Consider the following 56,872-nt stretch of genomic DNA (forward strand, 5'->3'; position numbering starts at 1 on the left):
CTGCCACATCTACCGGGAAATGCCGCAGGTGGGGACGGTGGGCGGTCAGGGGGGGTCACCGCACCGACGGGCAGGTGCGCAACGCCTCGGGGATGAGGTCGCCGTGCGCCTTCACCATCGCGTCGCACACGTCCCAGATGTCGTCGACCCGCAGGCTCGCCGAGGCGTTGGGGTCCATCATCACCGCCTGGCGGACCATCCTCGCGTCGCCCTCGAGAGCCGCGCGGACGGTCAGCTCGGCCACCGCGAGGAACGACGTGTTGAGGGCCGCGCACTGTGGCGGCAGGGCGCCGACGTGGTGCGGGTGCAGCCCCAGACCGTCCACGGTGGCGGGAACCTCCACGCCGGCACCCCGCGGCAGGTTCGTGATGAGATCCCGGTTGGCCACGTTCGCGTGGATGACGCGGGTCGTCCCGGTCACCATCGAGTGGATGACCTGCGGCGCGTATTCCGTCGCGCTGTGCTCCAACGGCACGACCTGCCCCGCCGCGAGGAGAGCGCGGGTGCGCTCGTAGTCCGCGACGTTCTCCTCGCTGATGCCGATGTAGGCGTCGACGGGGATGCGCAGCCGCTCGATCTCCCGCTCGTCGTGCAGGTACCACGGGACGTACTCGGAGGAGTGCTCGCTGGTCTCCGTCGGGTAGTGACCCAGCCGGCGGTACATGTCCACGCGCACCCGCCGGCGCAGCTCCGGGTCGGCGGCGATCCGCTCGTCTAGTCGCGGGTACAGGCTCTGGCCGTCGCGTTCCCAACGCAACAGCCACGCCTGATGGTTGACGCCGGCCGCCTGGTAGGTCGTTCCCTCAAGGGGGACGCCGACGAGGTCGCACAGCCCGGCGACGGTCCAGTAGACGCTGTGGCACAGACCGACCGCCTTGAGCCGAGGCGCCACCTCCGCGAGCCACCACACGTTCATGGCCATCGGGTTGGTGTAGTTGAGCAGCCACGCGTCCGGGCAGACCGCGGCCATGTCCTCGGCGATGCCCCGCAGCACCGGAAAGGTGCGCAGGGCCCGGAAGACGCCGCCGACCCCGAGCGTGTCCGCGATGGTCTGCCGGATCCCAAAGGACTTGGGCACCTCGAAGTCGACCCGGGTGGCATCGATCCCGCCGACCTGGACCATGTTGATGACGAAGTCGGCGCCTTCCAGGGCCGTCCGCCGGTCCAGCGATGCGCTGATCGCCGGGTGGACACCCAACTGCTCGGCGGCCTGCCGGGCGATGCCCTCGGCCGTCTCCAGGCGGTCCGCGTCGATGTCGTGCAGCGCGATCCGTACGTCCGCCAGCTCGGGGTAGCCGAAGATGTCCGCGAGCAGTTGCCGGGTGAACACCACGCTGCCGGCACCGACAAAAGCAATTGTCGTCATATGTCCCATCCCATTCGGATCGTCGTGTGATTCACAGGCGGCCGTTCGCCGAGTCGGGGCCGGGGCCGAGGGCCGTGGACGCCCGGGCCGACCTCAGCCCTTGATCGCGCTGGACGTCAGCGACTGGATGAACGTCCGCTGCGCCGCGAGGAAGGCGATCAATACGGGCAGCACCGCGATGAGGTTCCCCGCCATGACCGCCGACCACTGGGTACGGTGCTGCCCCTGGAACGTGGCGAGCCCGAGCTGAAGGGTGTAGTTGTGGTCGTCGTTGATGGCGATCAGTGGCCACGCGAGGTCGTTCCAGGTGGTGAGGAAGGTCAGGACGGCCACCGTGCTCAGCGCCGGGCGCGCCATCGGCACGACCACGTGCCAGATCGTGCGTAGCCGCGAGCAGCCGTCGATCCACGCCGCCTCCTCGATCTCCCGAGGCAGCGACAGGAAGAACTGCCGGAACAGGAAGACGGCGAACGGCGTGACCAGCGACGGGACGATGAGCGCGCCCAGGGTGTCGACGAGTCCGAGTTTCTTCATGATGAGGAACGTCGGAATCATCGTGATCTGGAACGGGATCACAAGTGTGCCGAGCATGAGGGTCAGCAGCAGCTTCGACCCGCCGAAGCGCAGCCGCGCGAAGGCGTAACCGCCGAGGATCCCGAAGAGCAGGTTCCCGATCACGACCACCAGGGCGACGATCGTGGAGTTGAGGAACCACCGCGGAAAGAGGGCGTTCTGCAGCACGTACCGGTAGCCGTCGAGGTGCAGCGAGTCCGGGATGATGGTCGGCGGGAACTTGTTGATCTGCGCGTTGGTCATGAACGAGCTGAGCACCAGCCACAGCAACGGCAACCCGAAGACCAGCGCGACCGGAGCCAGCACGAAATGCCACGGACTGAACGGCAGCCAACCCCGACGCTTACGGCCGGATACCGGAGTCACGACCGGCTCACCTCCTTGTCGTCACGGCGTTGGGCGAACCGGATACCGATGCTGAGCACCAGGAGGCCGAAGGCCAGCACGTAGGCGGCGGCTGCGGCGTAACCGGCGTTGAACACCTCGAACGCCTGTTGCCAGACGAAGAACACGACCACCGTAGTGGACTCCAGGGGGCCGCCCCGGGTGGTGACGAAGACCATGTCGAAGACCTGGAGCGCCTGCAACGTCTCCCACACGACGAGGAACACGGTGACGGGCCGCAGCGCCGGCCAGATGATGTGCCGGAACGTCGCCACCCGTCCGGCGCCGTCGATCGCCGCCGCCTCGATCAGATCCTTCGAGATGTCCTGCAGGCCCGCCAGGTAGACAACCACGCAGAAGCCGACGCCGCTCCACAGGGCGATGAGGACCAGCAGGTACAGGGCCTGATGCTCATCGGCGAAGAATCCCTGCGTCGGGATGTGCAACCGGTGCAGGATGGCGTTGGCGAGCCCGAAGTGCGAGTCGAAGATGAACGAGAACAGGACGCCCTGTGCCGTGGCGGAAACGACGAACGGCACGAACACCAGCGTCCGGTAGAAGCCGATGAAACGGATTTCGCGGTTGAGCAGCAGCGCCAGGCCGAGCCCGGCCGCGATGGCCAACGGCACGAACAGCGCGGTGTACACCAGGGTGTGCACCACTGCGGCCCGGAAGCTCGGGTCCTGGCTGATCACCTCGTAGTTCTTCAGCCCGATCCACTGCGGGGGAGTGATCAGGTCGGAGCTCTGCATGGAGAGGACCAGCGACCACGCCATCGGCAGGATGCCGAGCCCCAGGATGATCAGCGCCGCCGGGGAGACGTACGCCCAGGCGGCGCCCGCCTCCCCGTGACCGCGCCTCCGCTTGATCCGCGGCTGCGGGCTGGCGACTGTGGGAGGCGGGACGACCGCCACTCTCATTCGGGTGCTCACGCGCGCCCTACCCGGTGACCAGCGCGGCGTTGGCGGCCCGGGCAACCTCCTGCAGCGCGGTCTCCGGGGTGTCCTTGTTCAGGAGCATCTTGACGATCGCCTGGCCCAGCGGCTGCGAGATGCGCGGGTAGGCGCGGACCGTGGGGCGGGTCTTGGCGTACTGCAGCGCGTCGGAGAAGACGTCCAGCCCGACCGTGGAGCTCACGTGCTGCTTCCACTCGGCGGATTCAGCTGTGCTCTTGCGCAGCGGCAGGCTGCCCGCCTGGGTGGCCCACTGCACGTCCTGCTCAGCGTCGGTGAGGAACTGCAGGAACTGCACGGCCGCCTTGATCTTGGCCGACCCGTTGTCGAAGACGGTCCAGGTGTCCGGCCCGGCGATCGTCATCCGCTTGCCGGAGAAGCTGGGCAGCGGCACCACGCCGTACTCGGTCTTGGCGTCGACGAAGGCCGGCAGCTCCCACGGACCCGTGGCCACCATCGCCATCTTGCCGCTGTTGAAGATCTGGTACATGGTCTCGCTGCCGGGCTTGGTGTCGGCGTACACCGACTTGTCCGCACCGAGCTGGTGGATGATCTGCAGGGCCTTCAGGCCCGAGTCGTTGTCGAAGCCGATCTTCTTGCCCGAGTCGTCCACGATCGAGCCGCCCAGGTCCCAGATCATGGGGTAGATGCGCCAGACGCAGTCCTCGTCGCCGACCGCCGGCCAGCCGGTGCCGAACCGTCCCTTCGCCGGGTCGGTCAGCCGCTTCGCCAGGGCGACGAAGTCGTCCCAGGTCCAGTCGCCCGTCGGCTCGGGCACCCCGGCCTCCCGGAAGACCTTCTTGTTGTAGGCGACGCAGAGGTTGTCGACCAGAGCGGGGAAGCCGCGCACCTTCCCGTCGACCGTCACCGCCTCGCGGGCGGCCGGGTAGAAGTCGTCCCACTTCACCTCGGGCTTGGTCACGTACGGCTGCAGGTTGGCGACCTTCGGGCTGCGGGCGACGTTGGCGATGTCCGGGCCGAAGATGTAGGCGATGTCCGGGTAGTGACCGGAGGACAGTGCGGTGGTGATCTTCTGGAGCATGCTGTCGGCCAGCACGCCGCCGCTGCTCGCGTCTACCTTGATCTTCGGGTACTTGGCCTGGAACGCCGTGACGATCTTGTCGATCGTCGCCTTGGCCTCGTCGGCCTGGCCGTGCCACATGGTGATGGTGACAGTGCCGTCCGCGCTCTCGCCGGTGTCACTGTCCGAACCGCAGGCGCTCAGCAGCGGCCCCATGCCCGCCAGTGTGGCCAGGCCCAGACCAGTGCGGAGGAAATCGCGCCGGGTCGGCGTACGTCCAGACGGCTCTTGTGCGGTCAATGGAGTCTCCCCTTCTGATGCTGCAGCGTGACGGCTGGTCGCGGAGACAGGGACCTTCGCCCGCCTGCCACGGCTGCAAAGCGGTTCGGGTATGAGAAGTCGGTGATCGGGTGGCGGCCGAGAGGCCGCGGCCCGCTGCGGCATCTTGTTCCGTATTTCGAACGACGTCCGGTATAGCGTGCTCGGAATCTAACGGCCGCTTTCGGCGGGTGTCAATGACCTCTGCTCAAAACGTGACCGCCGCTGTCCGACGTGCACGAACGAGCGCGTTTAAACCGCGTCGCGGCCGTTATGGCGAGCACCATTGCGCGATTCGCCCCCTGAGACGAGCCCGAGTGGGCAAATCCGCGCAGTACTTGAGCACCCGCGCGCGCACTGACATGCTAGGCCCGTGCACGACATTCCGGTACCCCTCCCGCCCCCGGCGCCGGCCCCGCGCCGCCCGCTCGACCTGCTCGTCGTCGGCGATGCCAACCCCGACCTGATCCTGCACGGGGGTGACGTGGAACCGGCGTTCGGCCAGCACGAGCGGATCGTCGAGCACGGCACCCTGGTGCTCGGCGGTTCCGGGGCGATCACCGCGGTCGGCGCCGCCCGGCTCGGCCTGCGTACGGCGATGGCCGGTGCCGTCGGCGACGACCTTCTCGGCCGGTTCGTGCTCGGCGAGTTGGCCGACGCGGGTGTGGAAACCGCGCCGGTGCGCGTGCTCGGCGACGTCCCCACCGGGATCAGCGTGGCCCTGGCCCGCCCCGACGACCGTGCGATCCTCACCGCCCGCGGTGCGCTCGCGGCCTTCGATCCGGCCGACGTCCCCGACGACCTGCTGCGCCGGACCCGCCACGTGCACATCGCCTCGCCGTTCCTCCAGCCCCGGCTGCGCGCGGGGCTGACCGACCTGATCGCCCGCGTCCATGCCGCCGGCGCGACCGTGTCGCTGGACACCGGGTGGGACCCGGAGCAACGGTGGTCGACGGTGGCTACCGCCGTGCCCATGGTGGATGTGCTGCTGCCCAACCGTCAGGAGGCGGCCCGGCTGGCGACCGCGCTGCCGGCGGTCAACCCTCGCCCCGGCACACCGGTACCGGACGCTCCGCCGGCCGACGACCAGCTGGCCGCGGCGCTGCTGATCGCCGGCCACGGGCCGCTGGTGGTCGTCAAGAGCGGCGCGGAGGGTGCGGCTGCGGTCCACGGCGGGACGGTGGTCCAGGGCGCGGCCCGTCGCGTCGATGCGGTGGATGCGACCGGCGCCGGTGACTCCTTCGATGCCGGTTTCCTCGCCGGCTGGCTCGACGGTGCGGATCTCTCCGCTGCGGTCGCCCTCGGCTGCGCCTGCGGGGCCCTGTCGACCCGGTACGCCGGAGGCACCGGCGGGCAGCCGAACCGCACGGAGGCCGAGGCCTTTCTGGCGGTGGGCGCATGAGATTTCCTTCGACCGTCCGGGAGGCCCGATGAACGACCAGGCGCTGCGGCGACTGGGCGACACGCGGATCGGGCCGGACACCAAGGGGATGCCGGTCGACGCGATCGGCGGCACGGTCGCCGAGCTGGTGGCGGCGCGCCGGCCGCTGTTCGGCGGTGGCTTCACCGCGCCGGTCATGGTGCTGCACGCCGAGGCGCTGGAGCACAACCTGGCCCTGATGGCCCGTTACTGCCGCGACAGCGGCGTCGAGTTGGCGCCGCATGGCAAGACCACCCTGGCGCCGCAGCTGTTCGCCCGCCAACTGTCCCAGGGCGCGCACGGGATCACCGCCGCGACCGGCTCGCAGCTGCGCCTGTACCGGGCGTTCGGGGTGCCCCGGGTGCTGCTGGCCAACCAGCTGGTGGACCGGGCGACCCTTGCCTGGCTGCGCACCGAGCTGGAAACCACGTCCGACTTCGAAGTCATCTGCTACGTCGACTCGCCGGCCACGGTCGCCCTGCTCGCCGACGAGTTCGCCGGGGCGCCCCCCGGTGGCCGGCTGCCGGTGCTCATCGAGGTCGGCCACCCCGGCGGGCGGACCGGGTGCCGCACCCTCGCCCAGGTGGAGCAGGTGGCGACCGCCGTGGCGGCGGCGCCCGGACTCCGGCTGGCCGGCGTGGCGGCGTTCGAGGGCACCATCGGACCGCCGGGCCAGCCGGGCGTGCGCGAGCGGGTGCGGGACTTCCTCACCGACGTCAGGCACGCGGGAGAGTGGCTGGTCAGGCGGGGCCTGGTGCCGGACGGGCTGATGCTGTCGGCCGGCGGGAGCGCCTACTTCGACCTGGTGGTGGCGGCGTTCCGCGACGGCTGGCCGAGCGAGCAGCCGGTGCAGGTCGTCCTGCGCAGCGGCTGCTACGCGGTACACGAGACGGGTCCGCCCGCGGACGGCACACCCTTCGTGCTCTCGCCGTACCGGGGCGAATCGCTACGCCCGGCGCTCGAACTGTGGGGGCAGGTGCTGTCCCGGCCCGGGCCGGAGCTGGCGGTGCTCGGCTTCGGTAAGCGCGACGCGTCGTTCGACACGGCGATGCCCACACCCGTACGCCTGCGCCGCGCGGACGCCACGACGGCGCAGCCCTTCACCGGCGCCCGGATCGAGGGGCTGAACGACCAGCACGCCTACCTGCGGCTGCCGGCCGGCCACCGGCTTGAGGTGGGGGACTGGGTCGGCTGCGGCCTCGCGCACCCGTGCACCGCGTTCGACAAGTGGCGCCTGATCCCGGTGGTCGTCGACGACGTGGTGGTCGACTGCGTTCACACCTTCTTCTGACGCGCGGGCACGAGCGGCGGCCGGCTCCGTTCCAGCGGATGCCGGCCGCGTCCGCTCGTGCCCGAACGTCCTACCGGGCGGGCACGCGGCCGCCCTAGGCGGGGAGGGCGGCGTCGTCCAGGATCACCGCGCGGGTCAGGTTGTGCGGGGTGTCCGGGTCGAGCCCACGGGACTTCGCCAGCGCGACCGCCACCCGCTGCGCCACCACGAGCGACGCCAGCGGGTCCAGCGGCAGATCCACCACGGTGGCGCCGACCGAGCGGACCTGGTCGGCCAGCGCGGGATCCAACGGACCGAAGGACCACACCACGGTGCCCGGGCCGGACACGCTGATCGGCCCGTGCCGGTACTCCAGCGCCGGGTACGCCTCCGTCCACGCCTGAGCCGCCTCACGGAGCTTCAGCGCCGCCTCGTGGGCGAGCCCCACGGTCCAGCCACGGCCCACGAAGGTCCACTGCGAGATCGCTGTCGGGTCGACGGGGAGGTCGACCGCCAGGGCCCGCTCCGCGTCCGCCGCCGATTCGGCCGTGTCCTCACCCGCGGCGGCACGGAGCAGGGTGAGCGCGGTCGTGGCGAAGCGGGTCTGCACCACCGAGCGCTCGTCGGCGAAGACCAGCGGCACCACCCCGTCCGCCGCAGCCGCGACCGGCCCGTCCGGTAGGGCGGTCAGCACCACCGAGCGAGCGGCCGGCGCGCGGCGCAGCACGTGGGCGATCTCCGACGTGGTACCGGAGCGGGAGATGGCCACCAGCACGTCGTAGCGCCGCCCGCTGGGCAGTTCGGAGGCCGGGAACGCGTCGGTGCGTCCGTGTCCGGCCCCCTCGCGCAGCGCCGCGGCGGCCTGCGCCATGTACAGGGAGGTGCCGCAACCGACGATGCACACCTCCTCGCCTCGGCCGGGCAGGAGGCCGGCGACGCTGGCTGCGAGGGCGGTCGCCCGCCGCCACATGTCGGGTTGGGTAGCGATCTCATCCGCGGTCATGCTCATCGCTGGATGCTCGCGCGCGGGTTTTCCCTCTGTCAAGCAGGGCCGGTCATCGCCGATCACGAGATGGGCAACAGTGTGCACGCGCTTGCGCACGATTGTGCAAGCTGAGATGCTGCCACTGTGCATTCCTCCGCCCGCAACCGATCCGGTGAGGCGACCGCCCCAATGACGACGGCAGGCCAAGAAACTCCACCGAACGGGGACGCCGCCGCACGCCGCCGGCACCGAGCCGATCGCTTCGGCCGGATCCTGCAACTGCTCGGCGAGAAGGGCAGCGTCGACGTCGCCGACCTCGCCCTCGACCTCGGCGTCAGCGAGGCCACGGTGCGGCGGGACCTGCGCGCGCTGGCCAACCAGCGGCTGCTCGAACGCGCGCACGGGGGCGCGGTCTCCGGCGCGACGGAGTTGCCGGTGCGGTACCGGAGCGGCCACGCTCACGCGGAGAAGCTGCGCATCGCGCGCGCAGCGGCCGAACGCGTGGCGGAGGGCGACGTCGTGGCGCTCACCGGCGGCACCACGACCCTGGAGGTCGCCCGCTGCCTGGCGTACCGCGGTGAGGTGTCGGTGGTGACGAACGCGCTGAACATCGGGGCGGAACTCGCGGTCCGGCCGAACGTGAAGCTCATCATGACCGGCGGCGTCGCCCGTGGCGTCTCCTACGAACTCGTCGGACCCCTGGCCGACGCGACGCTGGACAAGATAAACATCGACATCGCCTTCGTCGGCGTTGACGGGATCGAGCGCAACGCCGGCCTGACCACACAGAACGAGACTGAGGCAGCCACCAACCGGGTCCTGATCGAACGCAGCCGCAAGGCGATCGTGGTGGCCGACTCCAGCAAGCTCGGCCGGGTCGTGTTCGCCGGCATCGCCCCGGTGTCCGCGATCAGCGAACTCATCACCGATGCCGGGGCGGACCCCGCGGAAGTGGACCGGTTGCGGACGGCCGGCCTCACCGTCACGGTCGTCTGACAGATGATCCGACACCCGTCCCGCCGCACCGTCATTGCGCCCCATTGGGTGCCGTCACCGGGAGTCGGCCGGTGATTCTCTGTGTCACGTTGAACGCCGCCCTCGACGTCACCTACGTGGTCGACCAGGTCCGCTGGCATTCCGGCAACCGGGTCGTCTCCACCGCCGAGCACGCCGGCGGCAAGGGCACCAACGTGGCCCGGGTGCTGCACACCCTCGGTGAGTACGTGGTACTGACCGGCCTCGCCGGTGGCGGCACCGGCGACCGGATCCGGCGCCACCTCGCCGCGGCCGGGATCACCGAGGAGCTCGTGCCCATCGTCGGCGAGTCCCGGCGCACACTGGCCGTGGTGGACGAGGCCGCGGGCGACGCGACCGGCTTCTGGGAGCCGGGGCCAGCTGTGCGCGCCGACGAATGGGCCGCGTTCGTCCGGCGCTTCCACCGCCTGCTCGCCGACGCGACCGTCGTGGTGCTCTCCGGCAGCGCGCCACCGGGAGTACCGGACGACGGCTACGCATCGCTGATCTCCCTCGCCGGCGACGCCGGTGTGCCAGCCGTCCTCGACGTCTCCGGCGCGGCGCTGCGGATCGGCGTCACTGCCGGACCGGCAGTGGTCAAGCCCAACCGGGAGGAACTCGCGGCGGCCACGGGTCACGGCGACCCGTGGATCGCCGCAGACTCTCTGGTGTCGGCCGGGGCGGCCGCCGTCGTCGTCTCCGCCGGCGCGGAGGGCCTGCTGGCATCGACCCCGCAGCGCCGATGGGTGGCCCGGCCGCCCGAACCGCTGTCCGGCAACCCAACCGGTGCCGGCGACGCGTGTGTCGCCGCGCTCGCCCGCGGGCTGCTCGCCGGGAACGGCTGGCCGGAGCGGCTGGCGGACGCGGTGGCGTTGTCGGCCGCCGCGGTGCTGCGCCCCGTGGCCGGTGAGGTCGACCGGGACGCCTACCGGCGGTTTCGCGACTTGGTCCACGTCGAGGAGGTCTAGGGGGATGCGCGTCAGTACCGGCGAGATCGTCGCGGCGGCCGCCGCCGCAGGTAGGGGAGCGGGGGCGTTCAACGTCATCACGCTCGAACACGCGGAGGCGATCGTCGCCGGCGCCGAGCGCGTGGACCGGCCGGTAATCCTTCAGCTGAGCGAGAACGCCGTCGGTTTCCACCTCGGCCGCGTACGCCCCATCGCCGCCGCCCTCAGCGAGATCGCCACCGCCGCGCGGGTGCCCGTATCGCTGCACCTGGACCACGTCGCGGACGAGTCGCTCCTGCACCAGACAGCCGACGCCGGCTTCAGCTCCGTCATGTTCGACGCCTCGACCCGGCCGTACCAGGAGAACGTGGCCGCCACCCGCGCGGCGGCCGGCTGGGCGCACGAGCGAGGGCTGTGGCTGGAGGCCGAACTCGGTGAGGTGGGCGGCAAGGACGGAGCGCACGCGCCCGGTGTCCGGACCGATCCACGCCAGGCGGAGTCCTACGTCGCGGCGACCGGGGTCGACGCGCTCGCGGTGGCGGTGGGCAGTTCACATGCGATGACGACCAGGGAGGCGGCTCTCGATCTCGACCTGATCGCGCAGCTGCGCAAGACCGTCCCGGTGCCGCTGGTCCTGCACGGGTCCTCAGGAGTGCCGGACGAGCGCCTGCGCGGCGCCATCGCGCACGGCATGGTCAAGGTCAACTTCGGTACGGCGTTGAACCTTGCGTACACCGGTGCCGTCCGAGACGTCCTGGCCGGCCCGACCCCCCCGGTGGACCCCCGCAAATACCTGCGGGCCGCCCGCGACGCCGTCGCCGACGTCGTGGCGCACTTGCTCACCGTGCTGGACAAGGCGGCCGGCTAGCGCCGCGCCAGCGGATGAGGACGGTGCCTGCCGGGCCCGCTGCCAATCGGCCTCCGGGCCGAGATCGTGGCGCGACGGCGCCCGGCACGTAGTCGGGTAGCGGCCTCGTCGGGGCCGGGGATCGGGGCGGCCTGGGCGTACCGCTTCGCGGGGCGCCGCCGATTGCGGACCGACTAAACACCGTCCGCCAGAAGGACCGCCACGATTAGCTACCACTGTGGAGAACGGGCCTACTGCGGGATTTCGGCAAACAGCCTCGTTCGGCGTGGTGCCCGCGCTGCAGCCGCGCCACCGCACCGACACGGTCCACGTGAGCTTCGACGACTTCCCGGTCGCCGAGTCCCGCAATCCGCCCGTCATCGCCGCGTCCCAGCATCCGCAGCGGCTCGGCCGGCAGGGCGGCGAGCCTGCTCCTCGACGGGATCAACGGGAGACCGATCCGCTCCGCCGGGTGGTGCTACCGGTGCGGCTGGTCGTCCGCAGATCCAGCAAGCTGCCGCCGCCGGTATGAACGGCCACGGGAGGGGGCGGGCGGGGCAACCGATCGGTCAGGGGCTCCGCTGACTGGCGGCTGGTGAAGGCGCAGCCAGTGCTCCGTCTGAGCTACGTGCTGAGCAGCGGCGCTGTAGGCGGCCGCCGGGTCCCGCGCGATGAGCGCGTTGGTGATCGAGCGATGGCCCGCGTCGCTTGTCGCCTTGATCAGCTTCCCGTCCGGGGTATCGAAGATCTGGTACGAGCGTGACCGCGATCGGAAGACATCCAGGAGAGTCGCGAGCGTGGGGCTGCCCGCAATGGCGGCGATGCTCGAGTGGAAGAGGGCATCGAGCTCCGAGGCCTGATGCCCGTCGGACGTCGCCTCCATCCGGTCGAGCAGTTGCAGCAGCTCCCGCCCCTGCTCTTCGGTGATTTTCGCTGCTGCCTGCGAGGTCGCATGGGCCTCGAGCACGCGCCGCAACTCGTAGATCTCAAGCAACCCGGCCAGCGGCAGCAGGTCGACCGTGAGGGCGAGGGTCCCGACGATCTCCTCCGGCACAAGCCTCGCGACATAGGTGCCCGAGCCATGACGGGAGTCAATCACCCGGAGTGCCGACAGCATCCGGACCGCCTCGCGCAGCGATCCGCGTGACACCCCGAGTTCCTCGCAGAGGTCCGCCTCCGGCGGGAACTTCTGGCCGGCGGCGAGCCGACCGGAGGAGATCATCTGCCGGAGGCCGTGGAAGGCGACGTCGACTGCGGACACGGAGCTCCCTCGAACGATGGTCAACGATAAGGCTAGCGCGCGGGATCATGAAGTCATATGATGTCTCCGCTGCAAAGCCCCCCACCGCAGCCTCGTACCCGCACTATAACCGCAAGTTATCTGATGTCTTTCGAAGGCTCGCCCTTCTTCGAGAGCGGGAATCCATGACCGCGACGTCCATGACCGCGTGCCTGACCCTGCCCGACGGCTCGCCGGCGGCAGCCGCCTGGACACTCCAGTCCGAGCTACGCCACCTCAACCACGGCTCCTTCGGCGCGGTCCCCGCAGAGGTGCAGGCCCATCAGAACGCCCTACGCGCGCAGATGGACGCCGCCCCGGTCCTGTGGTTCTCGGAGCTGTCTTCCAAGATCGGCGCCGCCCGGGCCAAGATCGCCGGTTTCCTGGGCGTCGCCGCCGACGACACGGCGTTCGTTCCCAATGCCAGCGGCGGTGCCAGCGTGGTCTACGCGAACCTCCCCGCACGCCCCGGAATGGAGATCGTGGTCACCGACCACGGCTACGGAGCGGTCACGATGGGCGCGGAACGCCTCGCCCGCCGCTCGGGCGGCAGGGTGCGCGTCGCCCGGATACCGCTCGACGCGACGCTGCAGCAGGCCCACGACGCTGTCGTAGCGCAGTTCACGGACGACACCGGCCTTGTCGTCATCGATCACGTCACCTCGCCGACCGCACGGCTGCTACCGGTCGACACGGTGTCCGCCGAGGCGCGACGCCGCGGCATCCCCGTGCTTGTCGACGGGGCGCACGTTCCCGGACTCTACGACCGACCGCTCGACCGACTGGATTGCGACTTCTGGGTCGGCAACCTGCACAAATTCGCCTGCGCACCGCGCGGTGCCGCGGTTCTGATCGCGCGGACCGCTCAGCGTGACCAGCTGTACCCGCTGATTGACTCGTGGGGCGCGCCGCTCAACTTTCCGCAGCGCTTCGATAGCCAGGGAACTATCGACGCGACCAGCTACCTCGCGGCGCCGCGGTCGATCGCGTTCATCGAACACACCTGGGGCTGGGAGGCCGCCCGGCGCTACATGAGTGGCCTGGCTGATTACGCCGAGGAGGTCATCGCGTCGGTCTTCTCCGCCATCACGGGCGAAGACCACCGGGTGGACGTCGGAAGTCCGGTGAACGCGATGCGCCTGGTGCGCCTGCCGGCGGGACTTGCCACTGCCCACCAGGACGCCGACAGCCTGCGGGACAGGGTGGTGCGCGAACTCGGGGTCGAAACCGCCTTCACCAGCTTCGGCGGCACCGGCTACTACCGCCTGTCCACCCATGTCTACAACACCGCCGAGGATTTCGAGCACTTCGCCGAACATTGCGTCCCCGTGCTCTGCGAATGGGCACGCGAGGCCACGCGTCCGCACTGAACGCTCCACCCCCGACACGACCTGCGACTTTCCCCCATCGAAATGAGGAACCGTGAAACTGAGAAAGGCGCTCACCGGAATCACCCTCTCCCTGGCCACCGCCATCGCGATGACCGGCTGCACCAGTCCCGCCGCTGACGGCACCGTCACGCTGCAGATGGTCGAGAGCCTCACCAACCCCGCCCGCACCCAGGTGCTCAAGAGCCTTATCGCCGACTTCGAGGCGAAGAACAAGGGCGTCAAGGTGCAGCTCGTGTCGCCCCCGACCGACCAGGCCGATCAGAAGCTCCAGCAGATGCTGCAGGCCGGTAGTGGGATCGACGTACTCGAGGTCCGGGACCTCACCGTCGGTCCGTTCTCCAAGAACGGCTGGCTGTACGACATGTCGCACGACCTGGACGGCTGGACCGGCTGGGGCGCGCTGACGGAGAACGCGGCGAAGTTCTCAAAGAACGCCGAGGGCAAGTCCTACTTCGTGCCCTATGGCTTCTACGGGCTCAGCCTCTTCTACCGCAGCGACCTGGTGAAGGAGGCCGGCTTCAACGCTCCCCCCAACAGCTGGCAGGAGTTGCTCCAGCAGGCCACCGCCATCCAGGATCCGTCGAAGAAGCGATACGGTTACGCGTTCCGCGGCGGAAAGAACGGCTACACCAACGTCACCGTCGCCATCGAGGCCTACGTCGCCGACCAGATCGACGTCAACAACGCGTACAAGCTCTCCAGCGGAAAGAGCATCTTCTCCGCGCCGGAGGCCCGTGAGGCACTGAAGACGTACTTCGCGCTCTTCAAGCAGGCCTCTCCGCCGTCATCGGTGGCTTGGGGCTACCCGGAGATGGTCGAGGGCTTCTCGAACGGCTCGACTGCATTCCTCCTGCAGGACCCGGAAGTCATCGCCACCGTGGGGCAGTCCAAGGCGATCGGCAAGGATCAGTGGACGACCGCTCCGATGCTGGTGGGTCCGACCGGAAAGGCCATCCAGCCCATGGCGACGGCCGGCTGGGGGGTCGCGTCGTCGAGCAAGCACAAGCAGGAGGCCGTCAAGCTGATCAAGTTCCTCTCCGAAGGGGAAGCGTCGATTCGCTTCACGAAGGAAAACAGTCTCGTCCCCATCCTGAAGGAGGCGGTCGACGACGAGTTCTACAAGGTGGGCGCCTGGAAGAGCTACGTCACGATGAACCAGAAGCCCGACGTGTACATCACGGCTGTTCAGCCGCGCGACGCCAGCTGGTGGACGGAGTGGGCCCAGAAGGCCGACACCGAGGTGCAGCAGGTCCTGGCCGGCAAGATGTCGCAGGAGGAGCTCCTCGCCAGCTGGGACAAGTACTGGACCGAGAAGTGGGCGAAGTAGTTAAGAGCATGACTCAGACAGCACTACCGACGAAGGGGCGCCCGACTTCCGGGCTGGGCGCCCCTTCGGGCCCGCGAAAGCGGACCTTCACCGTCACGCGCGGCCTCATCGTCCTGGCGTTCATGGCGCCGGCTGTCATCTTCGTCGCGATCTTCACGTACTACCCGATGATCTCCGGCAGCCAGATGGCGTTTCGCAAGTGGAACCTCGCCGACCTCACCGACACCTCCTGGGTCGGCTTCGACAACTTCACGGCGATCTTCACGGACCCGACGTTCTTCACGGTGCTCGGCAACACCGCGATCTGGGTCTTCGCCTCGATCATTCCGCAGCTCCTGATCGGCTTCGCTCTCGCGCTGTGGCTACGTCGCAGGTTCCGCTTCCGCGGCGTCTACCAGGCCCTGATCTTCTTTCCCTGGGCCATATCCGGATTCCTCATCGGCATCGTGTTCCGCTGGATGTTCAACGGCGAGTTCGGCGTGATCAACGACCTGCTGGTGAAAATCGGAATCGTCGACACCCCGGTGCCATGGCTCGCCAAGCCCGGTACCGCGATGTTCGCGTTGGTCGTCGCGAACGTCTGGTACGGAGTGACCTTCTTCGCGATCATGATCCTTGCCGCACTCCAGTCGGTGCCGGATGAGCTGTACGAGGCGGCCGCGCTGGACGGCGCCAGCAAGCCCCGCGTGCTGTTCCAGATCACCATCCCGCAGATCGCCACGACCCTCGCGCTGACCGTGCTGCTGCGAGTTATCTGGATCTTCAACTTCCCCGACATCATCTACGCGATGACCGGCGGAGGCCCCGCCAACCAGACGCACATCGTCACCACCTGGATGATCGAGACCACTCAGCGCGGTGACTACGGGCATGCCTCGGCGACCGGGCTGATCGTCGTCGCCGTGCTGCTCGTGTTCAGCGCCTTCTACCTGTTGGCCCTGCGCGAGCGGAAGGAGGTTCGATCGTGACGTCACACCAATCCGTCGTCGGTCGTGTCATCCGCGTCCTTTTCCTGACGTTGTGGGCCGTGATCACCCTGTTCCCGCTGTACTGGATCACGATCACCTCGTTCAAGACGCCGGGCGCGATCTTCAGCTACCCGCTGGCGTACTGGCCGGAGGAGTTCTCCCTCGAGAACTACATAGGACTGTTCCAGAAGGCGCAGTTCGGCACGTACATCCTGAACAGCCTGACGGTGTCGACCGCTGCCGCGGCCGTGGCCACGCTGATCGCGATGCTCTCCGGTTACGTGCTCGCCCGGTTCGAGTTCCGTAGCAAGTCGGCGGTGCTGTTGGCCTTCCTGGTTACGCAGATGATCCCGTCGTTCATCGCGCTCGGGCCGCTGTACCTGCTGATGGTCCAGCTGGGACTCGTCGACCAGAAGTTGGGTCTGGTGCTGATCTATATCGCCGTCTGCATCCCGGTGAGCACCGTCATGCTGCGCGGTTTCTTCGCCAATGTGCCCGATGCGTTGGAGGAAGCGGCCCTGATCGACGGCTGCTCCCGCCTCACGGCGCTCTTCCGGGTGATCGCGCCGGTCATGAAGCCGGGGATCATCGCGGCGTTCATCTTCAACTTCGTGAACTGCTGGAACGAGTTGTTCCTGTCGGTCACGCTGATGAACAGCGACGAGAACCGCACCATCCCGACGGCACTGAACGCCTTCATCACCAGCTTCAACATCGAGTGGGCATCGATGGCGGCGGCGGCGGTACTGACCATCCTCCCCACCATGGTCCTCTTCGCCTTCGCCAGCCGGTACATCGTCCAAGGGCTCACCGCCGGCGCGGTCAAGGGCTGAGAGCGCCGGCCCGGTTCGGGCTCCACCAACCGATCGGAGACACTGATGCCCCGTGTCTGCTTCACCCTGCAGGTCGACCCGTCACGGCTCGAGGAGTACCGCGCCCGGCACGCGGCGGTGTGGCCCGAGATGCTCGCCGCACTACGCGACGCCGGCTGGCGTGACTACACGCTTCATCTCCGAGAGGACGGACTGCTCGTCGGTGTTCTGGCGACGGACGACTTCGCGGCCGCGCAGGCGGCGATGGAGCGCACCGACATCAACCGGCGCTGGCAGGCCGAGATGGCGCAGTTCTTCCCCCAGCTCGCCGACGGGCGCGCCGATCGGGGGATGCATGTTCTCGATGAGGCGTTCAACCTCGAAGCCCAGCTGGCCCGCACCACCTCGGCAGAGTAAGGGCGGTTTGAGCCGCTGGTTCGTGCTCTCGGCGGCGGCCGGAGGACGGCCATCCGAAAGAACTGAAAGTAACCAGCTACGAAACGAAACCGTTACGACGGCGACTTCCCTTTCGTTTATTGACCCTTCGTCTGCGGTGTGTCTAGCGTCACCTCACACCACCGTAGGCGGAGGGGCCAGAGACCCATGTCGGGGATTGCCGAGCACGAACGCCAGGAACACGTGCTGCGGATGCTCGACGGGCAGGGGCGGGTCAGCGTCAACGATCTGATGGACCGGTTCGGCGTATCCGCCGTCACCGTCCGCAAGGACCTCGAGTCCCTCGAGCGGCGTCGGCTGCTGCGACGCGTTCGCGGGGGCGCCGTTCCGCACGAAGGCGCCGACGAAGGCGCGTTCGAAATGCGGCTGCGGCACAGCGTGGCAGCGAAGCAGTCCATCGCCCGAGCCGCCGCGGCGCACGTCAGGGATGGCGACGCCATCTCCTTGGACTGCAGCACCACGTGCTACTACCTGGCTCTCGAGCTGAGGGGACGGCGCGGGCTGGTCGTCGTGACCAACGGCCTTCGCGCCGCCGACGTGCTCAGCGAATCCGACTCGATCACCGTCGTGGTGCTCGGCGGGACCGTTCGCCGGTCGTCCCAGTCCCTCGTCGGCGACTTCGGTGACGTCTTCTCGTCGCGGGGCCGACTCAACGTCGGCTTCTTCGGCCTGCGCTCACTCACCCCTGAGCACGGACTGATGGAGTTGAGCATCGAGGAGACCGCGGTCAAGCGGCGTCTCGCCGCCGCCTCCGATCACGTGTACGGGCTCTTCGACTCCTCGAAGCTCGGGCGCTTCGCGCTGCACTCCTTCGTCGCGACCGACCATCTGACCGGACTCATTACGGACGAGGGCATGCCCGACGACGTCGCGGAGCAGTGGGCGTCGCGGGGCGTCAAGGTCGAGCGGGTGACCGCCTCCGGGGGAGGCGTGGCATGAGCGAACGCCGGTGCGTCGCCGTCGACCTCGGCGCCGAGAGTGGCCGGATCGTCGTGGGAACGTTCGACGGACACCGCCTGGGCACTGAGATCGTGCACCGCTTTCCGAACCGGCCGCGAATGGTCGATGGGCACCTCCGGTGGGACGTGGCGGCCCTGTGGAGCGAGATCGTCGAGGGCCTGAGTCGCGCCGGCGCCGCCGAACCGGTCGACTCGGTCGGCGTGGACAGCTGGGGGATCGACTTCGGTTACCTGGACGAGCGAGGCGACCTCGTCGCGGACCCGGTGTCGCACCGCGACGCCCGTACGGACGGGACGCTGAACGCGGCGGCGCAGATGGTCGGCCGCGAGCGGCTCTACCGCGACACGGGCATCCAGCTGATGCAGATCAATGCCGTCTTCCAGCTCCTCGCCGAATCCCGCGCCGGCGGTCCACCGCCGGCTGCCCGCCGGCTGCTCATGATTCCCGACCTGTTCCACCACCTGCTGTCGGGCTCCTCGGTTGCGGAGTTCACCGCAGTCAGCACCACGGGCGCGTACGACGTCGCCGGCCGGGCGTGGGCGACCAAGCTCCTCGACGACCTCGGAATCCGAACGGACCTGCTACCCGAGGTGGTGGATGCCGGCACCGACCTCGGGGCGGTCGTTCCCGCGCTCGCCACCCTGCCGGGTCTCGCCTCGACCCGGGTCATCACCCCCGGAAGTCACGACACGGCGAGCGCGGTGGCAGCCGTGCCCTTCGCGGACCCGTACGCCGGGTACATCTCCTCGGGAACCTGGTCGCTGGTCGGCGTCGAGCTGGTACATCCGGTCGTCAACGAGTCGTCCCGCAAAGCGAACCTCACCAACGAGGGCGGCGTCGCCGGGACGGTGCGACTGCTGCGCAACGTGATGGGGCTCTGGGTCCTGCAGGAGTGCCGGCGCCAGTGGGCGCGCGAGGGCCGTGACATCGAGTATCCCGCGTTGGTCGCCCTCGCGGCTGAGGCCTCGGCGATGGGCAGCATTGTCGACGTCGATCATCCGTCGTTCGTACACCCCGGGGACATGCCGGCGCGGGTACGCGACTACTGCCGTTCCACCGGTCAACCGGTGCCGTCCACGGTCGGCGAGGTGGCACGTTCCGTCCTGGAGGGCCTGGCGTTGCGATACCGCGCGGCCTTCGACTCGATCGCGGAGGTCACCGGGCGGCCGACGACCCTCGTCCACATCGTCGGCGGCGGCTCCCGCAACGACCTGCTCAACCAGCTGACGGCGGACGTGACCGGGCTGGCCGTTCACGCGGGGCCCGTCGAGGCGACCGCGATGGGCAATCTACTCGTCCAACTCGTCGCACTCGGCGAGCTCGGGGGACTGGACGACGTACGCGAGGTGGTGCGGCGCAGCGACTGCGGTCGCCTCGTCGAACCACGTGACCCCTCCGTCTGGGGGGAGCACTACACCCGATTCCGTGACCTTGTCGCGTCGGCTACGCCCGTGCAGGACCTGGTCAACTAATCCCATAGGACCCGCCGCGCAGCGGCGGCTCCTGCGCCCGGAGCACGGTCGCAGGCTCGAGAGGAGTTCAGATGCGGATGTCGAAGAGGGCGATGGCACTGGTGGCCGTCGGGCTCGTCGGCGCTCTTGCGATGAGCGGCTGCAGCAAGAAGTCTGGCGGCAGCAGCGGGGCGTCCGCCGGATCCGGCAAGGACGGTAAGCAGATCGCCGTTGCCTTCGTCCCGAAGCTGCAGGGCATCCCGTACTTCGAGGCCATGAACACCGGCGGACAGAAGGCCGCCAAGGATCTCGGTATCAACTGGATCTACAAGGGCTCGACCACGGCGGACCCCGGGGCGCAGACCGACATCGTGAAGTCGCTGATTCAGCAGAAGGTAGACGTTCTCGTGGTCGCACCCAACGATCCCGACTCGATGGCGCCGGTGCTCGCGGACGCCAAGGCCAAGGGCATCCACGTGATGACCTCGGACACGGACGCACCGAACTCGGTGCGTGAGGTGTTCGTCAACCAGGCCACCGCGGAGGGTATCGGAAGGGGCCTCACGGACGCCCTGCTCGAGAAGATGGGCAGCCAGGGCAAGTACGCCATCGTGTCGTGCGGCCAGACCGCCGCGAACCTCAACTCGTGGATCGCGGTGCAGAAGCAGTACACCGCGGAGAAGTACCCCAAGGCGCAGATCGTCGACACCGTCTACGCCGGCGAGGACGAGGCCAAGGCCGTCTCGATGGCGAAGGACCTGATGAACGCTCACGCGGACCTGACCGGACTCGTCGGTGAGTGCACCTCCTCGGCGCCCGGCGTGGCGAAGGCCGTCCGCGAGGCCGGCAAGATCGGCAAGGTCTTCACCGTCGGTCTCGGCACACCGCAGGCGATGAAGCCGTACCTCGCCGACGGATCATCCACCGCGGCGATCCTGTGGGACGTCGAGAGCCTGGGTTACCTGACCGCATGGGCGGGCCAGCAGATCGCCCAGGGCAAGTCGTTCGAGACCAGCAACAAGGTCGGCAGCGACCTGGCCGACGTCAAGTACTTCAGCGACCAGAAGATGCTGCTCCTCGGTGACCCGCTGCGGATCACCAAGGAGAACGTCGACCAGTTCAACTACTGAGGCGCCGACGGGTCGGGCCGGCAACGGCTCGACCCGTCGAACCGGAGGCATCATGACCACGGCCGACACCCGATCCGACCCGAGCACCCCGGCAACCCTGCCCTCGGTTCTTCGGCTCACCGGCATCGACAAGCGGTACGGCGGCGTCCATGCGCTGCGCGGGGTCGACTTCGAACTGGCCCGCGGAGAGGTGCACGCCCTGGTCGGGGAGAACGGAGCCGGCAAGTCGACCCTTATCAAGATTGTCTCCGGCGCGGAGAGCCCGGATGCGGGAGAGATCGAGATCGACGGGCAGGCCCTGCCGACGGGAAGCACCACCTCGGCGCTGAGCGCCGGCATCGCGACCGTCTACCAGGAGTCCCAGCTCTTCGGCGAACTCACCGTGGCGGAAAACGTCTTCATCGGCCGCGAACTGCGGCGGGCCGGCATCGTCGAGCGGGGTCGCCAGCACGAGGCGGTCGTGAAGCTGCTCGAGCGGGTCGGCCTGGACGCTGCCGTCGCGGACGTCCGGGTGGCCGACCTGTCGGTCGCCGAGCAGCAACTGGTCAGCATCGCCAAGGCCTTCGCGAGCGAGCCGCGCATCCTCATCCTGGACGAGCCATCGGCCATCCTCACCGACCGAGAAATCGACACCCTGTTCGAGGCCGTCCGCCGGATGCGCGACAGCGGCGTGGCGGTCATCTACATCAGCCATCGCCTCGACGAGCTCGCCCAGATCACCGACCGTGTCACGGTCCTGCGGGACGGTCGGGTGGTGGCGAGCCGGCCGACCAGGGAGCTCACCGTACGGGCCGTGGCCGAACTGATGGTCGGCCACACGCTCGAAACGGACCAGGTGCGGCGAACGGTGCCGGACGTCGAGCCCGCGCTGGCAGTGACCAGCCTCGGTCGACGGGGTGTCTTCGCCGACGTCGAGCTGGCCCTTCGGCCCGGCGAGGTGGTCGCCCTCTACGGTCTCATCGGTTCGGGCGCTGCCAGCATCGCCCGCGCCCTGTACGGCATTGACCCGGCCGATTCGGGCATCATCCGGATCAACGGCCAGGAGGTGAACCTCAGATCACCTGCCGATGCGGTGCGGCACGGGATGACGATGCTTCCGGCCAACCGCAAGGTGCAGGGCGTCTTCAGCTCCAAGAGCATCGCCTTCAACATCTCCAGCGCACACCTGCGGCTCCTCAGCCGCGGCGGGCTGTGGGTGGACCGCGGCCGGGAACGGTCCGTAGCGCGCGACTTCATCAAGCGCATCGCCATCAAGGCGCCGGGACCCGCCACCCTCGTCGGCAACCTGTCCGGCGGTAACCAGCAGAAGGTGGTGCTTGCCCGCCAGCTCGTCGAGCGGCCGCACATTCTGCTGCTCGAGGAACCGACGCAGGGGGTGGATGTCGGGGCCAAGGACGAGATCCACCGGATCATCGTCGAGCTCGCCGACGCGGGCAGCGCCGTCCTCGTCGTTTCCTCCGACCTGCCAGAGGTGCTGCAGGTCGCCGATCGGGTTCTCGTGGTGCGGGCGGGGCGGATCGTGGCCGCGTTCGACCGCGGCGCCCGGCAGGCGGATGTGCTGGCGGCTGCCGCCGGCGATGGCGGGCCCGGCACCGTGGACGACTCCTCCACCGCCAACACCGCCTCGACGACGGAGGTGACTGCTCCATGACCGGGCTCGTCCAAGCCGTACCACTGCGCCGCAGGCGTCCCGTCGCCCGGGCGGTGGAGGGTCAGGAACTCGCGCTCGTCGTCGTCATCGCGCTCCTGTGGCTCGCCCTGTCCCTCGGGACCGACACGTTCCTCACCGGTTCGAACCTGCGCAACATCGTCTTCGGCGTGGCGGCGATCGCGATCATCGGAATCGGCATGACGCCCGTCATCGTCACCGCCGGCATCGACGTCTCCGTAGGGAGCATGGCTGCGGTGGTCATGGTGGTCGTCGCCAAACTCATCCGCGACGTCGGGGCGCCGGCGCCACTCGCCGTCCTCGTAGCGGTCGCGCTCGGGCTGGCGCTCGGGTGCCTCAACGGGCTGCTCGTCAGCCTCGGCGGCATCCACCCGATCATCGTCACGTTCGGCACCCTGAACGTGTTCCGCTTCGTGGCCCTGCGCATCTTCGACTCCAAGCAGGTGACCGGCGTACCGGACACGTTGGCCTGGTTCGGCGGCGGCGAGGCCGGGCGGGGCCTGCTCGGCGTGCCCCACGCCTGGTGGCTCGCCATGGTGCTCGCCGCGCTCATGTGGTGCTACATGCGTTACTGGGCGACCGGGCGCCACTGGTACGCCATCGGGAACGACCCGAACGCCGCTCGACTCGCCGGCATCAAGGTGCGCCGGCGCACCATCACCGCGTACGCCCTCACCGGGTTCTTCGTCGGCCTGGCGGCCTGCGTGCTCATCGGCAGCGGCGGCCTGGTGCAGCAGAATGCGGGCACCGGGCTCGAGTTGCAGGTCATCGCGGCTGTCGTGATCGGCGGAACGAGCATCCTCGGCGGTCGCGGCACGGTTCTCGGAACGCTGCTGGGAGCGCTGCTGGTCGGCACGCTGACGAGCGCCATCACGCTGCTCGGCTGGCGCAGCGAGCTGACCGAACTGTTCATCGGTGTGTTCATCCTGGTCGCGGTTGGCGTCGACCTGGTCCGTGAACGTCGCAGGAGGACACGGTGACCACCAAGACCGCAGAACTCGACCAGGCTCGCGACCAGAAGCCGGCCGAGGACCCGGGGACGCCGGGCTGGGCTCGTGCCCTCCGGTTCGTGCTTTCTGAGCGGGTCGCGCTGCTGAGTGTGCTGCTCGTGGTCGTGCTGGCGTGGTTCTGGTACCTGGGCCAGAACGACTACCTCGTCGCGCCGTACGACGTCGACTACCTGGCCTCCGCCCTCGAGACGATGGTTCCGCTCTGCCTCCTCGGCCTCGCGGAGTTCATCGTCATCGTCTCCGGTCGCGGCGGCATCGACCTGTCCGTCGGGTCGATCGTCAGCCTTGCCGGCATGGCCTTCGGATTCATGGTGGGCCAGTGGGGATGGCCGGTCGGTCCCGCACTGGTCCTGAGCGTGCTCGTCGGTGGGATCCTCGGCGCGGTCAACGGTGTACTGGTGGCGTACCTCGGCTTCCCGGCGTTGATCGCGACCCTGGCCACCTACTACGCGTACGGGTCGCTGGCGCTGCTGAGCAACGACAACGCCCCCATCTCGACGAAACCCATCCAGGACCTGCACTCGCTGACCCGACCACTCGACCTACCCGTGATGCCGGATCTGCCGGCGCAGGTGCTGACCTTCCTTCTGCCCTGCGTCGTCGTGGTGTGGCTCGTGGTCAACCGGACGACCTACGGCCGCAAGCTGTACGCGATCGGCACGAATGACATCGCCGCCCGCTTCGCGAACATCGACGTGCGGCAGACCCGGTTCCGCGCCTACGTCACCTCCGGACTGCTCTCCGGCGTCGTCGCCGTGGTCACCGTCGCGCAGTTCGCCTCGGCCCGCCCGGACGCGGGCAGTGTGGGCAACGGGATGGCGCTCCCGGCGATCACCATCGCCGTGCTCGGCGGGGTGGCGATCTCCGGTGGTCTGGGGCGGGTGGCCGGCGTGGTGATCGCAGCCCTGCTCATCGTCTGGCTGAACGCGGGCATCCTCCTCGCGTTCGAGGGCTCGGACGGCAGTCAGTTCCAGCTCTTCGCGCTCGGCGCGGTCCTGGTCCTCTCCGCGCTGCTCAACGCGATCACCCTGCGTCGCCGCGGAGGGGTCCGATGAGCGTGCGTGTCGACCCCGCGATGGTGCCGGCCGCACTCGTCGACCTGACGTTGCGCGTCGGTGATCCGGCTCGCGATCTGGTGAGCCTCGCGGAGGGCAACACGTCGACCGTGCAGGACGGCGAGCTGGTCGTGAAGGCGAGCGGTGCGCGGATGGACCGCGCGAGCGCGGGCGACTTCGTGGTGGTCGACGTGGACACGGCCGCCCGCGTCCTCGCCGATCCGCGCACCACTCAGGACGAGCTCTCTGCGCTGCTGTCCGTGGCGGACGATCCGCGAGGGCGCCGCGCCTCGATCGAGACGCTCGTCCACGTCGCCGCGGTGCACGCCGGCGGCGCGACCTGGGTCGCGCACACCCATCCGACCGCGCTCGTCGGGCTCCTCTCCGTCGAGGAGGGGGAGCGGTTGTGGCAGGCGCCGCTGTTTCCGGACGAGGCAGTGGTCGTCGGTCGTCCCGCATGGGTCGGGTATGAGGAACCCGGTCTCGCGCTCGGCCGCGCCGTCGCAGCCGCCATCACCGACCACGCCGACCGCTACGGCACTCCGCCGCGGCTCGTGCTCCTCGGCAACCATGGAATCGTCGCGCTCGGCCGGTCGCCCGAGGAGGTCGAGGCCGTGACGACGATGGCGGTGAAGGCCGCCCGTACCCGCCTGATCGCGCACGCGGTCGGGAGACCGCGGTATCTCGACGCGGCCGGCGGAGATGCCCTCGCCTCCCGCGCCGACGAGGTCGCCCGCCGCGCGTTGCTGGCGGGAGAGACGGTATGACCCGTCCGCCCTTTGCCGATCGCATCGTCGAGGCGGTGTTCTTCGACGTCGGTGGCCCGATCTACGACGACGAGAACTTCGTGTCCGCGGTGCTCGCCGCGCTCGACGACCTTCGGGCCGAGCAGGGACGAGAGCCCGTCGATTGGGCGAGCTTCCGAGCGGTGTACGACGCCGTCCGGATCGCGCAGTCCGGGTCGCTGCGGCGCGCGCTCGCCGCCGAGTTCCTCGGTGACGAGCGGCGGCGCGACGAGCTGCACGAGCGCACCCGGCACCACTGGCAGCACCCGGCGGGTTCGCTCTACGCCGACGTGCTGCCGTGCCTGCGGGAGCTGCATGGGCAGGTGCGCGTCGGGGTGCTGGCCAACCAGGAGGCCACCGTGGTCGACGCGCTGCGTCGTGACGGCCTGGCACCCTTCATCGACGTCTGGGGCGTCTCCGCGCTGGTCGGGTTCGAGAAGCCGGAGCCCGCCCTCTTCGAGTGGGCGCTGAAGCAGGCGGGAACGACCCCGGCGACAACCGTGCATGTCGGCAACCGCCTCGACACCGACGTCCGCCCGGCCCGCCGCCTCGGCCTCGGCACCGTCTGGGTGCTGCGCGGCGAGGCAGCTCCCGAGCCGACGACCGAGCAGCTCGCGGAGCCCGACGTCGCCGTACCCGACCTCCGTGGCCTTCCCCGGCTGCTGCTCGGCGATGGTCGGCGGCAGCGCGCCGAGGCCGAGCGGCCATGACCGATCTCGTCATCGGTCTGGACGTCGCCACCGCAGACGTCCGGGCCGTCGCGGTCACCCCCGACGGGACCGTTGTGGCGCGGGCAGCGGCACCACTTCCGCCCCCCGACCGTGGCATAGCGGGACGCACAGAGCAGAAACCGGTCCATCCCGACGTCGCGGAGACCGTTCTCGCGCAGCTCACCGCGGAGGTGGGCGGGTCGGCGAAGGCTGTCGCCGTGACCGCCACCTCGGGAAGCGTCGTCCCATGCTCCGCTGACCTGGTGCCCGTTGGGCCCGCTCTCCTGTACGACGATCGCAGGGCCGGCGAGCACGGCTCCGGGGTCGATCCGGCGCTGGTGCGGACCGCACCGGCGCTCGCCCGCATCGGCTGGCTCGAACGCCACCTTCCGGCGGACCGGTACCGGCACGTCAGTGACCTCGTCGTCGCCCGGCTCACCGGGGAGGACACCCCGAGCGACACGAGCCATGCCCTCAAGACCGGTGCTGATCCCGAAACCGGGCGTTGGGCCGCCCAGCTGCTCGACATGGCGGGTGTCGCGGAGTCCCAGTTGCCGCGGCTGTGCCGGCCGGGAGCCGTCGTCGGTGGCCTTTCCGCCCGCAGTGCGTCGCTGACAGGTCTGCCCGTCGGGACGCTGGTGGTCCTCGGCATGACCGACGGCTGCGCGGGCCAGGTGGCGGCGGGCGCGGTGCGACCGGGAGACGCGGTCGGCGTGCTCGGGACCACCCTCGTGGTCAAGGTCGTGGCATCGCGTCGGGTGGCCGACCAGGCGCTCGGTGTCTACAGCCACCTCGCGCCCGACGGCTGCTGGTGGCCGGGAGGAGCGAGCAACGCCGGCGCCGGGGTACTACGCAGTGCCTTCCCCGACGCCGATTTACAGGCTCTCGACCTCGCGGCCGCGCAACGCGGGCCGGTACGCGCGCTGGTCTATCCCGTGGCTCGTCCCGGCGAGCGGTTCCCCTTCGTGACCCCGGACGCGGGCGGGTGGCTGCGGGGCGAGCCGGCGGACCGCGACGAGTACTACCGCGCCCTTCTCGACGGCGTGGCCTACGTCGAGCGGCTGGCCCTCGACGTCCTCGCGGCAGCGGGCGCTCCGAGCCGTGGTGCCCTCCGGGCCGTGGGGGGCGGTAGCCGCAGCCGGCCGTGGGCCCGGATCCGCGCCACAGTCCTGGGCCGTCCGCTCCTGGTCCCCGCCGAGGTGTCCAGTGCCTTCGGAGCCGCCGTGCTGGCCGCGTCATCCACCGTGCACCACGACCTGGCGACGGCCGTCGACTCGATGGTGAGGCTCGCGGCCACGGTGGACCCCGACCCCGCCGAGCAACCGAGGCTCGACGACGGATACGCCCGGTTCGTCGCCGCGCTCGTCGAGCGTGGCTGGCTCCCCCCGGCTCCGACGAAGAACCCAGACCGGTCCATCAACTCCGATCCGATCGAGGGGTGACCATGAACCGAGACGAGGTCAAGCGCCTCCTGCGAACCCAGCACATCGAGACGCCCTCCTGGGCGTACGGCAACTCCGGAACCCGATTCAAGGTGTTCGCCGAGCCCGGCGTACCGCGGACGCCGTACGAGAAGATCGACGACGCGGCGATGGTGCACCGGCTCACCGGCGTCGCCCCGACCGTGGCGCTGCACATCCCGTGGGACCGCGTGGACGACTACGCGGACCTCGCCTCGTACGCCAAGGACCAGGGGGTGGCGATCGGGGCGATCAACCCGAACGTGTTCCAGGACGACGACTACAAGTTGGGCAGCGTCTGCAGCCCCGATCCGAAGGTGCGCCGTAAGGCGGTCGAGCACCTGCTGGAGTGCGTCGGCATCGCCCGCGAGACGGGGTCGAAGCAGCTGTCGTTCTGGTTTGCCGACGGCACCAACTACGCTGGCCAGGACTCGATCCGCGCGCGGCAGGACCGCCTCGCCGAGGCCCTGAGCGAGACGTACGCCGCGATGCCGGCGAACATGACGATGCTGCTGGAGTACAAGCTCTTCGAACCGGCCTTCTACCAGATGGACCTGCCGGACTGGGGCACCTCGTACATGCACTGCCTGCAACTGGGCCCGCAGGCGAAGGTGCTGGTCGACACCGGCCACCACGCACCAGGGACCAACATCGAGATGATCGTCGCGGTGCTGCTGCGGGCTGGCCGCCTCGGCGGCTTCCACTTCAACAGTCGCTACTACGCCGACGACGACCTCATGGTGGGGGCGGCCGACCCCTTCGGACTGTTCCGGATCATGCACGAGATCGTCTCGGCGTCCGCGATGGACGGCGTCGCTTTCATGCTCGACCAGTGCCACAACATCGAGGGCAAGGTGCCGGCGCTGATCCGCTCGGTGATGAACGTCCAGGAAGCTACCGCTAAGGCCCTGCTGGTGGACGCTGACGCGCTGACGCGGGCCCAGGCTGAGGGGGACGTGCTGTCCGCCCACGGCGCGCTGATGGACGCGTTCGCCACCGATGTGCGGCCCCTGCTCGCCGAGCTTCGCGACGAGATGGGCCTGCACCTGGACCCCATGCAGGCCTACCGGGAATCGGGCTATCAGCAACGGATCGTCGCCGAGCGTGTCGGCGGGACCGCGATGGGATGGGGAGCGTGATGCAGCGAACGACCCGAGACGACGTTCCCGAGGGCGTCTCCGGGGAGGTGACCGCCATGCTCGACCGAGCGAACCACCTGGGCAGCGATCCCACGGTGACGAACTATGGCGGCGGCAACTCCTCGTGCAAGGCGGCGGTGACGCATCCCGCGACCGGAGAGCCCGTCACATTGCTCTACGTCAAGGGATCCGGGGGTGACCTCGGCACGCTGCGCTATCCCGGCCTCGCGGTCCTCGAACTGGATCGACTGCACCGCCTCGACGACCGGTACCGCGGAGTCGAGCACGAGGACGAGATGGTCGGCCTCTTCTCCTTCTGCGCCTTCGGGCCGGGCGGTGCGGCCCCCTCGATCGACACTCCGATGCACGGCCTCGTCGACGCGGTGCACGTGGACCACCTGCACCCCGACAGCGTCATCGCGCTCGCTGCGGCTGCCGACGGCGAGCGGCTGGTGCGGGACTGTTACGGGGAGCGCGTCCGGTGGGTGCCGTGGATCCGCCCTGGGTGGGAGCTCGGTCGGATGATCGCCGAGATTGTGCGGAACCATCCCGAGGCGGAGGGCGTCGTCCTCGGCGGCCACGGCCTCACCACGTGGGGAGCGACCAGCGAGGAGTGTGAGGAGCGAGGGCTGCGGCTCATTCGTGAGGCGGCCGAGTTCATCCGACGTGCGGGCCGGCCGGAGCCGTTGGGTCCGGTACGGGACGACCGCCGCCCGCTCCCCGAGGAGGCGCGGCGGCAACGGGCCGCCGAACTCGCGCCGATTCTGCGCGGGATCGCGGGCACCGACAGCCGCCTGGTCGGGCACTTCCGTGACGACGAGGTCGTCCTGGACTACCTCTCCAGAGAGGCGCTGGACCGGCTCGTCCCGCTCGGCACGTCCTGCCCCGACCATTTCCTGCGCACCAAGATACGTCCGCTGCTGCTGGACACCGCCCCGGACGCGGCACTTGACGAGGTGGTGGAGCGGCTGCGCGAGCTGCACACGGCGTACCGCGAGGAGTACGCGGCCTACTACGACCGGTACGCCGACGCGGACAGTCCGCCCATGCGTGGCGCGGACCCCGCCGTCGTGCTCGTTCCCGGGGTCGGGATGTTCTCATACGGCGGCGACAGGCTGACTGCCCGCATCGCCGGCGAGTTCTACGTCAACGCGATCAACGTGATGCGCGGCGCGGAGGCGGTCTCCACCTATGCCCCGGTCTCCGAGAGCGAGAAGTTCCGGGTCGAGTACTGGGAACTCGAGGAGCGTAAGCTGCGCCGTCGGCCAAGGCCTAAAGCGCTCGCCGGAAAGGTCGCCTTCGTCACCGGGGGTGCGTCCGGGATCGGTCGCGCGACATGCCGGGCGCTTGCCGCACAGGGCGCCTGTGTCGTGGTCGCCGATCGCGACCACGAGGGCGCCCGCCAGCTGGCCAAGGAACTCGGCGGTGCGGATGTCGCCCACGCCGTCCACGTCGACGTGTCGGACGAGGCGTCCATCCGCGCGGCGGTCGAGGTCGCCTGCCTGGCCTTCGGCGGGATCGACGTCGTGGTCAACAACGCTGGCCTCTCCCAGTCCGCGCCGCTCGAGGAGACCACCGCGGAGATGTGGGACCTCCAGTTCGACGTGATGGCCCGCGGTTCGTTCCTCGTGTCGCGCGAGGCCGCCCGGGTCCTGCGCGCCCAGGGTCACGGCGGTGACATCGTCTACATCGTCAGCAAGAACGCCGTCTTCGCCGGACCCGCCAACGTCGCGTACTCGTCGGCGAAGGCGGCCCAGGCCCACCAGGTCCGGCTCCTCGCTGCGGAACTCGGTCCCACTGGGGTGCGTGTCAACGGTGTGAATCCCGACGGCGTCGTACGCGGGTCCGGGATCTTCGCCGGCGGCTGGGGCGCGCAACGTGCCGCTGTGTACGGGGTCGCCGAGGAGGACCTGGGGCAGTACTACGCGCAGCGAACGCTGCTCAAACAGGAGGTGCTTCCCGAACACGTCGGCGCGGCGGTCGTCGCGCTCGTCGACGGATCACTGCCCCTGACCACCGGCCTGCTCGTTCCCGTGGACGGCGGCGTACCCCAGGCGTTCCTGCGATGACGGCGCGCAACCCGCTCGGTATCCATGCCGCGGTCTTCGCCGGCGGGTGGAGTCCCGAGGAGCGGCGGATGGCAGCGAGACGGGCCCGCCGGGCCGGGTACGACGTGCTGGAGATACCAGCGCTCGACCCCGAGGCGATCGACATCGCCGACACCCGGGCGGTGCTCGACGAACACGGGCTGGTCGGTGTGTGCTCGCTGGGGCTCGACTTCGACGCGGACATCTCCAGCCCGGTACCCGAGGTCGCCGCTCGTGGCGAAGCGCGGCTGCGCGCGGCCCTCGACGTCGCCGCCGGCCTCGGCGGAGGCTTCCTCGGCGGCGTCATCTACAGCGCCCTCGGCAAGTACGACCGGCCGATGGACCCGCGGGACCGCGACTCGATGGTCGCCATCCTCCGTCGGCTCGCCGCGAGAGCAGCTGACGAAGGGGTGACCCTCGGCCTGGAAGCGGTGAACCGCTACGAGTCGAACGCCATCAACACCTGCGCGCAGGCGGTTCAGGTGATCAAGGACGTCGGGGCGGCCAACGTGGTGGTCCACCTCGACGCCTATCACGCCAACATCGAGGAGGCCTCCATCACCCAGGCGGTGGCCGACTGCGCCGACCATTTGGGCTACGTACACGTGGGGGAGTCGCACCGCGGTTACCTCGGCAGCGGATCCGCCGATCTCGACGGTCTCTTCCGGGCCCTGCGGGACACCGGCTACTCCGGCACGGTGACGTTCGAGTCGTTCTCCCGCGCCGTGGTGTCGGCGGACCTGTCGGATCGACTCGGGGTCTGGCGGGACCTGTGGGAGGACGGGGACGACCTCGCCGCCCACGCGCACGCCTACATGTCCGAGCGCCTGACGAGGGTAGCTGGAGGTACGACGGATAGAAGGACCTTGCCGGTCCCTCTTGACTCAGAAATCGATTGCTGAAACGGTGAATGTCATGCGGGTTGCGGCCGTCATCGGCGTGGACATCGGCACCTCGAGCAGCAAAGGGGTGCTCGTCGATCTCGGCGGCCGCGTGATCGGTTCGTGTACCCGGCACCATGAGGTCGACCGTCCGCGACCGGGCTGGGTCGAGATGGACGCGGAGATCTGGTGGCAGGAGTTCGTGGGCATCACCCGGGAACTCCTGGCGCCCGGCGAGGCGGACGTCGTCGCCGTCGGAGTGAGTGGCATGGGTCCGTGCGTGCTGCTCACGGACGCTGACGGCGTCCCGCTGCGCCCGTCCATCCTGTACGGCATCGACACCCGCTCGACCGGTCAGATCGCGAGGCTCAACGAGCGGTTCGGCGAGAACGCGATCATGCAGCGGTGCGGCTCGGCCCTCTCGACCCAGTCCGCGGGCGCGAAGATCGCCTGGGTCGCCGACACGGAGCCCCACCTCTTCGCGCGGGCACGCCGATTGTTCATGCCGAGTTCGTGGCTCGCCTTCAAACTGACCGGCGAGTACGTGCTCGACCAGCACTCCGCCAGTCAGTGCACCCCGCTCTACGACACGGAAAACCTGACCTGGTATCTGCCGTGGGCCAAGGAGATCGCGCCCGAGCTGGTCCTTCCGCCGCTGAGGTGGGCGGGCGAGGTGGCCGGCAGCGTGACGGCGGAGGCGGCATCCCTGACCGGACTGCGGGTCGGCACCCCCGTGATCACGGGAACGATCGACGCGTGGTCGGAGGCGATCAGCGTCGGCGCCCAGGGCGTGGGCGACCTCATGCTGATGTACGGCACGACGATGTTCCTGGTCAACACTGTTCCCAACCGGTTGACCAGCCCGTCGCTGTGGGGAACGGTCGGCGCCCTGCCCGGCACCCGCAACCTCGCGGCGGGCATGGCGACCTCTGGTGCCATCACCGGATGGCTGCGCGACCTGTTCGGATCACCGGACTATCCCGAGCTCCTGCGTCTCGCGGAACTCTCCGGTCCCGGCGCCGGCGGGCTGCTCATGCTGCCCTACTTCGCAGGCGAGCGTACGCCGATCATGGATCCGCACGCCCGCGGCGTCATAGCCGGCCTCACCGTCTCGCACACCCGCGGGGACCTGTATCGGGCGGCGCTGGAGGCGACCGGGCTGGGGGTGCGCCACAACATCGAGACCATGCAGGCCGCCGGCGGAGACATCCGACGTGTCGTCGCGGTGGGTGGTGGCACCCAGGGGAAGCTCTGGACCCAGGTCGTCTCCGACATCACCGGGCGGGCCCAGGACATTCCATCGCAGACGATCGGTGCCAGCTACGGCGGGGCTTTCCTGGCCGCGCAGGTGGTAACCGACGTCTCGATCGAGGCGTGGAACGCGATTAGGGAAATCCGGGAGCCCCGACCCGAGCTCGCGGCGGACTACGAGGAGCTGTACGCGCTGTACCGCGAGCTTTACACCGGATCCAAGAACATCGCCCACGGCCTCGCCGCCCGACAGGAGCGTCTGACGGCCGAAACCCCACCACTCGCTCAACGGAAAGCACGCACCGAAGGAGTCGCCCCATGACGAGCTACACGCTGCCCGTACTGGCCGAGCGGCCGAAGGCCGCGTCCGGCACCGTCTACACGGTTGCCAGCGGCGACCTCCGGCTGAGCGCGAACGCCACCTGCTGGCCCACGCAGCAGAAACTCGAGTCCGACCTCACGGCGGCCGTCAACTCGCTCGGCTGGAAGGTGCAGCGGGGTCATGAGGTCGATGCCGACAAGGGGCACGGCTTCATCGACAGCCAGCGCGCCGGCATCGAGGTCTTCAAGCGGCTACCCGCGGACGCTCCACTCATCGTGGTCGAGGCGGTCTGGCAGTACAGCCACCACGTGCTCGCCGGTCTCCGGAGCCACAAGGGGCCGATCCTCATCGTGGCGAACTGGAGCGGTGAGTTCCCCGGCCTGGTCGGTCTGCTCAACCTCACGGCCAGCCTCACCAAGGCGGGAGTGAAGCACTCCGCGCTCTGGAGCGAGGACTTCACCGACGAGTGGGCACTCAAGGGCCTGAAGACCTGGCTGGAAACGGGTCAGCTGACCCACGACGAGGGCCACGTGCGGGACCTGCCCGCGCTGCCGGCCAGCCCGGAGGTCGCGCTCGGTACGGCGTTGGCTGAGCAACTGGCCACGGAGAAGGCGATCATCGGTGTCTTCGACGAGGGCTGCATGGGCATGTACAACGCGATCTTCGACGACGAGCTGCTCAACCCGCTCGGCATCTACAAGGAGCGCCTGTCGCAGAGTGCACTCGTCGCCGAGATGAACCGGGTGAGCGACGAGGAGGCCCAGGCCGTACGGACCTGGCTGGACAGGGCCGGCATGACGTTCCACCTCGGCAGTGACGAAGCGACCGAGCTGACCGAGGGGCAGCTGCTCAGCCAGTTCAAGATGTACATCGCGGCGCTGCGCATCGCCGACGACTTCGGCCTGGACGCGGTGGGCATCCAGTACCAGCAGGGACTGAAGGACATGGTTCCGGCGAGCGACCTGGCCGAGGGACTGCTGAACAACGTCGAGCGTCCGCCGGTGCGCAGCCGGGACGGCTCTCGTGAACTGTACGCGGGAGCCCCGCTGCCGCACTTCAACGAGGTCGATGAGGGCGTGGCCGTCGACTCCCTGATCACCAACCGCATCTGGACCGCGATGGGCCTCGATCCGGCGACCACGTTGCACGACATTCGCTGGGGAGAGCGGTACGGTGACGACTTCGTGTGGGTTTTCGAGATCTCGGGCTCGGTTCCCGCCTCGCACAACGGTGGCTACGACAAGTCGTACAGCATGCGCCAGCCGCCGATGTACTTCCCGCTGGGCGGTGGCACGCTGAGCGGCGTGTCGAAGCCGGGCGAGATCGTCTGGTCCCGGGTGTTCCTCATGGACGGCATCCTGCATGTCGACATGGGCCGCGGCACCGCTGTCGAGCTGCCGCCCGAGGAGACCGAACGCCGTCTGAACGCCACCACGCCGCAGTGGCCGATCATGCACGCGGTGCTGCACGGCGTCGGCCGCGACCAGTTGATGGCTCGGCACAAGGCCAATCACGTCAACGTCGTCTATGCCCCGGACGCCGCGACGGCCGACCGGGCGTTGGTGGCGAAGGCAGCGATGTTCGCGCACCTCGGCGTACGGGTGCACCTGTGCGGCGAGGTCAACTGCTAGCGGCTGATCGGTCCAGCCCGATCGATGCGTTGACGGACACCTCAACCCCTACTTAAAATCGCTGAAATCGATTTCTAAGGAGAGCCCATGCCGCTGTCGGGGATATCTCCGATCCTCACGGGCGAGCTGCTCGCGCACCTGGATGCCATGGGCCATTCCGACGCGGTCGTCCTGGCCGACGCCCACTTTCCGGCAGCGCGTCTCGCCCGTCGGCTGCTGGTCCTTCCCGGACTGGGCACACCGGAGGTGCTACGGGCCGTCCGGACGGTGACGCCGCTCGACGACGCACCGGCCCTGGACCTCATGGCGGCTGCCGACGGAGTACGGCAGCCCGTACAGGACGAGCTGATCGATGCGGCGGGAGCCGGCCAGCGAGACGTCCGGTTCGTGGGGCGTCACGACTTCTACGACGTAGCGGCCGGCGCCTACCTCATCGTGCGGACGGGCGAAACCCGTACGTACGGCAACGCGATCCTCCGTAAGGGGATCGTAACGATAGACGACGGGCGGAAGCCCTGATGGATGTCGCACAAGTCCCGTCGCAGCGGGGCGTACCCCTGCTGCGGGCCGAGGGTGTGAGCAAGAGCTTTCCCGGCGTCCGGGCCCTTTCGGACGTACACCTCGACCTGCGCCACAACGAGGTGCTGGGCCTGGTCGGTGAGAACGGTGCGGGCAAGTCGACCCTGATGAAGCTGCTCTCCGGCATCTACACCGCGGACGAAGGGGAGTTTTACCTCAACGGAGAGCGGCTGGAAGTCACCGGCCCCAAGCAGGCCCAGGAACTCGGCATCAGCATCATCCATCAGGAGTTCAACCTGATGCCCGACCTCACGGTCGCGCAGAACATCTTCATCGGCCGTGAGCCTCGTAGTGGCAGGTTCTTCCTGAACGAGCGGGGCCTGAACGCCCGCGCCATGGAGTTGATCGAAAGGCTGCAGCTTTCGCTCGACCCGACGCGGACCGTCGCCAGCCTGACGGTGGCCAAGCAGCAGATGGTGGAGATCGCCAAGGCGCTCTCGTACGACGCCAAGGTGCTGATCATGGACGAGCCCACGGCGGCCCTCAACGAGACGGAGGTCGCGGCGCTGCACGACCTGATCCGCCGCTTCAAGCGACCGGACACCGGCGCCATCTACATCTCTCACCGGATGGACGAACTCAAGGCCATCACGGATCGCGTCACCGTGCTCCGGGACGGCCAGTACGTGGGGACGGTCGACACGGCGAGGACCACCATGAAGGAGGTCATCTCGCTCATGGTCGGGCGCACGATCGTCGGCGACGCCAAGCCGGAAGGGGTCCGCGAGGAGCGCGAGGTGCTCCTCGAAGTCCGGGGCCTGAGCACGAAGGCGCTGCTCAAGGACGTGAGCTTCGACCTCAGGAAGGGCGAGATACTCGGTTTCGCCGGCCTGATGGGGGCCGGACGTACGGAGGTGGCGAGAGCCATCGTCGGCGCCGACAAGGTGGACTCCGGGACCATCACCCTCCGGGGTGAGCGAGTGAGCATTCGCAATCCCGCGGACGCCGCCAAGCACCGGATCGGGTACCTGTCGGAGGACCGCAAGCAGTTCGGTCTCCTGCTGGAGCAGGACGTCAACGCGAACATCGCCCTCAGCTCGTTGCGTGACCTCTTCTCGTCATTCGGCTTCATGCGCGACAAGACCATGCGGGCCCGATCCAGGCAGTCCGTCAGCGCGCTGCGCATCAAGACCCCCTCGATCCACCAGACGGCGAAGAACCTCTCAGGTGGTAATCAGCAGAAGGTGGTCATCGCCAAGTGGCTCCTCAGGGACTGCGACATCCTGATCTTCGATGAGCCGACCAGGGGAATCGACGTCGGTGCAAAAGAGGAGATCTACCGGCTGCTCAACGAACTCGCCCAACAGGGCAAGTCGATCATCATGATCTCCTCGGAACTGCCGGAGATCCTGCGCATGTCGCACCGCATCGTGGTGATGAGCGAGGGCCGGATCACCGGAATGCTGTCGGCTGAGGAAGCCACGCAGGAGAGTGTCATGCACTACGCGACGTTGCGACCCGACGAGAACCCGGCCGACGCGGCTGAACTCGGGCTGGACGAAATCGAGACTCCGCATCCACAGACGGCCGAGAAAGCAGGAGAGAGATGACCACCCCCTCGGCGGGCACCATCACGTCGCCGGCCTCGCCCCCGCCGACCGAGCAGCCCGCGAACGAGGGGCTGACCGGCCGGCTCAGAAGCCGCCTCCAGCAGTTCCTCGCGTTTGCCAGTCTGATCGTGATCTTCGCGGTCTTCGCGATCGCGAGCCCGAACTTCCTCACGTACGGCAACGTCACGGCCATCCTGTTCTCCACCGTCGTGATCGGAACGCTCGCGCTGGGGACGACGTTCGTGATCATTACGGGAGGGATCGATCTCTCCCTAGGTACCGGCATGGCGCTCTGTGCCGTGATGTCCGGCGTGTTCATCGTGAACATGGATCTGCCACTTGGCGTGGGCGTGCTGGGCGCCATCCTCTTCGGCGGCCTGCTCGGGTTCGTCAACGGCGTCAACATCGCCATCCTGAAGATCCCCCCGTTCATCGCCACGCTGGCGATGATGCTCGTCGCCCAGGGCCTGGCGCTGGTCGTCTCCCACAGCGCGCCGATCTACTTCAACGACACACCCGGCTACTTCGCCATCTCGACCGGCAACCTCATCCCCGGGGTCCAGTTTCCCAACGCGGTCCTCATCCTGGCCGTGTTGGCGGTCATCTCGGGCATCCTGTTGAACAAGACGATCCTGGGCCGCTACACCTACTCGATCGGGAGCAACGAGGAGGCCACGTCCCTGTCCGGCATCAGCGTGCGTAAATGGAAGATCATCGTTTACACGCTCGCCGGTCTCTTCATCGGGATGGCTGGAGTGCTGATCTCGGCGCGTCTGGGCTCGGCCCAGCCGGCGACCGGCGCCGGGTACGAACTCCAGGCCATCGCTGCCGTAGTCATCGGCGGCACCTCACTCGCCGGCGGTAAGGGCTCGATCGTGGGCACGATCATCGGCGCGCTCATCATCTCGGTTCTGAACAACGGCTTGCAGATCATGTCGATCCCGCAGGAATGGCAGAACGTCATCCTGGGCTGCGTCATCCTCGTCGCGGTGTACGCCGACATGCTCCGCAAGCGGGAGAGCTAATTCTTGTCACCGGGGTGCGACGCCCCGCCACCAAGGAACTATGCCAATCCGAACGAGAGGGAGTCTGATCGATATGAGGAGAAGGCGGATCATCGCCGCGGCCGCGGTAGCGACACTGACAGTAGCCCTCGGCGCATGCAATTCCTCGTCGGGCGGGACCAGTACGGCCTCTGGCGGCGGGGACAAGCCGTACATCGCGATCGTGTCGAAGGGCTTCCAGCACCAGTTCTGGCAGGCCGTGAAGAAGGGCGCTGAGGAGGAGGCGGCCAAGCAGGGTGCCCGGATCACCTTCGAGGGCCCGGCAACCGAAGCCGACGTCGAGGCACAGGTCACCATGCTCACGAACGCCCTGGCCAAGAAGCCTGCGGCGATCGGCTTCGCGGCCCTGGACAGCAAGGCGGCCGCTCCACTGCTGCAGCAGGCGAAGTCGGCCAAGATTCCGGTGATCGCGTTCGACTCCGGCGTCGACAGTGACATCCCCGTGACGACCGCGTCGACCGACAACAAGGCCGCCGCCGCCGAAGCCGCCAAGCACATGTCGGACCTGCTCGGCGGCAAGGGCAAGGTGGCGCTCGTCGTACACGACCAGACGAGCCGGTCCGGGATCGACCGCCGCGACGGCTTCCTCGAGTGGATGAAGGCCAACGCTCCCGGCATCACCGTTCTCCCACCACAGTACGGAGGTGGCGACCAGGCGAAGTCGGCGGACATCACGAAGTCGATCATCGCCGCGAACCCTGACATCGCCGGCATCTACGGCTCCAACGAGGGATCGGCGATCGGCGTCATCAAGGGCGTCGAGGAGAGCGGTAAGAAGGGCATCAAGATCGTCGGGTTCGACTCCGGCAAGGCGCAGATCGACGCGATCAAGAACGGCACGATGGCCGGGGCGATCACCCAGAACCCCATCGGAATCGGGCAGCAGCTGGTCATCGCGGCGATGAAGGCCATCAAGGGGGAGAACCAGCCCAAGGTGATCGACACCGGCTTCTACTGGTACGACAAGACCAACATCGACAAGCCCGAGATCGCTGCGGTGCTCTACCAGTGAGGTCGGCGCAGCGGTCGGTGCTCTGCTGATCAGCGGATCGCCGGGGGTGGGAACCGAGCCGTTCGCACCCCCGGACCGACCGGACGGACCAGCGCAATCGCGTGGAGGGTTGGTGGGAGATGACGCTGCCGGTGCGGTGGGGCGTCCTCGGCACGGCGAGGATCGCCGAGCGGTACGTCGTCCCCGCCATCGCGGCATCGGACAATGGCCGGGTTATCGCGGTCAGCAGCGGGAGCGGCAGCGAGAAGGCAGTCGCGGAGCGGCTCGGCATTCCGCGCGCGTACCCGTCCCACGACCAGTTGCTCGCCGACCCCGATGTCGATGCCGTCTACATCCCGTTGCCGAACGTCCTGCACCGAGACTGGACGATCCGTGCGGCGGAGGCGGGCAAGCACGTCCTGTGTGAAAAGCCGATCGCGTTGAGCCGACGGCAGTTCGATGAGGTCGAGGCGGCGTGCGCCGCGAATCGGGTGCACGTCGCCGAAGCGTTCATGTACCGGCACCACCCCCAGATCGGCGCCGTGCGGGACCTGCTCCAGCGGGGGCGGATCGGCGAGGTCGTGGCGGTGGAGGCGCGCTTCCACTTCATTCTCGATCCCGCCGCGGGTCCGAACATCCGTCTGGACCCCGCACTCGGCGGCGGTGCGTTGCGCGACATCGGTTGCTATCCCATCGACCTCATGAACCTCCTGATGGGAGGTCCGCCCACCGAGGTGGCCTCCGTCGCCGTGACGAGGCGTGACGTCCGGGTGGAGACCTCCATCGCCGCCGTACTGCGCTACGGGACGGTCCTCGGTTCCTGGGACTGCAGTTTCCATTCGCCCGCCGGAGACAGTTGCGTCGTCATCGGCAGCTCGGGAACCATCGAGCTGCGGCATCCCTTCCGACCGGACCAGAACGGCGGCAACGGGGTCAGCATCGTGTCGTCCGGCGGGGGAGCCGACACAGTGGAAGTCCACGGCGATGTCTACCGCCTGGAGGTGGAGGCATTCGCACGGCGGATCCTCGCGGACGAGCCCGATGAGCCGAACACCGAGCTGAGCCGCTGGACGGTGGAGACCACGGAGCGTGTCGCACAAGCCGCCGGACTACCGCCATTCGAGACCGAGGCTTCCTCGGCCGGACGTACGGCGGGCTGACCGTTTCCTGAGCGCTCAGGCCGGGCGAGTGGAGCTCTCCCGGATGTGGAGGTCGGTGTGGAGGGTGACCATCGAGGTCGGCTTCGCCGGGTTGGCGATGCGTTCACCGAGCAGCACCGCGGCGGCCCTGCCCAGGTCGTAGGTGGGTTGCGAGACCGTGGTCAGGGATGGCCGCACCAAATGGGCCCAGGGGATGTCGTCGAAGCCGACAACGCCCACCTTAGCGGGCACCTTGACGCCACGGTCGACCAGGCACTCGACGGCCCCGACGGTCATCAAATTGTTCGTCGCGAAGACCGCGTCCGGCGGCTCGGTCTCGTCCAGCAGCGACGCCATCGCCCGGTACCCGCCCTCTTCCCGGAAGTCCGCGAACCGGATCAAGTTGTCGGTCGGCTGGTGACCACGGGATTTCAACGCTCGTTGATAGCCTCGTAGCCGCTGGGCGGCGGTCGAGATCCTGCGAGGGCCGGTGATGCAGGCGATTCGTCGATAGCCCTGGTCGAGAAGGTGGGTCGTTGCCAACTCGGCGCCGTGCACGTTGTCGACGAGCACGGTATCCACGCTGACGCCACGGAGCTGGCGGTCGATCGCGACGACTGGGATACGCGCCTCGATGAGCCGGTTGATCACGTTGGGCCGGCCGGACGTGGAGATGACCACGCCTGCCATCCGCTGCGCTAGGGCGGCGGCGACGTAACGCGCCTCTTTCTCCGGGTCCTCGTCGCTGTTGCAGAGGACCACGGAAAAACCGCTGCCCTGTGCGACGTCTTCGACCCCACGGACCATCGAGGTGAAGAATGGATTCCCGATGTCCGAGATGATGACCGCCCAGAGACTCGTCTGGCTCAGGCGCAGGTTGCGGGCCACGACGTTTGGCCGATAATTGAGGTCCTGCACCGCCTGCTGAACGCGGGCGGCCAGGACCGGATCGACCGAAGCCCGTCCATTGAGCACACGGGACACGGTTGCGGGCGAGACCTGGGCCTGGCGGGCCACGTCGTATATGGTCGCCATCCGCCTCCGTTCGTCGGCGTCGCTCGGCCCGCACGATCGCGGGTTCGTCGGGTTGAGGGTCACCGCCCGGGAGGGGCGGCTGGCCCCTACAGCGTAGCAATCGATTTCTCTTGCGGTTTGCGGTGGCGCTTGCACCGCGGGTGCGGCCCTGTCCCCGTGTCACGCCGCGGCCACCTACCTGCTGGGGCCTCAGCGGTCTCTTCTGATGGACAGCTTGAGCGCAATGGCCCAGGCTGGTTCTGCTGACGTCGTCCGAGCCAGGAGCCGTTTCTTCGATGAGCTACACCGCCGACACCGCCCGCTACGACACGATGACCTACCGCCCCTGCGGCCGTAGTGGCCTACGCCTGCCGGCCGTGTCCCTCGGCCTGTGGCACAACTTCGGCACCGACCGGCCCCTCGACACGCAACGGACCATCGTCCGCCGCGCCTTCGACCTGGGTATCACCCACTTCGATCTGGCAAACAACTACGGCCCGCCGTACGGTTCCGCGGAGGAGAACTTCGGTCGCCTGCTCGCCAGCGACTTCCGGCCGTACCGCGACGAGCTGGTCATCTCGACGAAGGCCGGCTATAACATGTGGCCCGGCCCGTACGGCGAGTGGGGCTCCCGTAAGTACCTGCTCGCCAGCCTCGACCAGAGCCTCAAGCGAATGGGGCTCGACTACGTGGACATTTTCTATTCGCACCGCTTCGACCCCGACACACCGCTGCAGGAAACAATGGGAGCACTCGACGCGGCAGTGCGGCAGGGCAAAGCCCTGTACGTCGGGATCTCCTCCTACTCTGCGGGCAAGACCGCTGAAGCGGCTGCGATGCTGCACGAGCTCGGCACGCCGCTGCTCATCCATCAACCCTCGTACTCCATGCTGAACCGGTGGATTGAAGACGACCTGCTCGACACGCTCGAGCAGGAAGGTGTCGGTTGCATCGGATTCTCCCCGCTGGCGCAGGGGATGCTCACCGACCGCTACCTTGCCGGTGTGCCGGAGGGTTCACGGGCCAGCCGGGACACTTCCCTGTTCCCCGAGTGGCTGAACGAGGAAAACCTCACCAAGATCCGGGCGTTGAATGAGATTGCGGCACGGCGTGGACAGACCCTGGCTCAGATGGCCATCGCGTGGACACTGCACGATCCCCGGATGACCTCGACCCTGATCGGTGCCAGCAGCGTGGCCCAGCTCGAAACCAACGTGGCGGCCCTGGACAACCTGGCATTCACCGCAGCGGAGCTGGCCGAGATCGACAAGTACGCCACGGAGTCGGGCATCAATCTCTGGGCGCGCTCCAGTGCCGGATGACGAAATGTGGCGGGTGCAATATGCCCTTCTTCATCGTCAGGGAATCCAGGCGGCGCAGGTCGGCGGGGAGTCGACGACCTGCAACGCTCTGATCAGGGCTTCCTGCTCGGTGACCTCTTCGGCGGACCTGAAGAGGTCACCAAACAGCCAGAGCTGTGTAAGCTTCAACGTCTTGCCGATCGTCATCAGCGCTGGGGCAATGGTTCGTGTTCCCCCTGGGACACGACCCATAGGCCCACGGTGCGCGCTGAGATCAGCTTCAGCGTGCACCGTTTGCGTTTCGGCGTGGAAGGTCAGGCGCAGGCCGAGCTGGCGGTAGACCTTGGCTTTGTCGGCCGGGTCGGCGTCGCGGAGCACACGGCAGACTCGGCTCCGGTAGCCGCTGGTGGGTGAGCCTGCCGGACATCGGCAACGGCTACTTCATCCACGATCCCGGCCTGATCACGTGCCGGGAGGTGACGTCTGTCCGTGGCCGCGTCACCGCGGACGTGGTCGTGTTCGACCAGTGATGGCGGGGGCACCCTGTTCGCGGTGGAGGCGGTGACCGGCTCGCCGGTTTACCGGCTTCCTGCTGGCGAGACCGTCGCCGGTGTCTACCGCAGCGACGACCGACGATTCGACCTGATGGCAGAGAACCTGACCGGGTTTCTCAACCGGCTGCGTGAGCTGGTCGAGACGTTCGCCGCCACGGGCTCAGCCGAAGACCTGTAAAGACAGCTGGCACATCCCGGGTCGAGCGGTGGGACGTCGTGGCTATCCGGGACGGCGCCCGGGTTGGCCAGCCCGGGACCCCGTCCCGTCGAGGTGAAGTGGCTGTCAGCTGAGCGGGATCGCGCCGAGGAGGCGCAGGCCGCAGCGGGAATCGGTTTGTGTCGATCATTGGACACCAACCGAATTTTCGCGGTGCGCCAAGATCGATGATGGCGTGCACCGTTCTGTTTCTGGCGTGTAGATGAGTTTCAGGCCGAGGCCGAGGGTGAGGCGCTGCGGAAGGTGCGACGGTAGGCGTCCGGAGGTACACCGACGGTGCGGTTGAAGTGTCGGCGCAGCGTCGTGGCGGTTCCCATGCCAGCCGCCTGCGCGATGGCGTCGATGCTGTTGTCGGTGTTCTCCAGCAGCTCTTGGGCCCGGCGGATCCGCTGCGTTGACAGCCAGTGCAGCGGGGTGGTGCCGGTTACCGACTTGAAGTGGCGGGCCAGGTTGCGGGAGCTCATGTTCGCCTGGCGAGCCAGGTCCTCCACGGTCAGCGGACGGTTGAGCCGTTCCATCGCCCAGGGGAGCAGGTTGGCGAGGGGATGGTCGTCGCGGGTGGGCACCGGGGTGGTGACGAACTGGGCCTGGCCGCCGGCGCGATGCGGCGGCACGACCAGGCGGCGGGCGACGGCGTTGGCGACCGTCGAGCCGTGGTCGCGGCGGATCAGGTGCAGGCACAGGTCGATTGCGGCGGCTTTGCCGGCAGAGGCGAGCACGTTGCCGTTGTCGACGTAGAGCACGTCCGGGTCGACCTTCACCCGGGGATAGCGGGCGGCCAGCGCCTCGGTGTGGGCCCAGTGGGTGGTCGCGTGCAGTCCGTCCAGCACCCCCGCGGCGGCCAGTACGAACGCACCGGTGCACAGCGAGACGATCCGGGCGCCCGCCTCGTGGGCCGCGCGGACGGCGTCGAGCAGGTCGGGTGGCACGTCCGCGTCGATGTCTTCCACGGCGGGGATGATCACGGTGTCGGCGCGGGCGAGTCGATCCAACCCGTCGTCAGGTTCCATCCGGAATCTGTCGATCCGGACCGGGCCCGGGCCGCAGACCACGAGGTCGTACCAGGGGTCTGCCAGGCCGGAGGGGTCGCGGACGAAGACCTCGCAGGCCATGGCGAGCTCGAAGTGCAGCATCCCATCGGTGGCGGCGAGCGCGATAGTGGCCATGTCCGAAACTGTATGGGGCCTGGCGTTCCAGACACTGGTCCGGGCCGGCCGCTGCCGAGAGGATCTCCTCATTCGATCTTTCCAGGAGCACGGAGGAACTGGCAGATGGTGGTTCAGACCGTGGCGGTGTTCGGTGCGTACGGACACACCGGGCGGTTCGTGGTGACGGAGCTGCGCGATCGCGGGTTCGTCCCGCTTCTCCTCGGCCGCGACGCGGGCAGGCTCCAGGCGCTGGCGGCGTCGCATCCGGGGCTCGAATACCGGGTGGCGTCGGTCGATGATCCGGCCTCGCTCGATCAGGCATTGAAGGGCGCGGCCGCGGTCATCAACTGCGCCGGCCCGTTCGCCTCGACCGCGGCCCCTGTGATCGAGGCTGCCCTGCGCACCGGGGTCCCGTACGTGGATGTGGCGGCCGAGATCGAGGCCAACCTCGACACGTTCACCCACTTCGCCGACCGCGCTCATACCGCGGGCGTCGCGGTGGTCCCGGCGATGGCCTTCTTCGGCGGACTCGGCGATCTGCTGGTCACGACGGCGATGGGGGAGTGGACGGCGGCCGACGAGGCGCACGTCGCGTACGGACTGAGCAGTTGGCACCCCACGGCCGGGACGCTCGCCTCCGGCACCGTCTCCCGGGAACGGCGCGATGGCCAACGTGTCCGCTACACCGGAGGCCGGCTGGAGTATTACGTCTCCGAGTGCGGCTTGCCGACCCTGGAATGGGACTTTCCCGCTCCGATGGGCCGCCGGACCGTCCTCGGCGAGTTCACGATGGCCGACGTCGTCACCGTCCCCAGCCACCTGTCCATCTCCGAGGTGCGCACGTACATGACCACCGAAGCGGCCAGGGACCTGGCCGCTCCAGACACACCCGCACCGACTGCGGTCGACGAGCGCGGCCGGTCGGCGCAGACGTTCACCGTCGACGTGATCGTGCGCTCCGGCGACACGCAACGACGCGTCGTCGCCAGCGGCCAGGACATCTACGCCATCAGCGCACCGCTGGCGGTCGAAGCGGTCCATCGCATTCTCGGCAGTCGGACGAGGACGAGCGGCGTCGCCTCCGCCGGCGAGATCTTCGACGCGCCCGACTTCCTCCGCGCGCTGTCCCCGCACATCTCGCTCGAACCGCGCCACGAGTCTCGCGCGCCACAGTTCGCCTGATCGCCCAGCCACAGGCACCAGCCCGGATAGCCCCCCGATGTCGGCGTGCCGCACTCTCACGACGGGCCTGGGAGCAAGCGAGTCCCGGCTGGGGACGATCCAAAAGGAAACGGGGCTATCTGGGCGTCAGTTGCAGTTCACCCTGTATGACAATCATGGATTTGTGGTCGACGTCGCCCCTCGGACACGACCCATAGGCCCACGGTGCGCGCTGAGATCAGCTTCAGCGTGCACCGTTTGCGTTTCCGGGTGGTAGGTCAGCCGCAGGCCGAGTTGGCGGTAAACCTCGGCCTTGTCCGCGGGGTCGGCGTCGCGGAGCACAGTGACGATGTCCCCGAGGGTCCGGACCAGGACCGCAATCTGTGTTCGGCTCATCCGGCGTGGCGCCGGAAGGTCGGCCGTGTGAAGATCGGCTCGCCGGCACCGCCCGAGTTGACCGTAAGGAACAGGGCGGCGGGTACGACCATGTCCCGGCCGCCGCGACGACGGGCATCAGGGCCGCCCGCCATTCCCGCAGATGGCCGGAGACCAGCTCGCGTTTGATCTCCAGCGACACGACGAGGAAGAACAGCGTCATCAGGGTCGTTGACCCGGTGCCGGAGATCCATGCTGCTCAACGAGCCGAACCCGCCGACGGTGAACACGAACCGGGTGGTCCAGAACTCCTCGTACCAGTGCGCCAACGGCGTGTTCGCGGCGACCAGGGCGGCGAACGCTGCCGCGAGCATAACCGTCGCCCCCGCGCTGGCATCTGGCGCATCGTCAGGTTGGTGCGCCAGTACGCGGCCACCAGCAGTACCGGGTCGGGCAGGTCAAGGGCCCACTGCCGGCCCGGCCGGCCGTCAGCGATCGTGTCCCCGCCTCGCTCTGCGACCAGGCGGACCAGCTTGCGGAACTGAGCGGGTTGCAACCCTGTGAACGGGAAGATCCACTCGGCGCGCGCTGCGGAGATCACCTGCACCCAGGCATCCTCGATGATTGTCCTCAACAGACAGACTTCGGGGTTACGAGACGTCCCTTAGCTTGATCTTTAACCCCGAGGATCCTGTTGGGACCCCGACCGAGCAGTACGCCTCGAGATCCTCGTCGGGCGTCGGATGCGGGCTGCCTGCCGAACCTGCTCCCCGGCGGCCGCCCGGTCGCGGAAACAGCCCTTGGTCGATGATCTTCTTGTCTAGGGAAGAACATCAATAACCAAGGGCTGTTCTGGTGACCAGTGTGCATGACCGTCGTGCGGCTGATGCCGTCGGGGACCTGGACAGGTTCCGGCGAGTGTTCTACGACTGCATGACCGCGCGGGCGGACGCGTTGTTCGACCTGACGGACGCTATGTTGTGCGCCGACGGGCCGGTGCGGTCGTTGGTGGAGTTGTCGCTGGTGGGTGAGCACCGTCGTGGTCACGGGGCGTTGTACGACGCCCTCGCCTGCGGGCGGCTGGACATCGACCGGCTGCGTACCGCCCTCGCCGGGGTGCCGCTGCCGCGGGCGGCCGACGGGCGTCTCGTGCTGGCGGTGGACATCACCTGCTGGCTGCGGCCGGACGCGCACACCTCACCGCAGCGGATCCTGTGTCACACCTATGGGCGCGGTAAGGACCAGACGATCATGGTCCCGGGTTGGCCGTATTCGATGGTCGTGGCCCTGGAGCCGGGGCGCAGTTCATGGACCGCGCCGTTGGACGCGGTGCGGCTGGCGCCCGGTGCAGACGGCGCGACGGTCACCGCCGGACAGTTGCGGGACATCGTGCGGCGGCTGGTCACAGCCGGGCAGTGGCGGCCCGGGGACCCGGACATCCTGGTCGTGGCCGACGCCGGCTACGACGCGCCCCGCCTGGCGTTCCTCCTGCGTGACCTGCCCGTGCAGGTGCTTGCCCGGATGCGCTCGGACCGGGTACTCCGCCGAGCCGCGCCACCTCGGCAGCCGGGAACGATCGGCCGGCCGCCCCGGCACGGCGGCGAGTTCGTCTTCGGTGATCCCGCCACCTGGGGTGAGCCGAACGCGGCCACCGTCGCCGACACCCGCCTCTACGGCACGGCGTGGGCCCGAGCCTAGGACCGGCTGCACCCCCGGCTGACCCACCGCAACGCCTGGATCGACGCGGCGAAGGCACTGCCGGTCATCGAGGGAACCGTCATCCGCCTGGAAGTCGACCACCTGCCCAGCGGCGCGACCCCGAAGCCGGTCTGGCTGTGGTGGTCCGGCGTCGACGCCACCACCGCCGACGTCGAGCGGCTCTGGCAGACCTTCCTGCGCCGCTTCGACATCGAACACGCGTTCCGCCTGTTCAAACAGACCCTCGGCTGGACCTGCCCGAAAATCCGCTGCCCGCAGGCCGCTGACCGCTGGACCTGGCTGATCCTCGCCGCCTACACCCAGCTTCGCCTGGCCCGAACCCTGGCCACCGACCTGCGCCGCCCCTGGGAGAAACCAGCACCACCGCAGCGTCTGTCACCGGCCCGCGTCCGCAGAGGATTTCGACACCTCCGCGCGAAGGCCACCTGCCCCGCCAGCGCACCGAAACCCTCCCGGCCAGGACCTGGACCGCCACCCGGCCACCGCAACACCCAGCCCACCCCCCGTCACGACGTCCACATCACAACCACCAAGAAGACCAACAAACCGGGCACCAAAAAAACGAAGACCGCGAATCCCCGACCACGCCGAACAGGTTAAAGATCAAGTTAGGGGTAGGGGACCTGATTGTGACGGTCCGTCATCCTTTCGAGTGATCGAGCAATCCTCGCTGCTGCTGCATCAGAGTCTTGGGTAGGGCGAGGTAAGTAATGGAGCCGACGGCAATCGCCGCGATGCCGGTGTGGATCCGGTGCACCAACCATCTGAGAGTGCTGGGCAGGCAAAAGCCAACGGCCCGTTCCACGACCATGCCCTCGACGCTCAAGGCGGTCGACCGCCCGGCCGGGTACGCAGGGCGGCTGCGATCACCGGCCGCTGTCGGCGGCGGGCGTGAAGCCGAGTTGGATGTATGAGCGGGACCGTTTGCGCCACATGGCGGCCAACACGCCGACCTGCTCGTCGGCGTAGTCGTGGACCTCCACGCTGGTCTTGCCAGGGTGGGTGCGCAGGATCCGGCCGACGTACTGGACCATGCTGCCTTTGAATGACACGGGGTGGGCGAGGAACAGGGTGTCCAGCTTCGGGCAGTCGTAGCCTTCGCCGACGTATTTGTCGGTGGCGATGACGAGCAGCGGTGGCCCGTCGGAGGGCGGGTCGGCCAGGAAGGTGAGGACCTGCTTGAGGTCCTTGGACTTGCGGGTGGCGTAGAGCAGGTGCGGGTCGTGGCCGAGGTCGCGCAGTCGCTTCGCGAGGGCCTCGACGTGGGCGGTCTGCCGGGTCAGGACCAGGCAGTTGCGGCCCCGGTCGAGGGCGGTGTGGACGTCGTGGCAGACCTGGTCGTTGCGGGTGTCGTCGGCGACGAGACCGCCGAACACCACCGAGGTGATCGCCCCCGGCTTCGCGGTGTCGACGTTCTCAGGCAGGGCGAACGCGGTCTGGTGGACGTGCAGGCGGCGGTGCGGGGCTTCGGGGTCGGTCTTGTCGATCATCGGGATGGTGTGTCGCTTGGGTCCGCAGTGCATGAAGATGATCGGGCCGAGACCGTCGCGGCGGTAGGCGGTGGCGGTGAGGCCGATCCAGCGGCGGGCCGGGATGCGCCGCAGCGCCTTCTCCACCGTCGGGGCGCCGGCGTGGTGGGCCTCGTCGACGATCACGAGGCCGTACCCGGACAGCCGTTCGGCGGCGTCGTCCATGCGGGCGACCGTCTGCATCATGGCCAGGTCGATTACCCCGGTCGGTTTGGTCTTTCCGCCGCCGATCTGCCCGACCCGTGCGGGGTCCATGTCGAGCACGGTGGTGAGGCGTTCGCGCCACTGGTCCATCAGCGGTGCCCGGTCAACCAGTACCAGGGTGGGTGTGCGGTGGTGGGCGATCAGGGCGCAGCCCATGACGGTCTTGCCGGATCCGGGCGGTGCCTCCAGCACGCCGTGGTCGTAGCGGGTGAGGTCGGCGACGGCGTCGGGTTGCCGGTCGCGCAGCGCCGCGGTGAACGCCACGTCGATGCGTGGCGGGTCGGCGCGCCGGTCGTCGATCTCCAGCCGGCTGCCCGCCTGTGCCACCAGCTCCGCGGCCTTGTCGGCCATGGCCCGTGGCAGGTACAGGAATTCCAGGTCCTCTGTGTAGCAGCGGATGTACCGGGGCGTGTTCCAGTTCGACAGGCGCAGGTTCTCGTTCTTGTAGAACTCCGGGTTGGCCAGCGACGCGGCGTGTTTGAGGGAGGCCAGCAGCGACGGCGGCAGACCGGCCCGGCGTACCGCGAGCATTCCCGCCCACTCGGCGCGCACCACGGCCGGTGGCGCCGCGTCGGGCCGCAGCGCCGAGCGGAACAGCGACGCCTCGGGGCCGACCGCGACCGGTCGGAGATCGGCGACCAACCGCTGCACCTCGGCCAGTGCCAGCTTGGCGACACCGGCCAGGGAAGCCCACTGGTCCGGGTACGGCGTGAACGTGCCCGGGTCGACGAAGACGGTGGTGCCGGCGTCGCGGCACTGCTTCTGCAGCGGCAGCGCGATCAGGTTGCCCAGCCCCTCACCCTTGGCAGGAAGGTGGTCCTGGGAGGGGAAGAACCGGTCATAGCTGTCCAGCCCAAGCTCACCGCGGACCGTCATCGCCTCGCGCAGCAGCCCGAACCCCAACGCTCGCGCCTCCACCGCCGGCACTGGCTCGCCGAAGAAGGTCCAGACGTGGGCGCCCTGACCGGAGCGGGAGATCTCCACCGCCGTCGGCACCCCGACCGCCTCAGCTGCCTGGACGTACGCCTGGGCGTCGAGTTGCCACTGCGCGCCGTCGAAGTCGCAGGCCAGCAGTCGGCAGGTGTCGTCGGCCAGCATCGGATACAACCCGGCGCTGATCTTCCCGGCCAGGTGGTCGTGGAGCACCGCGTCGGTCAGCGGTCGGTACCGGCGGGCCTCCTTGGCTTCCTGCCACGTCTGGCCCGGGAGTCGTTCCAGTTGCGGGTACCAGCCCTTGCGGCCGTCCTTCTCCCACCGCTGGGCGTACACGTCGTCGCGACCCATGAACAACGACCGGAACAACGCCACCCGCTCGGCCGCGATCCGCTCCCGCGCGCCAACGGATGCGGCCTGCAACGGTCGCTCCCGCGCCGGCGCCGCACGGGAACCCGGGGCCAGCCGCGCCACCTCGGCTCGCAGGGCCGCCACTTCCGCTCGGATCAACGCCAACTCGTCAGCGCAACCGCACGGGCAACAGGCGGTCGCTTGACCGGTCGATGTCGCCGTCACGCATCCATTGATACAGGGCCGCGGTGGCCGTACCGCCACCAGGGCACGCGCGTCGCACCCTTCAAACAACGCTAGAACAGGTTGGCGGTGAGTTCCTCGCGCCACTGCGCGAAGCGTTTGACATCTCGCTGATGTGGGCGGGGTCAGCACCGTAGGCGGCGAAACGGCGGTCCGGGTAGCGCTCCAGCATGCCGAACAGGTCCGCCAGGATGCGCCGGTCGAACCCCGCGTCCGATTGTTCGGCCAGCTCGCACAACCGCGCCCGGGTGTAGCGACCGCTCATGAGCGCCGCGTCGATGTCCAGAAAGTCTCGGGGCTCGGCGCGCGTGTAGAGGGCGGACATCTTGCCCGCGACGACGTCGTCGGCATGCAGGACTGGCCCGACGTCCATCATCACCGGCGGCAACGCGCGCCAGTTGGCCGCCAGCTCGACCTTGTACGGGTGCTCGGGCCGAGCGGGATCGGCGACCGCGAGCCGGGCGAAGGTGTCGAACTGCTGCGTGATCTTGACTGAATACCCGGCGGCGCGGTAGCCGTCGACCACGGCGTCCACTGCTGCGGCGAACTCCCCACGTCGCTCCCACGCCGTGAACAGGTCGACGTCCTCGCTCGGACGGTCGAGGATGCCGTGGGCCTGCACGGCGTAGCCGCCGGCCAAGGCGAACCCGTAGCGGGCAGCGACCCGCAGTCCGATCTCTGCCAGGCGGAGGTGAACCTGATCCACTCTTACCCGGCCAGCGTCTGCGGCGGCGTGGTCAGCTCGGGAAAGCGTGCCTGCCACAACGCCCGCAGCCGGGCCGGGAGCCACAAGCTGGGCCACAGGCGGCGCAGCGTCGGGCCGTGCAACCACCGACGCAAGTCGTCGACCGAATTGGCCTGGTTCAGCACCGTCTGGTACATCAGCTGCAGATCGCCGGCGTCGTGCAGGTCGTAGGTGCTGTCGCCGGACCAGTCCAGCCACCGATCGAGTGTCACCACGCCGCGAACCGGTCCGCGTAGGTCGGACAGGGTGGCGGCGACCACGAAGTGCCGCTGGTCCACGTACCGTGACCCAGGCGGTGCGCCGTTGCCGCTAGCCATGTCTCTACCTCCTGACCCAGATCGTACGTCTGAGTGGCGCCGCCGGCTGGCACGACATCGACCTGCCGGCCATCTGACCTCCCGGGCTCGGCCCGCGGCCTGATGGTCAACGCTGGAAGGACGAACACCCGCGTGCCGATCCCGCACTACAGGCGGGGACAGGGTGCCGCCGCCCGCTGGTTCGAAGTTCTCGCGCCGGACGTCGGCAGCCTTCGGCCGACCATCCCGGGCCGCGGTCCGCTAGTGCTCGAGTCGACGGGGCGGACGGACTGGTGGGGCTGGGCATTGCCCACCTTGCGGAAGGATACGCTCGCGGCTGCCCGGGCCAGATGTCGTGGAGGTGACCTTGGCACGGCTGGTTCTGACCGAGGACGAGGAGTCGGTGCGCGTCGCGGTGGGGACACGTTCCTTCGTCCAGGCGCGGGCCCACCTCAATCGCGGCGAGCTGGTCGACGTGCAGTGGGATCCGCGGGCGGGGCACGCTCATGGCCGGCTCCGCGGCGAGCTCTCCGGCACGGTGATCGCCATCGCGCGCACCGATCCGAGTGGCGACATCACTGCGGTGGAGGGAGCGTGTAGCTGCGGTGACGATCCGGGCTGCGCCCATCCGGCCGCGTTGATCCTCGCCGTCCTGTCGGCCCGAGGTGTGCCCCGCCCGCGGGCCGTGGCGCCACCGCCGGCGTGGGAGACCGCGCTGTCCCCGCTGGTCGGTACGGCGCCTGAGGCTTCCGCCGATCCGGTGTCGGACCGGGCCGGCGTCGGGTTGCAGTTCGATCTCGTCGCGGCTGCCGGACAGGCCGGCGCGGAATCGTCGTGGCGGATCGCCCTGCGCCCTGTGATGCCAGGTCGCACCGGGTGGGTGCGGTCGGGGATCTCCTGGTCGAATCTCAGTTACGCCTGGTACGGGCAGCCGAGGCGGGTGCAGCGGCACTGGCAGCTCCTCAAGGAGATCCTGGCGCTGTCCACGGCGGCCGAGGACCGGCACTACTACAGCGGCTACCAGCAGACGGTCTACCTGGACGCGTTCGCGAGCCGGCGGATCTGGGACCTGCTGAGCGAGGCTCAGGAGACCGGGTTGCCGATGGTGCAGGCCGGAAAGGCGGCCGGGCGGGTCGTCGTGTGTCGGGAACCGGCGCGGGTGTCGGTACGGGTCGAGCGGACCGGTGACGGTCTGCTGCTCGTACCAACCTTGCTGGCCGACGGCGTGCCGGTCGCCCCGGATTCGTCTCTGCTGGTCGGCCAGCCGGTTCACGGCGTCGCCTGGTGGGGCGTGCGGGGACAGGCCGCCCCGCGGCCACGGGACAGGGTGCTGCGGCTCGCGCCGCTGGCGGGGCCGCTGGAGCCGGGCATCGCCGGCATGCTGGCAAAGCCGGCGATCCGGGTTCCCGCCGGCGACGAGGCGCGGTTCTTTGAGCAGTACTATCCGAGCCTGTTACGGCAGGCGGAAGTGGTCGCGGTGGATCCGTCGGTGCGGTTGCCCGATCTCGGGGCGGCGGCGTTGACGTTGACGGTGGGCCGCATGGCCGGGCATCGGCTCTCGCTGCGATGGGAGTGGGTGCTGCCGGTCGGTGACCGTCATCATCGGGAGCCGCTGTGGGCGCCAGCACCTGTCGCGCACGTCGCCGACCGGGAGAAGGTGGTGCGGCGGGTGACCGAGATGGTCGCCGACCCGGCGCTGGGCCTGCTGGAGTCAACGCCTGCGGGACCTCGGCTGGCGACCACCGCTGACGTGGCCGGCGACACGATGATCCGGTTCCTGAACGACATCCTGCCCCGGCTGACCGACATCGACGGCGTCGACGTCGTCACGAATCTCGACGACGCGGCCCCCGCCTACCAGGAGACGCTGCAGGCCCCCGTCATCACGTTCGCCAGCGCAGACACCGGCGGGCAGCCGGACTGGTACGACCTGTCGGTACAGGTGACGGTCGGCGGTGAGCAGGTGTCGTTCGACGAGCTCTTCGTCTCGCTCGCCGCGGATCAGCAGTACCTCATCCTGCCCAGCGGCACGTACTTCAGCCTCGACCGTGCCGAGTTCCGCCAGCTGCGCGACCTGATCGCCGAGTCCCGCGCGCTGGACGACCCGCCGCCCGGGGTGCTGCGGGTCGGGCGCTTCCAGGCCGGGCTGTGGCAGGAACTGGCGGAACTGGGCGAGGTCACCGGCCAGGCCGCCGCCTGGCAGGAGGCGGTGCGCTCACTGTCCGACGCGGGCAACCGCGTCGAGCATCCGATCCCATCGGGGCTGAAGGCCACGGCGCGGCCGTACCAGCAGGACGGGTTCCGGTGGCTGGCCGCCCTGCACGAGCACCGACTCGGCGGGGTCCTCGCCGACGACATGGGCCTGGGCAAGACCCTGCAGGCATTGGCCTTGATCTGCCACGTCCGCGAGCTCGGCGGTCCGCGGACGCCGTTCCTGGTCGTCGCCCCCGCCAGCGTCGTGCACAACTGGGCGAGCGAAGCAGACCGGTTCGCACCGGACCTCGTGGTCACCACCATCACCCAAACCCGCGCGCGACGCGGCGCGACCCTCGCCGACGCGGTCCGCGGCGCGGATCTGGTGGTCGCCTCCTACACCCTGTTCCGACTCGAGTTCGAAGACTACGAGGCCCTCGACTGGGCCGGGCTGATCCTCGACGAGGCCCAGTTCGTCAAGAACCCCCACTCCCAGGGATACCGCTGCGCGAAGCAACTCCCGGCACCGTTCAAGCTCGCCATCACGGGCACGCCGATGGAGAACAACCTCCTCGAACTGTGGTCCATGTTGTCCATCACCGCGCCTGGCCTGTTCCCCCGCGCGGACCGGTTCACCGACCACTACCGCAATCCGATCGAGAAGGCCCACGACCCGGAACGGCTCGCCCAGCTACGACGGCGGATCCGGCCGTTGATGCTGCGCCGCCGGAAGGCCGACGTGGCCGCCGACCTGCCGGACAAGCAGGAACAGGTCATCGAGCTGGACCTCAACCCGAAACACCGCAAGGTGTACGAGACCTACCTGCAGCGGGAGCGGCAGAAGGTACTCGGACTGCTCGGCGATCTGCAGCAGCACCGGTTCGAGATCTTCCGGTCACTGACCCTGCTGCGGCAGGCCAGCCTCGACGTCACCCTGGTCGACCCGAAACACCGTGCCGTACGATCAACCAAACTGGACGTGCTGGCCGAGCAGGTCAGCGATCTCGTCGCCGAAGGCCACCGGACTCTGGTGTTCAGCCAGTTCACCCGGTTCCTGGACGCCGCCCGGCAGCGGTTGGAGGCAGCGGGCATCCGCTGCTGCTACCTCGACGGGGCCACCCGCGACCGGGCGACGGTGCTCGCCGAGTTCAAGAACGGTACGGCACCGGTGTTCCTGATCAGCCTCAAGGCCGGCGGTTTCGGGCTGAACCTGACCGAGGCCGACTACTGCATTCTGCTCGACCCGTGGTGGAACCCCGCCACCGAGGCGCAGGCCGTGGACCGCGTGCACCGCATCGGGCAGACCCGCAACGTGATGGTGTACCGCCTGGTCGCCAAGGACACGATCGAGGAGAAAGTGATGGCGCTCAAGGCCCGCAAGGCCGAACTGTTCGGAAGCGTCCTCGACGGCGGTGATTTCGCGTCCGCGCAGCTGACCGCCGCCGACATCCGAGACCTGCTCCAATAGCGCACCTCGCCGCAGCCCTCACGCCGGTCGCGGCGGCCGATCGGGGATGAGGGCCGCAGCGAGCAGCGATGATGACCACCCGTCAGCGGCTGCTTCTCCACAGTGCCCGCTGACTGCTATAGGATTACTGCATGAGCACCCATGCTGAGCATGGGTGCCGCGAATTTGGGTACGATCCCCCCTCGGACACCAGTTCTGGTGGAGTTCCACCGAGTATGAGTCGGGCTCGGTTCCGCGGTGGTGCGCACACGGCACCCATGCTGTAACAAGTGATCCTGGGCGCTGGCGAGCCGTACGTCGCTGCCGGCGCGTAGCGGCGTGTTCGCAGTTGGACCGGCCATGACACCACCTCGCCGCCGCGATCGTGAGCAGCTCATCGGCGTGCTCGTCCCGGCCCCGCTTCCCGACCGACCGCGGCCCCGCCAGGTCCCTATGCCGGCGCTACCCGCACCACGTCCGCCTGCAATCGCCTCGCCCAAGGTGGGCTGTATCGGCCCACGTAGTCGCGAGCGCGGGGGAGCGGGTCATGCCAGTACTGGTCCGGCATGCGGTGGTGGTGCGTCTCGCAGAACTCGGCGAGGCTGTGTATGATCTTGACGCGCTGCAGCGGTTGGCCTTCGAAGTCTGTGTTGATCGCCAGCAATTCCGGCTCGGGATTCCAACCCGAGTGGTCGAACGCCCAGCCATCCCAGACCGTGTAGGCGTGGAAGACCTGCCGCTCGCCCGCGAGTCGCACCGCCGCTATCTCGATTGGCCGGTCTGGGTAGGAATCTCGGCAAACCCAGGCGAGGATGTGACACGCTCCGGCAGCGAAGAAGGCCTGGTCCGTCCGTTCCCATGCGACGCGTTGGTCTGATCGCTCGATCGCCGTCCGACGAAACGCTCCTGCTGCTGTGGCTGCCACAGGCCGGACGTTAGTGGATGGCCCGACGTATCTGCTCATGGACCGCGATGAGCGCGCTCATGGCACCCCTTTATGTCAAGACACCGCTCGGAGGGCGGGTTTAGGCTGGCTGGTGGCGGGTCCGGGAAGTGGCTTGTCCGAAGGGCCGATGTCCGGGGTCAGGTCGGTCACGCTGGATTGCAGAGTCGTCCCCGGGTGCCCTCCCGGATCCGCCGCCTGCCTGCGTTTCTGGTCGGCGACCATGCGGGCGTAGACGACGTTGGACAGTCGGCGTTTCAGCGCGCGCATGGCTTCCATCGACGTCTTCCCGGCGCCCTTCTTC

At 68.8% G+C, this 56,872-nt stretch carries 46 protein-coding genes and 5 pseudogenes; 36 read left to right on the plus strand and 15 right to left on the minus strand.

The window, feature by feature from the left end:
* Window positions 1-55 precede the first annotated feature (55 nt).
* From DKL51_RS32240 to DKL51_RS32255, 4 genes are all read right to left on the minus strand, one after another.
* The gene (locus DKL51_RS32240) at window positions 56-1,366 is read right to left on the minus strand and encodes an alpha-glucosidase/alpha-galactosidase (RefSeq protein ID WP_109946746.1); all 1,311 of its coding nucleotides are present in this window, start codon (window positions 1,364-1,366) and stop codon (window positions 56-58) included.
* 93 nt (window positions 1,367-1,459) lie between these two features.
* The gene (locus DKL51_RS32245; protein WP_109946747.1) at window positions 1,460-2,305 is read right to left on the minus strand and encodes a carbohydrate ABC transporter permease; all 846 of its coding nucleotides are present in this window, start codon (window positions 2,303-2,305) and stop codon (window positions 1,460-1,462) included.
* On the minus strand, window positions 2,302-3,243 hold the full coding sequence (locus tag DKL51_RS32250; RefSeq protein ID WP_109946748.1) for a carbohydrate ABC transporter permease: 942 nt from the start codon (window positions 3,241-3,243) through the stop codon (window positions 2,302-2,304). The genes DKL51_RS32245 and DKL51_RS32250 overlap by 4 nt, the downstream gene beginning before the upstream one ends.
* A 19-nt stretch (window positions 3,244-3,262) precedes the next feature.
* Window positions 3,263-4,513, minus strand: a complete 1,251-nt coding sequence (locus DKL51_RS32255; protein WP_109946749.1) for an ABC transporter substrate-binding protein — start codon at window positions 4,511-4,513, stop codon at window positions 3,263-3,265.
* 475 nt (window positions 4,514-4,988) lie between these two features.
* On the opposite strand from DKL51_RS32255, the gene DKL51_RS32260 reads away from it, so the two are divergent.
* Window positions 4,989-6,017 (plus strand): carbohydrate kinase family protein, encoded by a 1,029-nt coding sequence (locus DKL51_RS32260; protein ID WP_260428755.1) that lies wholly within the window; start codon window positions 4,989-4,991, stop codon window positions 6,015-6,017.
* A 28-nt stretch (window positions 6,018-6,045) separates the two neighbouring features.
* Complete coding sequence (locus DKL51_RS32265; RefSeq protein WP_109945062.1) at window positions 6,046-7,326, plus strand: alanine racemase; 1,281 nt, start codon at window positions 6,046-6,048, stop codon at window positions 7,324-7,326.
* A 94-nt stretch (window positions 7,327-7,420) separates the two neighbouring features.
* Here the strand turns inward: DKL51_RS32265 and DKL51_RS32270 are convergent, their stop codons facing one another.
* Window positions 7,421-8,314 (minus strand): SIS domain-containing protein, encoded by an 894-nt coding sequence (locus DKL51_RS32270; protein ID WP_109945063.1) that lies wholly within the window; start codon window positions 8,312-8,314, stop codon window positions 7,421-7,423.
* Between the two features lie 165 nt (window positions 8,315-8,479).
* Between DKL51_RS32270 and DKL51_RS32275 the strand changes: the two genes are divergently transcribed.
* The 4 genes from DKL51_RS32275 (at window position 8,480) to DKL51_RS32290 (ending at window position 11,630) form a co-directional block, all read left to right on the plus strand.
* Window positions 8,480-9,286: a DeoR/GlpR family DNA-binding transcription regulator gene (locus tag DKL51_RS32275; protein ID WP_109945064.1), complete on the plus strand. Its 807-nt coding sequence runs from the start codon at window positions 8,480-8,482 to the stop codon at window positions 9,284-9,286.
* A gap of 71 nt (window positions 9,287-9,357) precedes the next feature.
* Window positions 9,358-10,272, plus strand: coding sequence for a 1-phosphofructokinase family hexose kinase (locus tag DKL51_RS32280; RefSeq protein WP_109945065.1), 915 nt, complete (start codon window positions 9,358-9,360; stop codon window positions 10,270-10,272).
* A gap of 4 nt (window positions 10,273-10,276) precedes the next feature.
* On the plus strand, window positions 10,277-11,119 hold the full coding sequence (locus DKL51_RS32285) for a class II fructose-bisphosphate aldolase (RefSeq protein ID WP_124813154.1): 843 nt from the start codon (window positions 10,277-10,279) through the stop codon (window positions 11,117-11,119).
* Between the two features lie 265 nt (window positions 11,120-11,384).
* Window positions 11,385-11,630, plus strand: a complete 246-nt coding sequence (locus tag DKL51_RS32290; protein WP_109945067.1) for a hypothetical protein — start codon at window positions 11,385-11,387, stop codon at window positions 11,628-11,630.
* On the opposite strand, the gene DKL51_RS32295 is transcribed toward DKL51_RS32290, so the two are convergent.
* A complete protein-coding gene (locus DKL51_RS32295) occupies window positions 11,577-12,359 on the minus strand; it encodes a FadR/GntR family transcriptional regulator (RefSeq protein WP_109945068.1) in 783 nt (260 codons plus the stop codon). The two genes, DKL51_RS32290 and DKL51_RS32295, sit on opposite strands and share 54 nt — an antisense overlap.
* 164 nt (window positions 12,360-12,523) lie before the next feature.
* Between DKL51_RS32295 and DKL51_RS32300 the strand changes: the two genes are divergently transcribed.
* From DKL51_RS32300 to DKL51_RS32415, 24 genes are all read left to right on the plus strand, one after another.
* On the plus strand, window positions 12,524-13,747 hold the full coding sequence (locus DKL51_RS32300; protein ID WP_109945069.1) for an aminotransferase class V-fold PLP-dependent enzyme: 1,224 nt from the start codon (window positions 12,524-12,526) through the stop codon (window positions 13,745-13,747).
* Window positions 13,748-13,799: 52 nt separating this feature from the next.
* A complete protein-coding gene (locus DKL51_RS32305; RefSeq protein ID WP_221623275.1) occupies window positions 13,800-15,095 on the plus strand; it encodes an ABC transporter substrate-binding protein in 1,296 nt (431 codons plus the stop codon).
* Between the two features lie 122 nt (window positions 15,096-15,217).
* Window positions 15,218-16,063, plus strand: a complete 846-nt coding sequence (locus DKL51_RS32310) for a carbohydrate ABC transporter permease (RefSeq protein WP_221623276.1) — start codon at window positions 15,218-15,220, stop codon at window positions 16,061-16,063.
* Between the two features lie 59 nt (window positions 16,064-16,122).
* The gene (locus DKL51_RS32315) at window positions 16,123-16,896 is read left to right on the plus strand and encodes a carbohydrate ABC transporter permease (protein WP_207783866.1); all 774 of its coding nucleotides are present in this window, start codon (window positions 16,123-16,125) and stop codon (window positions 16,894-16,896) included.
* A 45-nt stretch (window positions 16,897-16,941) separates the two neighbouring features.
* Window positions 16,942-17,292 (plus strand): L-rhamnose mutarotase, encoded by a 351-nt coding sequence (locus tag DKL51_RS32320; protein WP_109945072.1) that lies wholly within the window; start codon window positions 16,942-16,944, stop codon window positions 17,290-17,292.
* A gap of 186 nt (window positions 17,293-17,478) precedes the next feature.
* Window positions 17,479-18,270: a DeoR/GlpR family DNA-binding transcription regulator gene (locus DKL51_RS32325; RefSeq protein WP_109945073.1), complete on the plus strand. Its 792-nt coding sequence runs from the start codon at window positions 17,479-17,481 to the stop codon at window positions 18,268-18,270.
* On the plus strand, window positions 18,267-19,763 hold the full coding sequence (locus DKL51_RS32330) for a rhamnulokinase (RefSeq protein WP_109945074.1): 1,497 nt from the start codon (window positions 18,267-18,269) through the stop codon (window positions 19,761-19,763). Before DKL51_RS32325 ends, DKL51_RS32330 begins: the two co-directional genes overlap by 4 nt.
* A gap of 71 nt (window positions 19,764-19,834) precedes the next feature.
* Window positions 19,835-20,872, plus strand: a complete 1,038-nt coding sequence (locus DKL51_RS32335; RefSeq protein WP_165823123.1) for an autoinducer 2 ABC transporter substrate-binding protein — start codon at window positions 19,835-19,837, stop codon at window positions 20,870-20,872.
* A gap of 52 nt (window positions 20,873-20,924) precedes the next feature.
* The gene (locus DKL51_RS32340) at window positions 20,925-22,523 is read left to right on the plus strand and encodes a sugar ABC transporter ATP-binding protein (RefSeq protein ID WP_109945075.1); all 1,599 of its coding nucleotides are present in this window, start codon (window positions 20,925-20,927) and stop codon (window positions 22,521-22,523) included.
* Window positions 22,520-23,521: an ABC transporter permease gene (locus DKL51_RS32345; RefSeq protein ID WP_109945076.1), complete on the plus strand. Its 1,002-nt coding sequence runs from the start codon at window positions 22,520-22,522 to the stop codon at window positions 23,519-23,521. Before DKL51_RS32340 ends, DKL51_RS32345 begins: the two co-directional genes overlap by 4 nt.
* On the plus strand, window positions 23,518-24,606 hold the full coding sequence (locus DKL51_RS32350; protein WP_109945077.1) for an ABC transporter permease: 1,089 nt from the start codon (window positions 23,518-23,520) through the stop codon (window positions 24,604-24,606). Before DKL51_RS32345 ends, DKL51_RS32350 begins: the two co-directional genes overlap by 4 nt.
* Before the next feature lie 20 nt (window positions 24,607-24,626).
* Window positions 24,627-25,373 (plus strand): class II aldolase/adducin family protein, encoded by a 747-nt coding sequence (locus DKL51_RS32355; RefSeq protein WP_165824261.1) that lies wholly within the window; start codon window positions 24,627-24,629, stop codon window positions 25,371-25,373.
* On the plus strand, window positions 25,370-26,101 hold the full coding sequence (locus DKL51_RS32360) for an HAD family hydrolase (RefSeq protein WP_109945079.1): 732 nt from the start codon (window positions 25,370-25,372) through the stop codon (window positions 26,099-26,101). Before DKL51_RS32355 ends, DKL51_RS32360 begins: the two co-directional genes overlap by 4 nt.
* Entirely contained in the window at window positions 26,098-27,543 is a 1,446-nt protein-coding gene (locus DKL51_RS32365) for an FGGY-family carbohydrate kinase (protein ID WP_109945080.1), read from the plus strand. The genes DKL51_RS32360 and DKL51_RS32365 overlap by 4 nt, the downstream gene beginning before the upstream one ends.
* Before the next feature lie 2 nt (window positions 27,544-27,545).
* Window positions 27,546-28,700 (plus strand): L-rhamnose isomerase, encoded by a 1,155-nt coding sequence (gene rhaI, locus DKL51_RS32370; protein WP_109945081.1) that lies wholly within the window; start codon window positions 27,546-27,548, stop codon window positions 28,698-28,700.
* Window positions 28,700-30,769, plus strand: coding sequence for a bifunctional rhamnulose-1-phosphate aldolase/short-chain dehydrogenase (gene rhaD, locus DKL51_RS32375; protein ID WP_207783872.1), 2,070 nt, complete (start codon window positions 28,700-28,702; stop codon window positions 30,767-30,769). Before rhaI ends, rhaD begins: the two co-directional genes overlap by 1 nt.
* A gap of 68 nt (window positions 30,770-30,837) precedes the next feature.
* Entirely contained in the window at window positions 30,838-31,689 is an 852-nt protein-coding gene (locus DKL51_RS32380) for a sugar phosphate isomerase/epimerase family protein (protein ID WP_207783867.1), read from the plus strand.
* 13 nt (window positions 31,690-31,702) lie between these two features.
* Window positions 31,703-33,241: an FGGY-family carbohydrate kinase gene (locus DKL51_RS32385; RefSeq protein WP_109945084.1), complete on the plus strand. Its 1,539-nt coding sequence runs from the start codon at window positions 31,703-31,705 to the stop codon at window positions 33,239-33,241.
* The gene (locus DKL51_RS32390) at window positions 33,238-34,872 is read left to right on the plus strand and encodes a fucose isomerase (RefSeq protein ID WP_109945085.1); all 1,635 of its coding nucleotides are present in this window, start codon (window positions 33,238-33,240) and stop codon (window positions 34,870-34,872) included. Before DKL51_RS32385 ends, DKL51_RS32390 begins: the two co-directional genes overlap by 4 nt.
* 87 nt (window positions 34,873-34,959) lie before the next feature.
* Window positions 34,960-35,391 carry an RbsD/FucU family protein gene (locus DKL51_RS32395; RefSeq protein ID WP_109945086.1) on the plus strand — a complete coding sequence of 144 codons (432 nt, stop codon included), beginning with the start codon at window positions 34,960-34,962 and terminating at the stop codon, window positions 35,389-35,391.
* Window positions 35,392-35,447: 56 nt separating this feature from the next.
* The gene (locus DKL51_RS32400; protein ID WP_260428756.1) at window positions 35,448-37,001 is read left to right on the plus strand and encodes a sugar ABC transporter ATP-binding protein; all 1,554 of its coding nucleotides are present in this window, start codon (window positions 35,448-35,450) and stop codon (window positions 36,999-37,001) included.
* On the plus strand, window positions 36,998-38,026 hold the full coding sequence (locus DKL51_RS32405) for an ABC transporter permease (RefSeq protein ID WP_109945088.1): 1,029 nt from the start codon (window positions 36,998-37,000) through the stop codon (window positions 38,024-38,026). Before DKL51_RS32400 ends, DKL51_RS32405 begins: the two co-directional genes overlap by 4 nt.
* A 202-nt stretch (window positions 38,027-38,228) precedes the next feature.
* On the plus strand, window positions 38,229-39,077 hold the full coding sequence (locus DKL51_RS32410; protein ID WP_243420584.1) for an ABC transporter substrate-binding protein: 849 nt from the start codon (window positions 38,229-38,231) through the stop codon (window positions 39,075-39,077).
* A 119-nt stretch (window positions 39,078-39,196) separates the two neighbouring features.
* Window positions 39,197-40,216 carry a Gfo/Idh/MocA family protein gene (locus DKL51_RS32415; protein WP_109964774.1) on the plus strand — a complete coding sequence of 340 codons (1,020 nt, stop codon included), beginning with the start codon at window positions 39,197-39,199 and terminating at the stop codon, window positions 40,214-40,216.
* A 15-nt stretch (window positions 40,217-40,231) separates the two neighbouring features.
* On the opposite strand, the gene DKL51_RS32420 is transcribed toward DKL51_RS32415, so the two are convergent.
* Window positions 40,232-41,212 (minus strand): LacI family DNA-binding transcriptional regulator, encoded by a 981-nt coding sequence (locus DKL51_RS32420; RefSeq protein ID WP_243420583.1) that lies wholly within the window; start codon window positions 41,210-41,212, stop codon window positions 40,232-40,234.
* A 293-nt stretch (window positions 41,213-41,505) separates the two neighbouring features.
* On the opposite strand from DKL51_RS32420, the gene mgrA reads away from it, so the two are divergent.
* Entirely contained in the window at window positions 41,506-42,531 is a 1,026-nt protein-coding gene (mgrA, locus tag DKL51_RS32425; protein WP_109945092.1) for an L-glyceraldehyde 3-phosphate reductase, read from the plus strand.
* Between the two features lie 36 nt (window positions 42,532-42,567).
* Here mgrA and DKL51_RS32430 read toward each other — a convergent pair whose 3' ends face one another.
* Window positions 42,568-42,888, minus strand: a complete 321-nt coding sequence (locus DKL51_RS32430; RefSeq protein ID WP_123809626.1) for a hypothetical protein — start codon at window positions 42,886-42,888, stop codon at window positions 42,568-42,570.
* 174 nt (window positions 42,889-43,062) lie between these two features.
* Here DKL51_RS32430 and DKL51_RS32435 point away from each other — a divergent pair, with 174 nt between their 5' ends.
* Window positions 43,063-43,242, plus strand: a complete 180-nt coding sequence (locus DKL51_RS32435) for a hypothetical protein (RefSeq protein WP_109945093.1) — start codon at window positions 43,063-43,065, stop codon at window positions 43,240-43,242.
* Between the two features lie 248 nt (window positions 43,243-43,490).
* Here DKL51_RS32435 and DKL51_RS32440 read toward each other — a convergent pair whose 3' ends face one another.
* The gene (locus DKL51_RS32440; protein WP_109945094.1) at window positions 43,491-44,447 is read right to left on the minus strand and encodes a helix-turn-helix domain-containing protein; all 957 of its coding nucleotides are present in this window, start codon (window positions 44,445-44,447) and stop codon (window positions 43,491-43,493) included.
* A 105-nt stretch (window positions 44,448-44,552) separates the two neighbouring features.
* On the opposite strand from DKL51_RS32440, the gene DKL51_RS32445 reads away from it, so the two are divergent.
* A complete protein-coding gene (locus tag DKL51_RS32445) occupies window positions 44,553-45,611 on the plus strand; it encodes a saccharopine dehydrogenase family protein (protein ID WP_109945095.1) in 1,059 nt (352 codons plus the stop codon).
* A 223-nt stretch (window positions 45,612-45,834) separates the two neighbouring features.
* On the opposite strand, the pseudogene DKL51_RS35950 reads toward DKL51_RS32445, so the two are convergent.
* Together DKL51_RS35950 and DKL51_RS32460 are read right to left on the minus strand one after the other, a co-directional pair.
* A pseudogene (locus DKL51_RS35950) lies at window positions 45,835-46,339 on the minus strand (Na+/H+ antiporter NhaA).
* Window positions 46,340-46,359: 20 nt separating this feature from the next.
* A pseudogene (locus DKL51_RS32460) lies at window positions 46,360-46,572 on the minus strand (IS5/IS1182 family transposase); the annotation flags it as partial.
* 248 nt (window positions 46,573-46,820) lie between these two features.
* On the opposite strand from DKL51_RS32460, the pseudogene DKL51_RS37010 reads away from it, so the two are divergent.
* A pseudogene (locus DKL51_RS37010) lies at window positions 46,821-48,284 on the plus strand (NF041680 family putative transposase).
* Window positions 48,285-48,550: 266 nt separating this feature from the next.
* On the opposite strand, the gene DKL51_RS32470 reads toward DKL51_RS37010, so the two are convergent.
* The 3 genes and pseudogenes from DKL51_RS32470 to DKL51_RS32480 form a co-directional block, all read right to left on the minus strand.
* Window positions 48,551-50,860 (minus strand): DEAD/DEAH box helicase, encoded by a 2,310-nt coding sequence (locus tag DKL51_RS32470; protein ID WP_123827043.1) that lies wholly within the window; start codon window positions 50,858-50,860, stop codon window positions 48,551-48,553.
* 137 nt (window positions 50,861-50,997) lie between these two features.
* Window positions 50,998-51,650: pseudogene (locus DKL51_RS32475) on the minus strand (nucleotidyl transferase AbiEii/AbiGii toxin family protein).
* Window positions 51,651-51,652: 2 nt separating this feature from the next.
* Entirely contained in the window at window positions 51,653-52,006 is a 354-nt protein-coding gene (locus tag DKL51_RS32480; RefSeq protein WP_109945098.1) for a hypothetical protein, read from the minus strand.
* 346 nt (window positions 52,007-52,352) lie between these two features.
* Between DKL51_RS32480 and DKL51_RS32485 the strand changes: the two genes are divergently transcribed.
* Both DKL51_RS32485 and DKL51_RS35430 read left to right on the plus strand, forming a co-directional pair.
* Window positions 52,353-55,646, plus strand: coding sequence for a DEAD/DEAH box helicase (locus tag DKL51_RS32485; protein ID WP_207783870.1), 3,294 nt, complete (start codon window positions 52,353-52,355; stop codon window positions 55,644-55,646).
* Window positions 55,647-56,172: 526 nt separating this feature from the next.
* Window positions 56,173-56,502 (plus strand): hypothetical protein, encoded by a 330-nt coding sequence (locus DKL51_RS35430; protein WP_165823125.1) that lies wholly within the window; start codon window positions 56,173-56,175, stop codon window positions 56,500-56,502.
* Between the two features lie 123 nt (window positions 56,503-56,625).
* On the opposite strand, the pseudogene DKL51_RS32495 reads toward DKL51_RS35430, so the two are convergent.
* Window positions 56,626-56,872 (minus strand): annotated as a pseudogene (locus tag DKL51_RS32495) (IS110 family RNA-guided transposase); the annotation flags it as partial.

This window comes from Micromonospora globispora (assembly GCF_003857015.1).
In the GTDB taxonomy this organism is placed as follows: Bacteria; Actinomycetota; Actinomycetes; order Mycobacteriales; family Micromonosporaceae; genus Micromonospora; species Micromonospora globispora.

Coding starts and splice junctions, on each gene's coding strand:
- DKL51_RS32340 (WP_109945075.1), top strand. CDS start 20,925: ATGACCACGGCCGACACCCGATCCGACCCGAGCACCCCGGCAACCCTG.
- DKL51_RS32480 (WP_109945098.1), bottom strand. CDS start 52,006: ATGGCTAGCGGCAACGGCGCACCGCCTGGGTCACGGTACGTGGACCAG.
- DKL51_RS32325 (WP_109945073.1), top strand. CDS start 17,479: ATGTCGGGGATTGCCGAGCACGAACGCCAGGAACACGTGCTGCGGATG.
- rhaI (WP_109945081.1), top strand. CDS start 27,546: ATGAACCGAGACGAGGTCAAGCGCCTCCTGCGAACCCAGCACATCGAG.
- DKL51_RS32440 (WP_109945094.1), bottom strand. CDS start 44,447: ATGGCCACTATCGCGCTCGCCGCCACCGATGGGATGCTGCACTTCGAG.
- DKL51_RS32250 (WP_109946748.1), bottom strand. CDS start 3,243: ATGAGAGTGGCGGTCGTCCCGCCTCCCACAGTCGCCAGCCCGCAGCCG.
- DKL51_RS32365 (WP_109945080.1), top strand. CDS start 26,098: ATGACCGATCTCGTCATCGGTCTGGACGTCGCCACCGCAGACGTCCGG.
- DKL51_RS32275 (WP_109945064.1), top strand. CDS start 8,480: ATGACGACGGCAGGCCAAGAAACTCCACCGAACGGGGACGCCGCCGCA.
- DKL51_RS32285 (WP_124813154.1), top strand. CDS start 10,277: ATGCGCGTCAGTACCGGCGAGATCGTCGCGGCGGCCGCCGCCGCAGGT.
- DKL51_RS32415 (WP_109964774.1), top strand. CDS start 39,197: ATGACGCTGCCGGTGCGGTGGGGCGTCCTCGGCACGGCGAGGATCGCC.
- DKL51_RS32255 (WP_109946749.1), bottom strand. CDS start 4,513: ATGGGGCCGCTGCTGAGCGCCTGCGGTTCGGACAGTGACACCGGCGAG.
- DKL51_RS32330 (WP_109945074.1), top strand. CDS start 18,267: ATGAGCGAACGCCGGTGCGTCGCCGTCGACCTCGGCGCCGAGAGTGGC.
- rhaD (WP_207783872.1), top strand. CDS start 28,700: ATGCAGCGAACGACCCGAGACGACGTTCCCGAGGGCGTCTCCGGGGAG.
- DKL51_RS32240 (WP_109946746.1), bottom strand. CDS start 1,366: ATGACGACAATTGCTTTTGTCGGTGCCGGCAGCGTGGTGTTCACCCGG.
- DKL51_RS32300 (WP_109945069.1), top strand. CDS start 12,524: ATGACCGCGACGTCCATGACCGCGTGCCTGACCCTGCCCGACGGCTCG.
- DKL51_RS32445 (WP_109945095.1), top strand. CDS start 44,553: ATGGTGGTTCAGACCGTGGCGGTGTTCGGTGCGTACGGACACACCGGG.
- mgrA (WP_109945092.1), top strand. CDS start 41,506: ATGAGCTACACCGCCGACACCGCCCGCTACGACACGATGACCTACCGC.
- DKL51_RS32270 (WP_109945063.1), bottom strand. CDS start 8,314: ATGAGCATGACCGCGGATGAGATCGCTACCCAACCCGACATGTGGCGG.
- DKL51_RS35430 (WP_165823125.1), top strand. CDS start 56,173: ATGCCAGTACTGGTCCGGCATGCGGTGGTGGTGCGTCTCGCAGAACTC.
- DKL51_RS32380 (WP_207783867.1), top strand. CDS start 30,838: ATGGCAGCGAGACGGGCCCGCCGGGCCGGGTACGACGTGCTGGAGATA.
- DKL51_RS32335 (WP_165823123.1), top strand. CDS start 19,835: ATGCGGATGTCGAAGAGGGCGATGGCACTGGTGGCCGTCGGGCTCGTC.
- DKL51_RS32385 (WP_109945084.1), top strand. CDS start 31,703: ATGCGGGTTGCGGCCGTCATCGGCGTGGACATCGGCACCTCGAGCAGC.
- DKL51_RS32395 (WP_109945086.1), top strand. CDS start 34,960: ATGCCGCTGTCGGGGATATCTCCGATCCTCACGGGCGAGCTGCTCGCG.
- DKL51_RS32360 (WP_109945079.1), top strand. CDS start 25,370: ATGACCCGTCCGCCCTTTGCCGATCGCATCGTCGAGGCGGTGTTCTTC.
- DKL51_RS32345 (WP_109945076.1), top strand. CDS start 22,520: ATGACCGGGCTCGTCCAAGCCGTACCACTGCGCCGCAGGCGTCCCGTC.
- DKL51_RS32405 (WP_109945088.1), top strand. CDS start 36,998: ATGACCACCCCCTCGGCGGGCACCATCACGTCGCCGGCCTCGCCCCCG.
- DKL51_RS32310 (WP_221623276.1), top strand. CDS start 15,218: ATGGCGCCGGCTGTCATCTTCGTCGCGATCTTCACGTACTACCCGATG.
- DKL51_RS32320 (WP_109945072.1), top strand. CDS start 16,942: ATGCCCCGTGTCTGCTTCACCCTGCAGGTCGACCCGTCACGGCTCGAG.
- DKL51_RS32390 (WP_109945085.1), top strand. CDS start 33,238: ATGACGAGCTACACGCTGCCCGTACTGGCCGAGCGGCCGAAGGCCGCG.
- DKL51_RS32265 (WP_109945062.1), top strand. CDS start 6,046: ATGAACGACCAGGCGCTGCGGCGACTGGGCGACACGCGGATCGGGCCG.
- DKL51_RS32355 (WP_165824261.1), top strand. CDS start 24,627: ATGGTGCCGGCCGCACTCGTCGACCTGACGTTGCGCGTCGGTGATCCG.